This window comes from Pseudomonas sp. FSL R10-0399, from assembly GCF_009600165.1.
GTDB lineage: Bacteria > Pseudomonadota > Gammaproteobacteria > Pseudomonadales > Pseudomonadaceae > Aquipseudomonas > Aquipseudomonas helleri.
This window is the reverse complement of record NZ_WIWK01000027.1, coordinates 1-56,361: the sequence shown is the minus strand read 5'-3', so window position 1 is coordinate 56,361 and position 56,361 is coordinate 1. Positions and strand designations below refer to the sequence as shown.

Genomic DNA, 56,361 nt, shown 5'->3' with positions numbered 1-56,361 from the left:
CTTCGACCACATAACTTTCGAGTAATGATCGTTGGCAAACAGCACAACCAGATACGGGTCAAGCTGGGCCTTGCATACCGCTCTCTTTTGACCGTCTTTCTCTATGTCAAAGTCGCCTAGCAGTGAAAGGTTTTTAAGGGTGCTGTGCCGTGGGGATTTGATCGAAAAGCACGTTGCTTTGAGCCGCTTTAGACAGCTTAGCGCCCGGTTGTAATAGAACTTGTTGATGTGCCAACCAAGGTCGGTGCAGAGCTGGTAAAGCGTGAATTCCACATTCCGGCCCAGCGGTGAATGCTTCGCGTACTCTAGGATCTGCTGCCAAACCAATTCATCATCGTCTGCACGCAGCTCAATCCCGGTGTACGTGATTTCAATCTCTTGGTTGTAGTGGTAGATCAACTTGTCTTCGCATGCCGCTCTCTTTTGCCCCTTGTTCCTGGTAGTGAAGACAGCCGATCGGCCCCAGTCATTCGGGATAGCGCGTAGGTCGTCGTCCCACGGGGCTACTTGAAATAGCGACATTTCCATTTGTTGCATTTCAGTGATGGCCGCTACCATCTTTTCGTTGTTCTTCCGCTCTTGTACTGCATCCGCAATATCGTCAATCGGTGTCCGGGGTGATTTCTTGGATGTGCCTTTTGTGGGCAGGCCGGCAAGCTCTGGTTGCTTGCGTGTACTAAGGGCTGCGTCCAGGTGGTCGGCTACGGTGCGTTTCTTGGGGCGAGCGGCTACCGCGGCCGGCGCATCGCTTGCGCTTGGTGACGGTGTAGGGGCATCGAAATCAATCATGCTGGATTCGGTCACTGCTGTAGCAATAGCAGGAACCGATTGGACGCCAGGCAGGGAAGTCGCTGCAACATAAACAGACTTTGCAGCCTGCAACGCTGCCTCTTCGGGCGACAGCCCGGTTTTCACCAGCTCCGCAATGTGCTTTCGAGCGGCGTTTGTTAGGTCGGCCATTGTCACTCCTTTACATATAAACAGCCGGCTAAATCCGGCTATGTCACCCCGTGCCGTGCAAATCTTACTCGCCTGTGCCAGCGGGATCACGCGCAATAGAAAAATAGCGTTTACCGAAACTACGCACAAAATGTAAGATGGCCGTTATACGGGGAGACGATTTGCTAACCAAAGGATACTTTAGCTAAAGAATCTTCAACGGTCAAGAATTTTAGCGGCTAAAATTAGCCCTGCATCGAGGCACCGACCGACTGTGCATAATGCCATTTTTTTTACTAACGTCCTGCGTTTGCTGGGTGAGCGGGGCATGACCAAGCATGAGCTAGCCAAGCTCACGGGCGTCTCTATTTCTGTTCTATCTGAGATTACAAACGGGAAGGGCAACCCCACCCTAAAGACCCTTGCGGCCATTGCTGAAGCCCTGCAAACGCCATTGCCCATGCTTTTGGAGTCCACCGACTTAGATAGCAAGGTTCTGGACGATGCCGCAGGAACTCATGTGCCATCAAGCCTGCCACCCGGCTACTGTCGTTATTGCGCGACTCTGACCAATCACCAGGCGTTCCAGGTGCGCAAGTGGCACGAGTACAATGTTGCAAAGATCCGGGAAAAATCTAACGCCCCATAACATCAAAAATTTTAGCGGCTAAAACCAAGGCTCCTAACAAGGGGTCTTTTTTTCAGCCAGAATGTTTCCGTTTGGCACAACCGGCCGCCTGCCTGGCGCAGTCGGTGTTTTATGAACAGCGCGGGATGCGCGTAGCGATAAAGTCACGGAAGGCGAAGTAAAGTTTTTTATCATTGATAAAAACGATGCTGAGTGATTGCCCTTAACTAAGTTTCGGTATATCGTTTGCCACATTCGCACCTGTGACGAATTTGGAGCAAACGATGAGTGAACAAAACGGCGACCAGGAAACGGTCAAAAAGCGCGTTACCGAGCGCCTACGTCGCGACCTGGGGCCTTTGGTTGAGGGTGCGCTAAACGACCCAAAAACTACCGATATCCTGCTTAATGCGGATGGGCAGCTCTGGCTGAAACGATTGGGTGAGCCAACCCGTGTCATCGGGACGATGGAGGCATGGCGCGCAACGTCAATCATAAAGACGCTCGCCGGTCTACTCGGTAAAACCGTTGGGGCAAAAGAGCCAATCCTTGACGGCGAATTGCCTTTCGGCAATGAACGATTTGCCGGCCAGCTCCCGCCAGTGGTTTCGTCTCCGTGCTTTGCGATCCGTAAACCCGCCATCACGGTCTTCCCGCTCGACAGCTATGTCGAACAGGGGATCATGACTCAAGCGCAATGTGACGCCATCAAGAAGGCTGTACGCGAACACAAGAACATTCTTGTGGTCGGTGGAACCGGCTCGGGAAAGACAACTCTCATCAACGCCGTTATTCAAGAAATGGTCGATAACGACCCGAATGAACGTGTGTTCATCATTGAAGACACGGGCGAAATCCAGTGTTCCGCCATTAACTGCGTTCAGTACCACACCACGCTTGAAGTCAGCATGACTGACTTGCTCAAAACGACCCTCCGGATGCTGCCTGATCGCATCATCGTCGGTGAAGTCCGTGGTTCAGAGGCACTCGACCTCTTGGACTCCTGGAACACCGGCCATGACGGCGGCGCGGGCACGCTCCACGCAAACAGCGCTGAATCTGCCTTGCAACGCCTCAAGTCCCTCGTCACCCGCAACAAGCACGCTCCAACCGATATTGAACCGCTGATTGCTGAGGCGGTTCACGTAATCGTGCAAATCAACCGGAAGTCAGAAGTCCGCCGAGTAGAAGCGATTCTCGAAATCGTCGGATATGAAAACGGCAACTACATCACCAACACCCTCTAGGAGTAACACCCATGCAAAACAAAACTTCCCGCGTTAACAACAAGGCACTTTTCGCCGCAGGTGCAGCGCTGATGATGCTTCTGAGCGCTCATCCCGCATTCGCGTCCAGCACCGCTGGGGGCGGTCTTCCTTTTGATGACTGGTTTACAACCATCCGCTCGTCCATCACGGGGCCATTCGCCTTTACCGCGGCGATTGTCGGCCTGGTTGGTGCCGGTGCCACATTGATTTTCGGCGGCGATATGAACGGTTTCCTGCGCACCTTGATCTTCATCGTCCTGGTGTTGTGCTTCATCGTCGCAGCACAAAACACCTTGTCGGCCATCACCGGCCAAGGCGCTGAAATCACCGCTGCGCACGATATGGCTGCGAAGTCTGCCGACTGGATCACCAGCAAGGTCGAGGCTGTTCGCTCGGCTACTGCTCGCTTGGTAGTAGGAGCGTAAACCCCATGGCACTACGCAAGATCCCTATTCGTCGGGCCGGCAATCGCCATAACCTTTTCATGGGTGGGGATCGTGAAATGGTTATGTTCAGCGGCTTGCTGGCCGCCATCTTGGTCTTTGCTGCGCAAGATTGGCTGGCCTTTTTCCTGGGCGTTGGCATGTGGTTCGCCTCGCTTTGGATGCTGCGCAAGATGGGCAAATCTGACCCTCTTATGCGCTTTGTCTATCTGCGCAACCGCCGATACAAGCCCTTTTACCCGCCGCGTGCCACTCCCTTCCGCGAAAACGGCACCTCTCAAGGGAAGCAATACAAATGATTGAATCACTGCTCATCTCAATTGCGGTCGTGGGCGTCCTGTTGGTGCTGTTTTTGCTCTCGCAGGTACGCAAGGTCAATGAAGACCTTCGACTCAAAAAACATCAGTCCACCGAAGCTGGCCTTGCGGATCTTCTCAATTACGCTGCTGTCGTCGATGACGGCGTGATTGTTGGCAAGAACGGTTCTTTCATGGCTGCGTGGCTGTACAAAGGATCTGACAACGCCAGTGCAACCCATGTAGAGCGGGAAATGAACTCGTTCCGCATCAACCAGGCGCTGGCCAACATGGGCAGTGGCTGGATGGTTCACGTCGATGCAGTCCGTAGGCCAGCTCCGAACTACAGCCATCCAAGCCAATCGAATTTCCCTGACCCGGTATCGGCAGCAATTGACGAAGAACGTCGCCGTACCTTTGAAGGGCTGGGTAATTTGTACGAAGGCTTCTTTATCATCACCGTAACGTGGTTCCCGCCAATGCTTGCCGAGCGCAAGTTTGTTGAGCTGATGTTCCATGACGATTCAGACAAGCCAAACAACAAAGCACGCACACATCACTTGATCGACTTCTTCAAAAAAGAGGTCAAAAACATCGAATCGCGCATGTCCTCCGCTGTGTCCATGGAGCGCCTGCGTGGTCAAAAAATCATGAATGAGGACGGGTCAACCGTCACTCATGATGAGTTCCTGCAATGGCTCCAGTTCTGCGTTACCGCCATCAATCATGCCGTGATGCTGCCAACCAATCCGATCTACATCGACAACCTGATTGGGGGCAAAGAGCTGTATACCGGCGTAACGCCAAAGCTGGGCCGCAAATTCATCCAGGTAGTCGCCATTGAGGGTTTCCCTCTGGAGTCCTCGCCCGGAATCCTGACGCGCCTTGCTGAGCTGCCTGTTGAATATCGCTGGTCGAACCGTTTCATCTTCATGGATCACCATGAGGCTGTGTCGCACCTGGAGAAGTTTCGCAAGAAATGGAAGCAGAAGATCCGGGGTTTCTTTGACCAGGTATTCAACACCAACGGCGGCACTGTCGATGAGGATGCCGTTTCTATGGTGGCCGATGCTGCATCGGCTATTGCTGAAACCAATAGCGGCATGGTTGCGCAAGGCTTCTATACCAGTGTCGTAGTGCTGATGGACGAAAGTCGGTCAGTGGTGGAAACGGCCGCGCTCCAGCTTGAAAAGGCTATCAACGCGATGGCGTTCACCGCTCGCGTCGAAACCATCAACACCATGGATGCCTTCATGGGTTCACTGCCAGGCCACGGCGTAGAGAACGTGCGCCGGCCTCTCATCAATACGATGAACCTGGCCGACTTGATCCCGACAAGCACCATCTGGACCGGCGAGAACTTCGCACCTAACCCACTGATGCCACCTAACTCGCCGCCGCTGATGCACGGGCTTACCAGTGGTAACTCGCCTTTCCGAGTCAACATTGATGTGCGCGACTTGGGGCACACCATCATGTTTGGCCCGACTCGGGCGGGTAAGTCTACGCACCTGGCAATCCTCGCCATGTCATGGCGCCGATACTCCAATGCCAGGCTGTTTACATTCGACAAGGGTATGTCGATGTATCCGAGCTGCAAGGCTGCTGGGGGGGCTCACTACGTTGTGGCAGGGGCCGGCGAAAAGCTCGCTTTCGCTCCCTTGTCCAACCTGGTGACTCGCTCGCGCCGTGCATGGGCAATGGGCTGGATTGACGACCTGCTGGCATTGAACGGCCTCAAGACCACCCCAGAACAGCGCAACCTAATTGCCGAAACCATTATTGAAATGGGCACGGTCGAGGAAAAAGAAGGGCGTCCGGGAACGCTGTCTGAATTCACCGCGAAAGTTCAGGACATTGACATTCGGGCGGCACTCAAGGACTACACCATTGACGGCCTTATGGGTCACTTGCTCGATGCGGAAGAGGATCAGCTCTCTATTTCCGACTTCATCACTTTTGAAATCGAACACCTGATGGACTTGGGGGATCGCTACGCGCTGCCTGTCTTGCTTTACCTGTTCATGCGAATTCAAGAAGCGCTGGATGGTCGGCCAACCCTGATTATTCTCGATGAGGCTTGGCTAATGCTGGGTCACGATGTGTTCCGCGAGAAAATCCGCGAGTGGCTTAAAACCCTGGCAAAGAAAAACTGCCGCGTACTGATGGCAACTCAGAACCTTTCTGACGCCTCTCAATCGGGGATTCTGGACGTCATTGTTGAATCCACGGCCACCAAAATCTACCTGCCGAATATGTATGCGCGTGATGAAGCAGCGACCGCGCTTTACCTCCGCATGGGCCTCAACCTGCGCCAGATTGAAATCATCGCTACTGCCCAGCAAAAGCGCGATTACTACCTGGTATCTGAGAAAGGCCGCCGCCTATACAGCCTTGCACTAGGCCCGCTGGCTCTCTCCTTCGTCGGTGCGACCGGCCCAGACGACATAGCAATCATCAAGAAGCTAGAGGAACAGCACGGCGATTCGTGGGTGCATGTGTGGCTCCGCGACCGTGGCTTGAGCCTTGATAACTACAGGAGTGCAGCATGAGCATTTTCAATCGCCGCAAAGACGCGGAAACAGAAGTAGCCGGCGCAACTTTAGCCGCTAAAGAGAAAGTCAATAATCCATATCTCAATGCTCGCCGTTCGTGGAATGGGCATGTGATGGGAGTTATGTCTTCTCTCCAGGTATGGCAGACCGTGGGGATCGTTTCCCTGCTCATTGTCATGGGGGCAGTAGGCGGCATTGCTCACATTGGCGCGCAATCAAAGATCATTCCTATGGTGTTCCAACAAGATGCCTCGGCCAACACGGTTTCCGTGACTTTGCTGGATCGGGTGCCTGATGCAGTTCTGACCGACTACCAAGCAGCGGTGACAAACTTCATCAGCAACACACGGTTGGTAACTCCAGATGTAAGCCTCCAGCGAAAAGCCGTGCTGGCCTCTTATGCGTACCTTGCCCCGCAAGATCCGGCAACGATGAAAGCCAATGAATTCCTCAATGGCTCCCCTGAGCGGAACCCGTTCAAGCGCGCGGAAAACGAAACCGTGTCGGTTGAGATTCGATCTGCTCTGCCACAAACCAAAGACACCTGGCAGGTGGATTGGACTGAGACAGTTCGCAGCCGGGACGGCTCGCTCAAAGGCAACCCGTACAACATGCGAGCGCTCATCAACGTCTATCAAAACAAAGATATGTCAGTAGACAGAAACACTTTTGTGAACGGGCACTTCATCTTCATTCGCGACTTTAACTGGTCGAAACAACTTTAATCCTGGGGCGGACACTCCATATGAAAAAGACACTGATTTCCTCGTTAATTGCCGGCGTTCTTTTGCCAGGTTTTGTACAAGCAGCCGACAGCCAAGCGGATATGGCAAACAAGTATTTTGCCCCGGACACTGTGAAGCTGACCCCGCAGGAGCAAAAAGCTATCGGGATCGGCAAAAAATGGCAGACCGGCCAAGCGACTAGCAACGCGACACCAGGCGGCGACGGCGCCATTACCTTCCTGTACGGCAGTGGGCAAACCCAAGTGGTCTGCGCTGTACTCCAGGTCTGCGATATCTCCCTGCAGCCTGGCGAGCAGTTCAACACGCTGAACGGTGGCGATCCTCGTTTCACCGTAGAGCCTGGCATCAGCGGCTCCGGTGCAGACCAAACCGTTCACTTGATTTTGAAGCCGCTGGACGTGGGCCTGGATACCGCGCTGGTCGTGATGACCGACCGCCGTACTTACCATTTCCGTCTGCGTTCAACTCGTAATGAAAGCATGCCTTACGCGCGCTTCATGTATCCCGAAGATGCTGCTGCCAAGTGGGTGTCGATCAGGAATGCCGAGGCTAAAGACCGTCACGACAACACGATTCCGCAAACTCGGGAATATCTGGGCAACCTGGACTTTAACTATTCCATCGACGGCAAGGCGCGCTGGAAGCCAGTACGTGTGTACAACGACGGTACGAAAACCATCATTGAAATGCCGGATGGCATGCGTCAAAGCGAGTCTCCAACCCTCCTGGTAGTACGTCGCGACGGCGGTATTTTCCGCGATGCTGAAACGCAAATGGTCAACTACCGCGTCCAGGGCAATCGCTATGTGGTGGACACGATTTTCGACAAGGCAATTCTGGTTGCCGGCGTCGGATCGAGCCAGGACAAAATCACCATTGAGCGGGAGGCCAAGTGATGCGCAAAGTTCTCCTGATCTCGGCACTTATCGCCGGCTTGAGTGGGTGTGCAACAAATTCCCCATACGGGAATTATTCGGCAGCCCCGGCCGCGCATGACAAAAACATGGCGAGCGACACCGTTGCGCACCTAGTCACTATGTATCCACCTGCGCGGACTCGCTTGAACATCATGCAGCCCACCGAAGATGCCTACGGAACGGCCTTGGTAGCGCTTCTGCGCGGCCGTGGCTACTCCGTGAACGAGTACGCGTCGGAAGCTGCCAAAAAGGCCCAACCGGCTACTCAGGCGGCTTTCGCTCCCGGTGTAGACCTCCACTATGTAGTTGACTCGCTCGCACCTGCCGCAGACCTGTACCGGGTCACGGTAGTGGTGGGCAATCAGCCGATCAGCCGAGCCTACATTCCACAAAAAAACGGGACTGTCGCAGCGGCGGGTTCCTGGGCGCGTAAGGAGTAATTGCCATGGCTGACACCGACCAAATGTCGCCGGATTCGTCGCCAGGCGCTTCCAGCAAAAAGACCGGCGTGCGCCGGGTGAACAACGTGCCTTTGATGATTGGCATTGCGGTTCTCGCGCTCTTTATGGGCCTTATCGCAATGGTGGCCGTCAAGCGTTCCAATCAAGCCAATGTGGAACATGCGGCGACCGCGCAAGGGAAGGGCGGGGATAGCTCTCTGATGGCTGCCGATATCGTTGGGGGCCGTGCTGACGGCTTGATCCCAGAGGCCAAAGCTGAGCCGCCACTTTTGCCCCCGGCCGATCCGCAAGCACCTACAACGCCTAACGGCGTGCCTGTGGCTCGCGTAGAAAACCCGAATGCGCCACCGCAACCGCCTCGCGGGAATGGCGGCCCACGCTCGCCAGAAGATCAGGAAGACGAACAGTTGCGTCAACGGAAAATGCAGCTTTTCCAAACCGCAGTTGGAGCTAAAACGGCAATCACCCTGCCGGATCTGAGCCGTGTCGGCACTGGAACAACTGACGATACTCCGAAAACCCCTGACGAAATGGTTGATCGCATTGCGCAGGTTCGCCGGCAAATCGACCAGCAGCGCTCGACCGATCCGAATGCGGCCTATCAAGCCCAACTTCGCCAGGTACAAGGAAACATGGGCGGCGGTAGCGGTGGTGGTTACGGCGGCGGCCGTTCGGGCGGATCGTCGGGCATGATGCTGGCCTCGTCGTCCAGCGACACCGGTAAGGACTATGGCACTTTTGACGGCAACGGCAAAAAAGATCGTTGGGCGTTGAACTCCAAAATGGAGGCTCCAACTACACCGTTCGAGATTCGGGCCGGCGCTGTCATTCCTGGAATCATGCTGAGCGGCATCAACTCTGATTTGCCAGGCCAAATCATGGCGCAGGTTTCGCAGGACGTGTATGACACGGCCACCGGCAAATACCTGCTTATTCCTCAAGGGACTCGCATGGTTGGCACCTACTCCAGCGATGTTGGTTATGGACAAGAAGGCGTACTGATTGCCTGGCAGCGCCTGGTATTTCCTGATGGCAAGGCTTTGGACATTGGAGCAATGCCAGGCGCAGACATGGCCGGCTACTCTGGCTTCCGTGACAAGGTGAATCATCACCTGTTGCGGCTCTACGGATCGGCGTTGTTCATGGCCGGCATCACCGCAGGCGCTTCCATTGCAACTCAGGACAACAACAACTCTGTTGGCTACCAACAACCTTCGGTTAGCAGCGAATTGAGTTCTGCGCTTGGGCAGCAACTGGGCCAAGTGTCCGCGCAAATCATCTCTAAAAACTTGAACATTTCCCCGACAATCGAAATTCGTCCGGGCTATCGCTTTAACATTGTTGCTGTCAAAGACGTGACATTCACCAAGGCTTATCAGTCGTTTGACTACTAACGCAAGGAGCAAGTTATGTTTTCTAAGAATTCCATTTTAGCGGCTAAAGTTTTCGCACTTTCCGCATCAGTTAGTTTTGTAGTTTGCCAACCGGCTTCGGCAGGCATTCCAGTAGCAGACGGCTTGAATCTGAGCCAAACGACTGTCACCGCAGCGAATCAAGTTGCGCAAGTTGCAAAACAAATTGAGCAATACAAAACCCAATTACAACAATACGAAAACATGCTGCAAAACACGGCCGCACCAGGGGCTTACATCTGGAGCGAAGTAAACAGCGTAATTAACAAGGTTGTGTCTGCCCAGCAAACCCTTGACTATTACAAAAACCAATCCGGGTCGATTGATCGGTACTTGTCAAAGTATGAAAACGTCAGCTATTACCGGAATTCGCCATGCTTTCAGATTGGCGGATGCTCTGACAGCGAGCGGGAAGCTCTGGAAACGCGCCGCGCAGATAACTCCGACGCTGTAAAACGGGCAAACGCGGACGTAATCAAAAGTGTCGATCAGCAACAACAGACGTTGACCACTGATGCCCAAAAACTGCAACAGCTCCAATCTCAAGCCACGACCGCAACCGGCCAGATGCAGGCACTTCAAGCGGCTAACCAGTTGGCCGCAGCGCAGGGTAATCAGCTTCTGCAAATCCGCGGCATGTTGCTGGCACAGAACCAGGCCGCAGCAACCTTGGCTCAACAACAAGCCGACCGCCAGGCTCAAGAAGATGCTTCATCTACGAAGCTGCGAGAAAAATCCAACATCACCAGGTCTGAGCCGTCTACCTGGTCGTTTCAGTAACTAAGGGGTATTTATGCAAATCAAACGCCTTGTAACTGCGTCCCTATTAGCTCTCGTTGCAGCCGTTAGCGGCTGCAAGGAGGAAAAGTACGAAGTAGCCAGTCCAAATTGCTCCAACCCGGCAACTGCCAGTGATACGTCCAAGTGCCCGCGCCAGGACGGCAATATTACTCGCAGCCAGCCGAAAACCTGGTCAATGGATAGCGAGAAAAAATGATGAAAATGACCAAGCCAGGAAAAGCCACTTGTGCGGCGGCACTAGCCGTACTTGGCTTGTTTCTCACCCCCGAAGTAGCGCTTGCGGCTGCTGACACCGGAATCATGGATTCGGTAATGGGAAAATATCAACAAGCCGCAAGCGCCTGGGGTGCCAGGATGGTGTCCTATGGTTCCTGGATTTTTTGGGGGCTAGCTCTGATAAGTATGGTTTGGACTTACGGCATGATGATCTTGCGTAAAGCGGACATTGGTGAGTTCTTTGCTGAAACCATTCGTTTCTTTGGCACACTTGGCTTCTTCTACTGGATTCTATTGAATGGCCCTGCAATATCTGACGCCGTTATCAAGAGCATGTGGATGATGGGCTCAGCCGCAGTAGGGGGAGCGTCGAGCTTCACGCCATCTGGAATCACCGATATTGGCTTTGACATCTTTTTTAAAGCTCTTGATGAATCATCGTCGTTCTCTCCGGTAGACAGCGCCGCTGCAATTATAATTTCGGGCTGTGTCCTGGTCGTGCTGGCACTTGTGGCCGTAAACATGCTTTTGCTGTTTGTTTCAGCGTGGATTCTTATGTACGGCGGAGTTGTCTTTCTTGGCTTCGGCGGTTCCCGCTGGACTTCCGATATAGCTATCACCTATTACAAAACAGTCCTGGGGATTGGTGCCCAGCTCATGGGGATGGTGCTTCTTGTTGGTATCGGTAAGACCTTTATTGACCAGGCATACGCCGGGATGAGCGAAGGCATCAACCTAAAAGAGCTGGGCGTGCTGGGTATCACCGCAGTGGTATTGCTGTATCTAACTAACAAAATCCCTCCAATGCTGGCCGGGATCGTTGGTGGTGCGTCTACTGGTGGGGTCGGTGGCTTTGGTGCCGGTGCAGCTATGGGCGCAGCCGTCGCCGCCGCTGGTATCGCCGCAGGTGTTGCCAGCGCAGGTGCGTCTATGGCCTTGGGCGGCGCCGCTAACCTCGCAGGTGCAGGCTCTGCACTCAAGGCCGCTTTCCAATCCGCCCAAGAGAACATGGGTGGCGGCGGTGGTGGCAGCGGCGAAGGTGGCGGCGCTGGTGACACTGGCAACATCGGCGGATCTGAGGGCGGCGGTGGCGGCGGTGGCAGCGGTAGCGGTGGCGGTGGCGGTGGCGGCTCTAGCTTTGGTCAGGCTATGGGCACCGCTGGGCGCTTCGCGGCTGATATGGCTGGCAGCTTGGCAAGTGGCGCGAAAGAGGGCCTATCTGCAAAAGCATCCTCGATGGCAGCCGCAGCTAATGAGCGAGTCAGCAACACCGTGGGCGGAAAGCTCGCATCTGAAATCAATGGTACTGCCGGCCAGGCTCGCGCAGACCAACAAACCATGGCGCAGGCTGCTGCAATCAATCAGCAACAATCCCTCCAGGAAGCCCGCGACGTAGTTGCTCAACACTCCAATCCAGCGCCAGACGTAGCCCCTCAATTCGACGGCGACAGCGTGGGTAGTGGCGGCAACAACAATGATGAAATTAACGCATTCGTTAACGGTAAAGCATAAGGACATAAACATGAGAAAAGTTATTAGTGCCACGTTAATTACTATCGCTTTAGCAGCCCAAGCCGCACCGGCTTTCGCTAAAGACCCATGCGAAACCGTTCTTTGCATGGCTGGAATGCTGCAAGGGCAGGGCACCGTTGACGGCTGCGACGGCCCGGTTAACGACTTCTTCAGCATTGTCAAAAAGAAGCATGGCAAGTTCAAACCTGATGCAACTCAGGATGCGCGTAGGCAGTTTGTTAACCAGTGCGAAAGTGACAATGGCTGGGGTGACAAGATTGCCGATAAATACGGCAAATTTCGGATGTGAGGTAAGACATATGCCATTTCTTGATCTGCCGCCACAAATGCAAGAGCGCGTCGTTTGCTCCGTTACGGCCGCCATCAAGTACGAGGTGCCCGCGAACCTGGTTCTCGCCGTGGCAGAAAAAGAAGGCGGCAAACCAGGCCAGCGGGTGAGAAATTCCAACGGCACTGATGACGTAGGAGCTATGCAGTTCAATACCGCCTACCTGCGCGATCTGGAGCGTCAATACGGCATTACGGCTGATGACGTTGCGCAGGCGGGTTGCTACTCCTATGACCTGGCCGCGTGGCGGCTGCGTGGCCATATCCGCAATGACTCCGGCGATTTGTGGACGCGCGCAGCTAACTACCATTCACGCACGCCCCAATACAATGCGCCGTATCGGGCCGATCTGATGAAAAGGGCTGAAAAGTGGGGAACCTGGTTGTCTGAACGCTTCGTTACCTACGATCCGAATGCAGCCGGCGCACCGGCCATCGTCGCCGGTACGGCGACGGTCGAAGGGACGCCAAAGGAAAAGGCTGTAACCATTACTCAAGCCGCGATCACGGCAATGGCGGAACCTGTCCAGGCGGCACCGAAAAAAGTCACTGTGACCCACCACCGAACCTACAACCAGGCAGCCGAACGCGCATTGGCAGATATGTACGCACCTGGAATGGTGAAATAGGGTAGGGGCCATGAATCAGATAGCAGCTCGCATCGCCTCCTGGCCTCGGCCGGAAATTGCCAATGGCACCATCGAGGCGCTGAAATGGCTCGCCCTGGTGTTGATGATTGGCGATCACATCAACAAATACCTCTTGAACGACACCGTAGCCTGGCTGTACGACGCTGGCCGCCTGACAATGCCGTTGTTCGTGTTTGTTCTGGCGTACAACCTGGCTCGTCCTGGAGCGCTTGAGAGCGGCGCCTATCGTCGCACTATGATTCGCCTGGCTATTTTCGGCGCCTTGGCTTCACCGGCATTCCTGGCACTCGGGGGCCTGGTCAACGGTTGGTGGCCGCTGAATATCCTCTTTACCCTGTTCGTCCTGACCGCCACGCTGCGCCTGCTCGAAATGGGTCGGCCTCAAGGTTACATGGCTGCTGGGTTGGCCTTTGCCCTAGGCGGTAGCCTGGTTGAATTTTGGTGGCCAGCTCTGGCCTTTGGCGTAGCGATCTGGATCTACACAAAACAGCCATCAGTGCCGGCACTGATTCTGGCATTTGTGTCTTGCGCTGCACTTGGATACATCAACAGTAACCAATGGGCGCTGGCCTCGATCTTGATCCTGTTAGTTGCGCCATTCGTGGCCCTGCCGTGCCCTCGGCTACGTTGGTTCTTCTACGCTTTTTATCCCGCTCACTTGACCCTGATCTGGCTCGCGCGAATCCCTATGCGCCAGGCTGGGTATTTGTTCTTTACATAATTTTTAGCCGCTAAATGGAGTTATAGAAATGGCACTATCAGATGCAGAAATCGGCATGTTCTCCATAAATCTGAAAAAGACCATCACGGGGTTTTTCTTAGAAAAGAAACAGGCCGGCGAGCCTGGCTATACCCTCGAAATGAACGACTCAACACTTGCAACCATGTTGCTTACATCGCATCCAGAATCGTTGGATGACAAAAGCCCGGACGGCTATGTGTAGCGACCTGCAAACGAAAACGCCCCGACCTGCAATCAACGTGCGTTTCGGCCAGGATTAAGTGCGACTGTCCGGATCGGCAAGCCAGCATTAACTGCGAATGAGCCTGCATTCAGCCGTGCGGGCTTGCATTCCATCGCCGCCAGCCAGAATTACCTGCGACTGAACCAGTCGTGCGAAATTGCACTCCACTTGACCAGTCATTTGCATCGGATTTGACCAGCACGCTTCGTGGCCATGACCGGCAGAGAACGACCCGGAGCCGACACTCAGATTCGGCTATCAAATCAAGGGTTTTAATTTATAACAACCAAAGCTGGTCGTTCGAGCAATAAATTTCTCTATATTCATGGCGTAGCTAATCAGGGAAGGTAAATACGATTTTTATATAGATTGTCACACATGTTTTTAACGTTTAATTCGTTCTGTGTGCTCTCTGCGACTCGATTCTGCCATGCTAATTTGTCGGCCTTAAGTACATTGGCAGGATACTTTTGCTGCGCTTCATTAATTATTTTAATATAGTATGCTGATGCCCATTTTGATTTTTCATACTCTTCGTTTGATGAATATATAGGCATGCATCGATTTGCATTATATGCGCCATTCATATACATCTCGACATTTATTTTGAGGTCGGCAGCAGATTGCTCTTTTAGCTCATTAGGCATAATGCGGCCATCAAGGCACATTTCATAAGTTATAGTTGCGGAGACAATTGCATCTTTTCTGGCTGCATCAAGATTACTATTACCCTCTCCTGCGTTGCCATGCGAAGTCACGCCATATAGCTCTGCCTTGTCGATGATGGCCATTGGGATTCCAGGTCGGAGGTTATTGGCCTTACTTGCATTTTGTTTTACCGTGACTAGATTGCTATCATCCTTCTTTGATAAATGAGCGGTTGCCGCCCAAAAGGAGATCTCTGCGAGATCTCCACACGTAGCCGATGTTATTGCTGGGACTTGAACTGTTTCGTAAGAATATGCTTGCGGTAAAAATACAAAAAACAAAGTACATACTGATAATAGACAAACTTTCATAGTTTTCAACTTTTGGTGAGTGCAGGCGAATACGGGAATCGATATAACTCCTTATCTTGGTTGCAAATATTCATAAACGCCATTCTGAGTGTTCCCCGTTATTGTTATGATTGTTGGTATATCCACATAAACTCCAGGAATCGTCGCTTGATATGTACACATAACCACATTAGGCATCGTTTCCACAGCATCAAAAACACTTGCTTCTTTAAGGGGTTTTTTGCTGAGAATGTCGCTTAGGAAATAATTGCATGATTTTACAATTTTTTTGTAATCTGCCTCAAGTTTCTTTCTCTCGGCAATACCGTTCGGGCTCCTTTTATATTCTGCCTGGGCTTTTTGTGTTTTTGCAATCGTTTCTTCTCTCTCCAACTTTGCTTCGTTTAAATCGCGCCGCTTTTTTTCCTCTAGCTCTTGCCTTTTTTTATTTTTCAGATCGGCAATACCCCCAATACATTTCTGGCTAACTTTGTTAGTTGATCGGTTATAGCACTCAGGGTATTCTTTGGCCACGCAACTTTCGTCAACCCTGGAAGATAAATGGCCCCCTAACACATATATCAAGCATTCCCTTCCGGGATTTGCTTCTTCGTCAATACAGCCAGCATAGTTATCTTTGCCTAGATTCCTGCATCTAACTGGCTCTTTGGCAAGGAAATCATAAGTTTTCTGCGTCAGTCTTGGGGGGTCTAAGGTTGTACTGCATCCGGCAGTCGTAAGTAAAAAAAATATAATTATTGTTATGCGAAAAATATTCATCTATATAAACCCCGGCGCCTTATTTAACATGTTCTACTACAAAAAAAACCAACTCTGTGTTTGTATCGTCTCTTTGGTAGCGCGCAATAATCGCACAGCATGGGAGTGAGGTGAATTAATTTGCGTCTTGAGCGTCCGGTTTTGGCCGTAGTGAGCCATTCGCCTCCAGGTCAAGATCAACCCCGTGAAAGCAACTTCAGGCCATCTGGACGCAACTCGCCCTTTGGCGAGACGTGCCGGTACAACGTCTGTCGAGTGACGCCGAGTTCCTCACACAGACCGCCAACCACGGTTTCCGGCTGCCCCATCGACGCCATGGCCAATCGCAGTTTCGCTGCGGTCATCTTGAACGGCCGCCCGCCGTTCCTGCCGCGAGCTCGTGCCGATGCCAATCCTGCCATCGTGCGCTCGGAAATCAGCTCCCGCTCGAACTCGGCCAGTGCCGCAAAAATGCCGAACACGAGTTTGCCGGCAGCGGTCGTCGTGTCGACCGCTGCGCCGTGACCGGTCAGGACCTTCAATCCCACGCTGCGGGCCGTCAGGTCGTGCACGGTGTTGATCAGATGGCGGAGATCGCGGCCGAGCCGATCGAGCTTCCACACGAGCAGCGTGTCGCCTTCACGGAGCGCCTTCAGGCAAGCAGCCAACCCTGGTCGATCATCGCGTCGGCCTGAAGCTAGATCCTCGTAGAGATGTGAAGGACTCACCCCAGCGCGGATCAGTGCATCGCGCTGCAGATCGGTGGATTGGGATCCGTCCGCTTTTGACACTCGCATATAGCCGATCAACATCTCTTCACCTGTCACATATACGTTCGATTATGTGACAGCTTGAGCCAGAAAGTTCAGGCCGTCAAAATTTGTCACTTAACCCGTCATCCAGTCTAAGACATGCAAAGGGTCAGACAGGCTCATAATGTGACAAGAATTCCGGGGAATCCGCTCGTTGGCAAATATGGCATTAAGTCTGCGTCGAAACCTGTGCTCCCTACCCACAAGATCCTCTGACTTGCAGTTAATGCTGGTTGGCGACGATGGAATGCTGGTCGGTGTGGATCAATGCAGGTTCATTCGCAGCTAACGCTGGTTTGCCGGGCCGGACAGTCGCAGTTAACCCTGGTCGAAAACGGCGCTGATTGCAGGTCGGGTCGTTTTCGAATGCAGGTCGCTACAACTAACGATTCTAACTGCGGACTTGCCATAACTGATCGAGCTTCGTCGTGTAACTCTGGCTCATGAGGCTCCGCCGCATCGCCCATTCTGGGCTCGTTGGGACGCTGGCCACCCGCAGAGTGCCGCGACCCCATCGATTGTTGATTTCATCCAATACCGACATAACCTTTGTCGAGTCGGTGGGCTGGGTACGTGCGAAAAGATCATCAGTGTATTCACCTGGCTGACATAGATTCAGCAGCATCACTTCGGCTTTGCTGTATCGGTAGCCTTGGCGATACACCCGCTCAACTGCCTTTGTAGCGGCTTTGGTGAGTATTCGAACATCGTCGGTAGGGTAGGGAAGATCAACGACGACGCTGTTCGCATATTGGGCTTCTGAAGCGTTGAACATTCCAGTACGGATACCGACGCGAACCTTTTTGCACAATGAATGCTGAGCCCGTAGCTTTTCGGATGCCCGCATCATGTAGGTGGCCACCGCCTCTTGAATCGCCGGTAACTCAGTCAAACGCTGGCCAAACGCTCTGCTGCAACATATTTCCTGTTTGGGAGGATTTGGCTCATCCAGCCCCAGGCACGACGTGCCGGACAACTCCCTTGCCGTTTTCTCAATCACCACGCTGAATTTCTTGCGCAGGGTCCACGGATCGGCTTTTGCCAGGTCCATCGCGGTTTTGATACCCATCGCATCCAGATGAGCTTTCATTCGCCGGCCGACTCCCCAAACTTCGGAAACATCGGTGTTGCGCAACACCCAGTCGCGCTTGAAGGTATCGCAAATATCGACAACCCCTCCCGTTTGCGCTTGCAGCCTTTTTGCCGTGTGGTTGGCCAACTTGGCCAGGGTTTTTGTGCGGGCAATGCCTACCCCAACAGGGATGCCGGTACAGCGAAGAACCTGAGTGCGGATTTTGCGGCCGAGCCCTTCCGGATTAGGCACGCCGCGCAGATCCGCGAATGATTCATCGATGCTGTAGACCTCAACGGCGGGCACCATCGATTCAATTACGCTCATGACCCGCTGGCTCATATCGCCATAAAGCGCGTAGTTGGAAGAGAAGGCCACGATGCCGTGGCGGCGCAGTTTGTCTTTGATTTGGAAATACGGCTCGCCCATCTTCACGAACGGCTTCGCATCGTAGCTACGGGCGATGACGCAACCATCGTTGTTACTGAGAACGACGACCGGAACCTTGGCCAAGTCAGGGCGAAACACACGCTCGCAGCTGGCATAAAAGCTGTTGCAGTCAATCAAGCCGAATACCGGCGGCAATTCAGACATGACTACGCACACTGCTGGTTATCACCCCCCAAATTGCCAATTCGTCCCCATCCATGACGTAGCGCGGCGGGTACTTGGGGTTTTCAGACAATAGGATTACGTCCTTGCCGCGCAGGCAGAGCCGTTTACACAACGGCTCGTTGTTCAACAGCGCGATAACAATGTGACCGTGCACGGCTTCTATGGATCGATCTACCACCGCCAGGTCACCGTCAAAAATTCCAGCACCCTGCATGCTATCCCCGCTTATCGACGCGAGATAAACGTGCGGCGCTCGGATGTTCAATACTTCATCGAGCGAGATTTGCTGCTCAATATGATCCGCTGCCGGCGACGGGAACCCAGCGGGTACGCGAAACGAACATAGAGGCAGGGGGACACCGCCTGCCGCGAGTGGACCCAGGATGGAATAGCTCATGACGCACCCTTCCCAATACTGTACAAATGTACAGTAAACTTTGTTAGTGCGATCCGGTCAATTTTTATCTAGCGGATGCAGATAAACGGGGCGCCCTGGAACGCGACGGCGGGGCAATCAGACCAATGACGGAGATGAGTAATGTGCAGCCATTATGAGGCCCCAAGCCCTGGGCAACTTGCCTTGGCGTTCGGCGTAGAGCCTGTAGAGCAAGCCAAATTGGACCTTTGGCCTGGTTACTTTGGTCCCTTTGTCCGGGGGATGGCTGGTCCGGACGATCCGGAGGACTCCCATTCTTTGCGGGAAGTGCTATCGGGCTCGTTTGGCCTGATACCTGGTTGGAGCAAAGATACGAAAATTGCACGGCGCTGCTACAACGCCCGGTCAGAAACAGCAGCTGTTAAACCGTCCTTTCGCAATGCTTGGAAGTACGATCAACATTGCATCATCCCGGCCGCCGCCATCTATGAGCCCGACTGGCGTAGCGGTAAAGCCATCGCAACCCGGATCACTCGCAGCGACGGCGAGCCTATGGGCATTGCGGGCTTGTGGGAGCGCTGGAGAAGCCCATCGGGCGAAGATGTTTTTAGCTATTCGATGCTAACGGTAAATGCGGATGACCACTTGTTCATGCGAAATTACCATCGAGCAGGCGACGAGAAACGTATGGTAGTGATACTGCCCAAGGGTCTCTATAACGATTGGTTAACCGCACCCGCGAGTGCGAGCATGGAATTTATGCGTCAATACCCGGCAGACCGGCTGGCCGTTGATAGCGGCTCGCCCGTGCCGGCGCCTAGCCAGCAGTAACGCCGGTACCGAAAAAACTTTGCCCTTAAGTGGAAAAAATTTCCCACCTGCCACCGGCGATGCCCCCTCTCAATCCACGTTCTTCGCCTCCCATGTGGCAAGCAGAAAAAGCGCAGTTGAGCCCGCTAGATTCACTGCGAGCTCTGCATGACGTGGGGCAGCCTTCACGCCGCCCTTTCCCTTTCCGTGGGCATCGCTTAGACGATTCCGAAGCGCACCTAAACCCTCGATAACTGCTGTGCAACCTCCAAGGATTTGCTTAAACACAACCTCTTCATGCTGCGCCCTCGTCAGATTTAGAAGCGTAGCTGTTTGCTTGTAGAGCTTGTTCAGATCAGGAGTCGTCTCATGGTCGCTTGTCCCAGCTTCGTCAAGTATGTGTTTGCATACCGACTCCAGGAGCGTTCGAGCCATTGTGATAGCTCCCTCTGGATCAATTGAACGCCGTTCAAGCGCTTTGGTCCATGCGATCCGAACGTGCTCAGCGTCAATGCGATCCAGCGCCTCTGAAACAACGATATCAGAAGGGTGCCCCCCCTCTGATTCAGCGAACTCAACGAGCGTCCTGAACTCTTCCCAGATGAACTTTCTACGCTCGGCGTAGCTTGGAAATTTTGGCTGGATGAACCCCCAAAACTGGTCCAAGTTCCGGTGACGACGAACCCACCCCGGAACCAGTGACGCTACACGAGGATCATCTAGCACGCTCTGTCTGTAAAGAGGGTAGTCCCGCTCATCATCGTTGTTCCCGTTCCCGGTGGCTCGATTGATGTAGATCGATTGCAAGCTGTCAACGTCATCAATGAGAGACATAGCCTTATCACACCCTCTCCGTCTGGTATACGTGGTGAGGCGAGGAGGGTATCAGGGAGCCCAGCACCGACGTTAGTTCCGATCAGTATTCGACCGAAAACAATGCCTGATGGACTGCGCCTGCCCCGTGCCGTCATTCCAGCCAGTGCCGCAGCAAGGCCCTGGCCAACTCGCGAAAGAATGCTCGCGCCGCTTGCTCGGCGAGCCATTGCCCAGCGGTTTTCCATCGTCCTGTCTTGCCCATCTGCTCACCTCATCATTGATTGCGATGAGCTACTGTCGCGTCACGACCGACGTGCCAGAAGCCCTGTAAGAAGCAATTTTGAGGCAGAAAAAACGGGCTATTTCGGGCGACTTTGCATGCTTTTCCCCTCGGCCCAAGTGTCGCTAAGTGTTCTGCGCAGAATACTTCCGCCAGGCGACGACGGGCAGAAAGACCCATGGGCTGGAGTCTAAACTGAATCGGTCGATGTGTTCGCAATCCACGTGTAGCGCTGAAAGGACTCCCACGACATGACCGATATCGAGCAAACCCCCGAGCAGCTTCAAACACGCATTTCCGAGTTGAAAGCGCAGTATCAGCAGTTGCAGGACAATTACGACGACGAAGTCCTCTTGTGCAATAGCCTGCTGCGCGCCCTGGTCAACGCTGACGCTGGCTTCTGTGAGACGCTGGTCACGCATGCCGATTGCTCGGCTGAGCGTAAGGCCGACGCGCTGGAGTACCTCGCCGATGTGCGCGCGGGGTATGGCTGAGTGGACTGCGCATACCGGCGTAATCGTTAAAGATTCGATCAAACAAAGCTCGCTCACGCGGGCTTTTTTATTGATGAAAAACTTCAGGATGGTCTGTTCAACGCAACGTATAACGAACAGAAAGGGAACCCTCCTGCAGGCCATTACGCTACGCTGGGCTGGCCATCAGGCACCATCACAAGCAGCAGGTATGCAGTTGCATGAAGCGATTGAGTTGAAAGAAGCGTACTCCGAGAGCAGCGCCAATACGGCGTCTCAAGAAGGCTGGAAATTATTGGCCGTTGCCCCAGGAGCCAATGGAGTGACCTACGTCTTTGGCAAACCCGCGCCTGAACCGAGGTGGATGTACCCGACTGTATTTCCTGATGCCACCAAGCTAACTTTAGCCCTTCTTCACACGACAAGCAGGTGGGCTTCTTATCCTCCTTCGTGCCCGTTCACTGCCGTGTAAGCAGCTCGTGTCTCATCGACTCAAACCCCTCCCTACAGAACGCCGCTTCCCCTATTTCGACGTAAGCGGCGTTTTATTAAGTGAAGAGCATGCGAACAGTCGGGGCTTTTTATGCTGAGCATGTCGTGCTACTGAAAAATCGACTCGCACGACAGGCCATTCTTCTCGAGAATCTCCCGAAGACGCTTCAGGCCTTCAACCTGAATCTGTCTGACCCGTTCCCGGGTCAGGCCAATTTCCAGGCCTACATCTTCAAGCGTGCTGCTCTCGTGTCCGCGCAGGCCGAAGCGGCGGATGACCACCTCACGTTGCTTGTCGGTCAGTTCAGAGAGCCATTGATCAATGCTCTGGGACAGGTCGTCGTCCTGCAATAGTTCGCATGGATCGGTTGGGCGGTCATCGGTAAGGGTGTCCAGCAGGGTTTTGTCCGAATCCGGGCCCAACGAGACGTCGACCGAAGATACCCGCTCGTTAAGGCCGAGCATGCGTTTGACCTCTGCCACTGGTTTTTCCAGCAGGTTGGCGATTTCTTCGGGTGAGGGTTCATGATCGAGTTTTTGCGTCAGTTCCCGTGCAGCCCGCAGGTAGACGTTAAGCTCCTTGACCACATGGATCGGCAACCGGATGGTCCGGGTCTGATTCATGATTGCGCGCTCGATGGTCTGACGAATCCACCAGGTCGCGTAAGTCGAAAAACGGAAGCCACGTTCAGGGTCGAACTTCTCTACCGCCCGGATCAGCCCGAGGTTGCCCTCTTCGATCAGGTCCAGCAGCGACAGGCCGCGATTGACGTAACGCCGGGCGATTTTCACCACCAGCCGCAGGTTACTTTCAATCATGCGTTTGCGCCCGGCCGGATCGCCACTTTGCGACAGGCGCGCAAAATGAACTTCTTCTTCGGGGGATAACAACGGGGAGAAGCCGATCTCATTGAGATACAGCTGCGTGGCATCGAGTGCCCGCGTGTAATCAATGTACTTGTGTTGCTTTAACGAGGCGGAGTGTTTGGATTTGGCACGAACGGAAGGTGGAGCAGCCCCTTCATCATTCAACATCGAATCCGTGGCGATGCCGGTCTCCATAAGGAGAACCTCATCGTCGATGTCAAACTCCGGCACTTCTTTACTGAGAGCCATTTTTTATTGTCCTTTGGTGAGTTCGACTCCAAGCTCAGCGGCGCCTTTATCCATGGCAACGCTGGAGCCCGCCCCCTCTACGTGACGGAACAGGCTCGATAGCGATCAACGACGCGGCAGGAGTCTTGCAGCGGATCTACAGGTTTACCCAGTCGGAGAATCTCAAAGTGCAGTTTCACCCGGTTTGTACCCGTGGATCCATTTCGGCAATTGTCTGTCCGACCTTGACCTGCTGCCCCTCCTGAACCAACAGCCTGCGGGTTATGTCCGTAGGCACTGACGTAGGTATCGCTGTGTTTGATGATGACTAATTCGCCGTAGCCCTAAGCCACTCCCGGCGTACCCCACCTAACGCAATTAAAGCAGGCTGTCTCAAATCACCGGCGATATCAATTCCTTTATTCCATCACTGTGTGATTTTTACGGTCTGAATCAGTCTGCCCTGCTGTGCTTTGCCAAAATCTTGTGAGAGGACGGCAGATGTGAATCCGCCTGCTCGGTCCGGCTGGACACGAGCCCCCCGGGGCGTTGTCTACCCTTTCCCGATGCGTGGTGTGACGCTCATTCCGCAGCCTTCGCTTCTCACCACAGGCCTACTTTTTAGTTACGTGCCCTATTTCACGCTGGAAGGTCTGGAAAAACGGTGGTGTGCCTCAGCCGGAAGTACTCGGCCGTAAAATCCGCAACCAGGTTTTTGCTGCGCCGGTATCCCGTTAGGGGATGGTTTTGGCAGCACGGAGACGTTGGCCGACAATCCAGCGAAACGAATGCAGGCGCAACGCCATTGTGCCTTATCCACTTGGATGAACGCATTCGTACTCCGGGACCGACGACAGCAACACGCGTCGCACCCGCGAGCATCGAGAACCCAGTGACTGTCCCACGCTTCAGGGGCAGATAGATCACGGACATTGCAAGCAGGTCTGTGGTGAGAAGCGAAGGCGGATACAATGCTCCTTTTTTGCGTCAGCAAGGCCAATGCAAAATGCCATTTATAGATTGGGTTAATAAAAACCAAGCCAAAGAAATCCCGCTTGAGGTGCCCTATCACCTACTGCAGCGTGAAAAAACCTACGGCGATACTCAGGCCGCCAGCGAGAATTTCATCATCCAAGGTGACAATCTCTTAGCCCTGAAATCGCTGATTCCATTCTACGCCGGTCAGGTGAAGTGCATTTTCATCGACCCTCCATACAACACCAAAAGCGCTTTCGAGCACTACGACGACAACCTAGAGCACAGTCAGTGGCTATCGATGATGTACCCCCGCCTTGTACTCCTACGCGAGCTGCTCGCCGAAGACGGTAGCATCTGGGTAACCATTGACGACAACGAAGCTCATTACCTCAAGGTTCTCATGGACGAAGTATTCGGTAGGAAAAACTTCGTTGCGACTTTCGCTTGGGAAAAAGATAAGGGTCGCCGGAACGATACAGATATTTCCAGCGCTCACGACCATGTCATTTTGTTTGCACGCCAGCGGGACGTGTGGAGCAAAACCAGAAATCTGCTCGACAGAACGCCGGAGCAGAACGCCAGGTATAAAAACCCAGACAAAGATCCAAGAGGCCCATGGTTACAGGGAGACAATGGAACTGCCAAAAGCGGGAGTGCCGCGCAGAGATACCCGATAACCCTGCCATCCGGGCGCGTAGTGACGCCCCCCTCAGGCAATTACTGGCGATTCTCACAGGAAAATTTGAAGCAAGCTCTCGCTGAAAGCCGCGTCTACTTTGGGAAGGATGGAGACCGCCTGCCGATTATCAAGCGTTATTTGACCGATGTTCAGGATGGGGTTGTCCCTCGAACTTGGTGGCCTGCCGAAGACGCGGGGTCCAACCAGTCTGCAAAGCGTGACCATCTGCGTAAACTTCTGCCAGAAATAGAGCCATTCTCTACACCTAAACCAGAAGAACTAATTCACTTAATATTCCGGATCGCTACTAATCCAGGCGACCTAGTATTGGATTCATTTCTGGGGTCTGGCACTTCTGCCGCAGTTGCTCACAAGACAGGTCGACGCTACATCGGCATCGAAATGGGAGAGCATGCCCGAACCCACTGCGTGCCACGCCTCGAAAAAGTCATCGAAGGCGAATTAGGTGGCATCAGTCACGCTGCCAACTGGAGCGGTGGTGGTGGCTTTTCCTTATTTACTCTAGGTGAAGCTGCCTTCGATGAGCAAGGCCAGCTCACCAGTTCTGTGCGCTTTGCCACTTTGGCGGCATACATCTGGCACCTTGAAATAGGAACCCCCGGCCAGCAGGATTTCAATTCCCCATTCATGGGCGAACATAACGGAACCAGCTACTTCCTCCTCTACAACGGCATCCTCGGTGACCGGCGCCCTGCAAGCGGTAATGTCCTAACAAGTGCAGTCGTTGCCATGTTGAGAGAGCTACAACCCAACCCAGGCCCCATTGTGGTCTATGGAGAAAATACCCGCCTAGGCTCAGCCCGCATGAATGCCGAAGACATCATCTTCAAGCAAATCCCCTACGACGTGAAGATGCGCTAAGAGCCGACCATGTTCAAACTGAAAAAGTACCAAAATGACGCCTTGGACGCTCTGGGCGAATTTTTTGATAGAGCTCGCAAGGTTTCTATCCAAGATGCCTACAAGGATGTACTGCAACGACAACAGCGCACTGAAGCTTACCAAGAGATTTTTTCGGACATTCCTAGCGTCTGCTTACGCGTCCCAACAGGTGGCGGCAAGACCCTACTGGCCGCTCACGCCGTAGCACTGGCCGGCAAGTCAGTTTTGGATAGCGATGCCCCTGTTGCACTGTGGCTCACCCCTTCGGATACCATCCGAACTCAGACGCTTGAAGCTCTCTCCAATGCCCGCCACCCATACCGGCAAGCCCTGGCCCACTATTTCGGTGACCGCATCCGCATCTGCGATCTCGAAAGCCTGCAGACAGTCGGCCCCCACGACATAGGTAAAGCCTGCATCGTCGTAGTGGCTACCATACAGGCGCTCAACGTCAGTGATACCAGCAAGCGGAACGTCTACTCATTTTTTGAAGAGCTGGGTGAACACTTCCGTGACTTACCTGCCTCACTGACATCCAACCTGGAAAAGGTGACTGAGGGCGATCTGCAAAGCCAGAAGTTCCTGACCTCCAAGGATATTGGCAGAGTTAAGTGGTCCGTTGCCAACTGGCTACACTTGCACCGCCCACTGGTCATCGTGGATGAAGCCCACAACAATCGCACCGACCGTTTCTTCAAAACGCTAGGCCGGTTGCACCCGAGCTGTGTCGTCGAAATGACTGCAACCCCAGTTCCGGGCAACAACGTGCTCTACCATGTGTCCGCCCAAGAGCTGCGTGCTGAGCAGATGATTAAGTTACCAATTGTTCTGGCCGAGCATCCAGAAGGATGGCGAGAGTGCCTACGAGACTCAATCCTGACGCGAGACAGTCTTGAACTCATCGCTCTAAAGGAAGACGACTACGTCCGCCCAATTGTGCTTATCCAAGCAATGCCCAAAGGTGGTGAGGCAACAGTCGACGTTGTGAAGCAGCATCTCATCGAGCAGGAAAATATCTCTCCCGAACAAATTGCAATTGCTACGGGAACCCAAAAAGAACTAAATGGAGTCGACCTGTTCGACCCGGACTGCAAGGTTCGATACATCATTACTATCGAGGCTTTGAAAGAAGGCTGGGACTGCTCCTTCGCCTATGTACTCTCCAGCCTGCAATCGGTGAGTTCCTCCAAAGATGTAGAGCAACTGCTAGGACGTGTACTCCGCATGCCATATGCAACGGATCGCAGCCAAGCGCCCCTCAACAAAGCCTACGCCCACATTGTGGCAACAAACTTTGCAGAAGCCGCCAGCAATCTACGGGATCGCTTAGTTCAGAACATGGGTTTTGAGCGTTTGGATACCGCCGGCATTATTGTGCCTCAGCAGTCCCTTCCCTTGGCTGGCGGATCAGGTGGTGCAGCGCAGAGTATCGGCCAGAACACAACTCCCTCAATACCGGATTGTCATGTCGAGTTGCCAGCAGTACCTGAAACTCATAATTGGCCGGAAGACTTGAAAGCCCAGGTTGAAATTCGCCCTACCTCGCAAGGCGCAACAGTGGTACTCAAAGGCAACGTGGACAACGAGATGCTGAAACAGGCAGAAACGTTCATCACCGCGTCCCTCCCCCCAAAAGCCAAAGAGAAGGTAGCCCAGCAATTTTCTGATCACCGGGCCGTTCGAAATGCCCTACGGGCCCCAGCACAGTTAGGCATCTTGTTCTCACCAATTCCCCAGCTGTGTCTAAAGCTAGATGGTTACCTTGAAATTGTGGAAAAGGACACACTTGCGGAACTAGGAGACTGGAACCTGCTGGACTACCCCGTGCAGCTTGCTGGCTTTAGCATCCACGAAACAGTGAATTCCTTCGAGATTGATGTGCAGGGGGAGAAGGTCAAGTTTCGGCATATTGACGCCCAGCAACTAAAGCTGAACGAGGTTGCGAGCCACATCAGCCCGCAAGACCTAGTGCGCTGGCTGGACATACAAGTGCGCAAACCCTTCCTGCCTCAGCCACAGGTACTGGCCTACCTGACAAAGATGCTTTCCTACCTCATGAGTGATATCGGCCTTAGCCTGACCGCACTGGTTCGTGCCAGATTCCAGCTGGCCGACGCCATCAAGGGGGAAATAGAGCGTCTGCGTAAGCAGGCTATGGAGAAAGGATTCCAAGGACGACTCTTTGAGATGTCCGTACCGACGCTGGAAGAAGTGGCGCAGTACAGCTTCTCGTTCGACGCTGGAAGGTATCCAGCCCGGAACATGTATCAAGGGAGCTACGAATTTAACAAACACTTCTACCCCGTTATTCATGACCTACGGGAAAAAACTCCTGCTGGCAACACCGCAGAGGAGTTCAGATGTGCAATGGCAATTGATGCTCATCCCAAGGTGAAGCACTGGGTTCGCAACATTGAGCGCCAGGAAAGCTGCTCATTCTGGTTGCCGACCGCATCTGACTACTTCTACCCAGACTTTGTAGCAGAGTTGGAAGATGGTCGCATCCTAGTTGTGGAGTACAAGGGTGAGCCCTACAAGACGAACGACGACTCCAAAGAGAAACAACAGGTTGGGCATCAGTGGGAAAAGTCTAGCAACGGCCTCTGTCTCTTTTTGTTTGCTGTTGAACGAGATGACCTGGGGCGGGATGTCTTCAAGCAGCTGGCAGACAAATTGCTATAGATAGATAACTCAAGTGGTATCAACTCGGCTGTCTACCCCAGTGGAAGATAGCCGTAGTTTCTAGTGATTGGATTGCCCGAGCTCTCCGGTATGGATTTCAATCTCAGGCGCGTACTTTTCTGACGTGGAAACCAGGGCTGACTTTTTCAACATAATCGGCCGTTTCGGCCTGTCGTCACCGATGGCAGTCGACCCCAAACGGCCTCTGACCACGCTCAGGAAGCCAAGGCCGATTCACCAAATACAAAACGATGCGCAACCTTTACCATTCGCGCACGCCGTCTACCTTGCGCTTGGAGTTGCAATGTCCGTCCCTACTTACGACCAGTTTATTGAGCCGATACTGCGCTACTTGGCAGCTTCACCCGCAGGCGCGGCAGCTCGTGACGCCCATGAAGCAGCTGCTGGAGCGCTAAACCTGTCGGAAATACAACGGCAGGAGCTGATTGCGAGCGGCCAGGCCATATACAAGAACCGTGCAGGCTGGGCCCATGACCGCCTCAAGCGCGCGGGCCTATCGACGAGCGCAAAGCGAGGCTATTGGAAACTAACCGATGCAGGCATCACCTATGCTGCACAGCATCCTTACCCCCTCACTGAAAATAAGGTAGAACAGCTTGCCATCGGCTTTATGGATGTAAAGCTCAAGGGTCCAACTGACGCCATCCCGCTCGACGGACAAGAGCAGATTGCTCCGATAGCAAGCTCAGCCACTGTCAGCCCAGATGATCGGCTGGAGCAGGCGTTGCGTGAGCTACGCCAAGCAACTGCAGCCGACCTACTGGACAACCTTCTGCAAGTCAGCCCTAATCGCTTCGAGGTCATAGTGCTGGATGTACTGCACAGCCTTGGCTACGGCGCTAGCCGCAATGACTTGCAGCGCGTAGGCGGTAGCGGAGATGGCGGAATCGATGGGGTGATCTCGCTTGACAAGCTCGGACTGGAAAAGGTCTACGTCCAAGCCAAGCGCTGGCAAGGCACGGTTGGCCGCCCTGAGTTGCAAGCCTTCTACGGCGCACTTGCCGGGCAAAAGGCCAAGCGCGGTGTATTTATTACCACCTCTGGCTTCACTGCCCAAGGTATCGACTTTGCCCGTTCAGTGGAGGGTATGGTGCTGGTTGATGGCAGTCGGCTTGTTAACCTGATGATGGATCACGAAGTTGGAGTAACGTCGCGACTGCTCAAGTTGCCGAAACTGGATAGCGACTACTTCGACGAAGAATGAGGCTATTAAGCTTGGGAGCAGGCGCTGATCGTTCATCGGGTTAACTTCCATTCATTTAGCGGCAAAAAAAGGCCAGGAATAACCCCGACCTTTTTCTATCGTCGCAGCGGCCTCTCTAACGGCAGGCGTTCATCAGATTTTGTTGACCTTCCTGTTCTGAAGCTTGGCGCCTTGCTGCTTGTCCTCGATGCCTTGGACGCGTTCCTGGGTCGGCTGTTGCACCTTGACCTGGTGCTGCTCGATGACCTTGGCAACGGCGTTATTCACCTGGCGTTCCAACCCCTCGCGCGCGAGTGAGCTTTTTGTTGCAAGGTCGTTGAAGTCGGTAAGCCGTTTCATTTTGTCCAGGGCTGCAAGCTGCGCATCGCTGAGCATTTCTGCTTTCAACTCTGCGGCTCGCTCAGATTGCGCAGGATCGCCGGCCGAAGGGCCATCTTGGCTAATCAACGCCTTGAGTTCTCCAGCGGCTTGCGTGTGCTTGCGATAAGCCTGTGGGGTGATTGCTGGCAGCGTGTCGGGGTAAACAACCTCTCCAGGTGCGAATGTAGGGAATATGGCTTTCCCTCCTACTGCCTTGGCTGCTTCAACGGCTTTCGTTCGGCCAGCATTAGTACCGTGGGTCATGACCTGGTGCCGATCGTCGTCGCCGGCGATGACGATCGGCTTATCAGGGAATTTCGCGTGCAATGCTTTCGCCACGGCCGGCAGGTTGCCGGAGTCGAAAGCGGCCACGGTTGCATGGCCGAGACTGGATGCCAGTGTGCTTGCTGTTGCATAGCCTTCGGCGATGACGATAACCGGTGCCGCTGCAAGAGCATCAAGGCCACCCAACGGGTGAAAACATCCCTCCTTCCGACCATCCTTGGCAAAGCGCTTGGTGCCGTCTTTCTGGATGTATTGGGCTGTCCACTGCTTGCCGTTTTCGTCTATGGCCGGAATCACTGTTTCTTTGCCGGCTTTGTCGGTTAGGACGCCAGACAAGGGCTGGATTCCTTTTGCACTCATGTACGGGGTCAGCTCGACCACGGGCACTAGGTTTTCCATGCTGCGAGTTACTTTCGCTGCCACGGCTTCATGCGTTTTGAGCAATGCGACTTCCCGGGCCTGTAGCTTGGTTGCAGCCTCGGCCTGCAAGGTTGCTTTTTGCTCGTCGGTAAGGGAATAGCCTTTGCTTTTCCACTTCATCTCGACGCCGGTTTTGTTGTTTATCAAAACGCCTGCGGGATGACCGTCTAAATGAGCAACATAGAAGCCGTCCGTTGCGCCTGTTCTGCCACCAACGACAGGAACACGGTGTTTTTTTCCATCCATGATGGGATGGTTATCTTTCCCTCCTGGAATTAGGCCCACGGCCTCCATAGAGCCAATGAACTCTTCACGTACATCCAGTGCCGGCGACTGTTCGTTGCTGACATTTTCAGGCTTCCAACGGGCCAGGGCGGCTGTATCTCCATCAGGGCCGATATACCAGGACTTCGCAGCCTTATCCCAAGCGGCTCCAGCGGCTTTTGCAGCCGATCTTTCGCCGTAGGGAACCGCCAGATACTCGCGTGCGGATTTAGGCGTGGATGCCGCTTGCGGGGCCTCTGTACGCTCTTGCGCGGTTTCCGCGGCTTCCACCTTCGGGGCCGGATTCAGCCAATGAGCGAACGCCTCTTTGTCGAGGTCGGCCGGGATGTACCAGGACTTTTCCTGCCGATCCCATTTGGCGCCCAGCTCCCTAGCCTGTTCCTTCTCCTTAAATGGAACATGAAAGTAGGTTCTGTCAGTGACCGGAGCCTGGTTGCTCTGCGCGGTCTGCTCTACTACGGCCTCGCTTTCTTTAGCCACCAAAACCGGGTGGTCGATGGCATTCGCCTCAACCTGGGCATAGCTATTGATCGCCGCCAGTCGGTCGGCCTGATTTTGTGCTTCTTCCTGGGTTTCGTAATCAGCCAACCAAACGGCCTTGCCTTCCTGGTCGCGGGCATACAGGCCGTAAAACTCCGGCGCCTCATCGCCTTCAACCATATGAACGCCTTCCTTGTCAGGATCTGTAGCAATACCCGCGACCTGAGTATCACCCGACCAATCAGCCGGCAATTCGTAGCCCAACGCTTGCCCACTGGTGACGCCAAGCAGGCGCCCAAAACTTGCCTTTAATTCAGGTTCCGGCTCGCTGCGTACATTGAGCAGTGCGGTCGCAACCATCTGCTCATTAGGGTTTAGTGGCATTGGCTCAGGCGCAACATTGACTCTTTCCTGCACCTGGTCGCGCTTCGCTACATCAGCGCGGCGGTGCTGTTCATCGGCAACGATTTCTTGCGCACGCTGGATTTGTTCGGCAACGGTGTCCACGTCATTAAACATCGCCTCCATCGCTTCTTCGCGCTGCGCCCAAAAAGCATTGTCGTTGGCCAGCGGGTGCATGGCGGCCAGCACCTGGTCAAAGACTTGCAACTGATCGTCAGTCATTCGTCGTGCTACTTGGTCAAGGTCTGCGCGCTCGATGGCACGCAACGCCCAGTCCTCGGCCTGAATGTTCGGGCGCTCTGGCTGTGCCGGGATCTGCATGCTTGCCCCCTGCTCGTTCGGCTCGTCCTTGAGCTTTTGAGGTTGTTGCGTTTGGCCCTGCGTCTGGATCTGCTGCTGCTCCAGGCCGAGAGCAAAGGTCTGGATTTTTTCTGCGTCAGAGGCCGCGCGGAAAATCTCCAGCGGGTCGTTCTGCAGAGCCTTAATCCAGGACTGAACATAGGATGCGTGCTGGCCTGGGTCATGCCCAATGCCCAGCTCATCACCGAGGATCATGCTTGCGATTTCAGCGCGCAATTCTTCTTTGGCGTACCCTTCCGACCCGAACGGATGTGACAAGTCCCGATCAAGGCGCGAGCCGTGGCCCGTCCAGTGGCCCAGCTCATGAAGCGCCGTTGCGTAGTAGTTATCGGCACCGGGAAATTGGGCCTTGTCTGGCAACTGAATGTTGTCAGTAGATGGCCTGTAATACGCCCTATCGCCACCGTGCCGAATATCAGCCCCGGAGGCTTGCAGGATCGTCTCTGCACGCTCCAGGGCATTCCACGTCTGGACTGGTTTTTGATAAATAGGCAAGCCGTCGATCTGTTCTGCGTTGAAGACGTTCGCCATGAACATTTTCGGCCGCTCCAGGCGCACGCGAACCTTGACCGGATCGCCCTTACCGTCCAGCACTGGCTTGTTGTTCTCGTCGCGCTTGGTTTGTTCTTCTTCAAACTTCCAGTACTGGATGGATGTGCTTTTTTCGCCCTTGCGTACTTGAGCGCCGGCTGCTTTGGCCTGGTTGAACGTCAACCAGCGCTGATCGTCGCGGCCCTGAGAAAGCAAATGAATGGCGTTGATACCCTTGTACCGTTTGCCGGTAGTAGGGTTGAAGGGCATCATGCCGCCGCCGTCTCCAGCCTTCCAGGGCATCTGCCAAGGGGCCGTGCCTTGCTTTAGCTGCTCGATCAGCTTTTCGGCCACGACTTCGTGGAAAGGTTTTTTAGCGTCCATGGTCTGTTCCCGCTTGAACTGGGCATGATCTGATTCGGGGAAATTTTGTTGCGACCGGCTGCGGTCGCGCATCCCTTCGGCAACCATCGTGGTGACGTTGATTAGGTCGCGGATCTGCATCGGGCGCGAGCGCTCGATGCAGGTTTCGCGAAAAGATCGGGTGCCCTCGATGACATTGCCGCGCGTCTGCGGCTCGATGGCTTCACACGCAAAGGCAAACACTTCCTCGGCTTTAAGCGAGTCGTCAGCCTCTGGATAGAGCTGAGCTACTTCGGCCCAAAGTTCGGACATGCCAGGTTCATTGCGGGACTCGATAATCCCGTCTAGGACTGCTCGCTTTTCGGCGGGGTTGAAGGTGTTGATCCCAAAGTGTCCAAGGACTTCGTGCCTAAGAGTTTCTTTAAACTCGTCTTCGTTACGAAAATTGGAAGTGGCGAAGTCTGCTTGTCGGCTTCCGGGACGAAATGAACCGAGGATTCCTCCAACGGCTTCTCTTGTGGCTTGCGGTCCATAAAGTTCCTCCTGGGTCGCTCTGAGCTTGTAGCTAATTGTGGACGCTACCGGGTAGGTAGCGCAGAACTCAATTACTAACGCCTTGGCATCATCGACGGATAACGTCATTGAATGTCGCCTCCGTTATTGGTCGTCGCTGCTGTCAGCGGCGTCCTCGACGCTCAAGGCGTCTTCCGTGAAACTGCCGGCCTGGTCGGCTTCGTCGGGGTCAAACTCGACCTCAAAACCAGGCACCATTGCGTCGGTCAGCTTTTCGTTAAGTGCTTCATTTTGGTCACTCATGGTCATGCTCCTTTCGCAACGGCGGGCTTGGCGATATTTGCCTTGGCCAGATTCGGTTTGCCTTTGAAATCGGGATAGCTAGCGGTGCAAGTCGGGTACCCGCTGCACGCCCAAAAATGAGTGTTGGGCTTCTTGCCATCGCGGCGAATCAGGCCCTTCTGGCATTGGCTGCATTTGTAAATGGTGGAAACTTTCGGCGCCTGCTTGGCTCCGGCGATCTTTACTGCGCCCTGGTTGGCTTTAGCTACCTGGTCGCGGATAAGCGTTTCTTGCTTATCCATGAATGCCTGCATATCACCGCCGCCCTGCTCGATGGCGAGCAACATGCGCTCATACATCGCGGTCAGCACTGGGCTTTTCACAACTTCTGGCAAAGCGTCGATCATGCTGCGGCCCAGCTCGGTACTGACCAGGGCCTTGCCCTTGTCGGCCAGGAAGTTGCGGCGTTTCAATTCTTCGATGATTGAAGCGCGAGTAGCTGAGGTGCCAATGCCATCACCGTCGCGGAGCATTTTTTTATGCTCTTTGTCGTCCACGTACTTGTGGATGTTCTCCATCGCCTGGGTCAAAGAGCCTTCGGTGAATCGGGCCGGTGGCTTGGTCTTGGAGTCGCGGCGCATAGCTTTGAGGCAAGCGGTCTGATCGCCAGTTTTCATACTCGGCAGGCTTTGCGACCCGGCGTCTTCGCCATCGCCTTCGCCTTCCTCGGAGTCGTTGGAAGCGTCAACGCCGAAAGCGTCTTTCCAGCCGTTTTTTGTTACCACGTTACCGTGAGCAAAAAACTGTTCGCCGGAAACGTCCAGCTCGACAGCGGTATTCAGATACTCATGGACGGGGTAAAACTGAGCCAAGTAGTAACGAACGATGAGGTTATGAATGGCTCGTTCTTCACTGCTGAGCTTAGACGCATCACCTGCCTGAACGGTTGGAATGATGCCGTGGTGCGCAGTGATTTTTGCGTCGTTCCAGGTCTTGGATTTGATTTTTGGGTTGGCCCCGTCAATCAGATTTTCCAGCTCTGGCACTACCCCTTTGAGCGCTTCCAGGATGGCCGGCGCATCAGCAAATTGCGACTCGGGCAAATAGGCGCAATCAGTACGCGGGTAGGACGTGAGCTTGTGAGTTTCATACAACGACTGGCAGGTGGCCAAAACTGTAGCGGCGCTGTAGCCAAAGTGTTTGGACGCCAGAACGGTAACGTCTGTAAGCGACAGTGATTTTGGCTGTGCTTTCGTCTTCGGCTCTTGCTTGTAGCTTGTGATTTTGCCGGTCTGGCCGGACAACGATTTGACCAGGGCATCTGCTACAGCGGTATTGGTCAAGCGACCTTCTTCGTCCAAACCTTCCTGATCTTCGCGCGGCCTCCAGTCGGCCAGAAACTGACCGCCTTCGTGCTTGAAGGCTGCACGGATTCCGTGAAACGGAATCGCCTTGAAGCCTTCAATCAGACGGTCACGCATAACAACCAAATTCAAGGTCGGTGTTTGTACTCGACCGACTGTCAGCAGTGCCCGCGAGCCGCCTCGGATCGCGCGCAGCGTGAATGCACGACTAAGGTTCATCCCAATCAGCCAGTCAGCGCGTCCGCGCGCTTCCGCTGCATCTGCGAAGCCCGCATATGCCTTGTTGTCTTTGAGGGAGTCCAGGCCCCGGCGCACGGACACTGAATCAAGCGCACTGCACCAATAACGCATCACTGGTTTGTTGTTGCCGAACAGCAGTCTTACCGGCTGATCGACAAGCAGTTGCCCTTCCCTGTCCGGGTCGCCGGCATGAACAATTTGATCGGCTTTCGCGTAGAGCTTGGCAACAATGTCCAATTGCTCCTGGGCGTCGTCGCGCGGGTTGTATTGCCATTCTTCCGGGATAATTGGCAGGTCTTCGATACGCCAGATTTTTTTCCCATTCTCCGCGCGCGGTGCGTCTGCGGCAGTGTAAGTATCTGGGTCGGCCTGCTCCAGCATGTGCCCGAAAAACCAGGTCACTATGTCAGAACCGCACTCGATGTAGCCCCTGCCCTTCCCGGTCTGGCCCAACTCGGCGGCGATTGCTTTTGCTACGGATGGTTTTTCTGCAATGAATAGACGCATAGGGTCATTCTCCTTTCCAGGTCAGTACAGGCCGAATCACCGACGTGACCTGGCTGCGAGTAATCGGGCCGAAATAACGGCCATCGAAGGATGTAGGGCTGCTATCTGACATAAGCAAAAGCTCTGAGGCGCCCAGCGTGTAACGCTCCGAGGAAAGCTGTGGCAGTGGACGGCCTACACCGTCTTCGGCTACAGGTTTGCTGTAGGGAAGGACTTCACCGTTGACCGTCACGCCCTGCGGTGTCACCGCGATGGTGTCGCCTTTAGCAGCTAAAATTTTCTTCATCAGGTGGCCGAAGTTTCCAGGGCAAAAACCGGCGTCGATATATCCCCGCTCTTTGGCGTCCACAAAGACTTTCCGCTCTGGCGGGCAGAACATCACATAAGCGCCTTTAGTGATTGGCGCGTCAGTAATCCAGTACAAGCCAAGCTCTAGGCTCTTACTCGTATTGAATCGACCACCTGCTGCGTAAATGCCGCCTGCGACTACCCCCACGCCAATACTTGCAGCGAGGGTGATACCTGCGACGATCCGAAGGCCCTTGCGCATAGTCATATGGCAATGGCCTCCTTAGCCGTTGGTTCGTTTTGCAGGCGCAGCCTGTCGGTGTCCTTTGGTTCCTCGACGGCCGCGCGTGCGGTAAATGTCGGGTCTTGGAAGTACAAAGGCTGTTCGCCATAAATGGCCGGGAAGCCTGCGACGTAAACGACCATATCCCCCGCCTGGGTAATCTGGCCTTCCGAGTCTTTTTTAGGGCCAGGCATGCGCAAGCATTCATCATCGGTCAGCAAGGGCCGCTGGACTTCTTGCATCGTCCTGGATACTTGCCCCATGAACACACCAGCGCGCTTGCCGCTGGTAGTGATTTGCTCCTTCACGACCGTAGTAACGCCGGTCAGCTTGGAAAGGTGCTGTGCGGTTTCGATCCGGTTGGGTGGATAGGCATTCTGTACGTGGCAGTTTGAGGTAATCGTTTCGTCAGGGCCGTAGCCTGTTTCGCGGCTCTTGAGCTGGTTAATATCCTGGCAAATCAGATAGAACTTGATCCCGTAACCAGCAACGAAAGCCAGCGACTCTTGCAGGATTTCCAGCTTCCCGAGGCTTGGGAATTCGTCAATCATGCCAAGCAGGCGATGTTTGTAATTCTTCTTGGAACGAACGTAGGAAAGGGCCTGCTGTTTGAATCCCAGTCGATCTAGGAAGCGAGGCCAGGCCGGCATTTCTGCCTTGACGCGCTCAAATTCCATTTTGTCTGCAAGCAAGCGAACAATCATGTTGACCAAGACGCGCACCAGTGGCCGCAACCGAGCCTTGTCGTTTGGCTGGGTAACAATGTACAGGCTTACCGGGCTGTCATGGTTCATCAAGTCTTTGATGCGCCACTGCGACTTGCTGACGTTACGCGCTACAACTGGATCACGATAAAGGGCCAGATACGATTTCGCGGTAGACAGAACCGAGCCGGCTTCTTCTTCCGGCCTATCCATCATGTCGCGTCCAGCCGATCCAATGACCGGATGATTCTCGCCATTGACGTGACTGTACTGCGTCATTTCCATCCATAGTTCGCCAACGTCCCTGTTGGGATCGGCAAGCATGGTATCGACGTAGGGAAGCGTAGCCGGGGTGCCTTCGTGCTTTGCCTTGTACAGAACGTGCAGAATCATGCCGACCAGGAGGGCTTGCGATGTTTTCTGCCAGTGAGATTCAAGGCCCTTGCCGTCTGGATCGACAATGAGGGTTGCCAAGTTTTGAACGTCGCCAACCTCGTACTCGGTTTCAAGGCGAATTTCATCAAGCGGGTTCCAGTATGCGCAACCAGTCAGGCTCGCCGGCTCAAAGCGAATAACCTTGTTGCCGGCATGTTCCTTTCGCCAGCCGGCCGTCATGGCCCATAGTTCGCCTTTAAGGTCAGTGACAACGCAACTGTGGGGCCATGAAAGGAGTGTCGGAACAACCAGGCCGACACCTTTACCCGAACGAGTCGGGGCATAGCATAGGACGTGTTCAGGGCCATTGTGACGCAGATACTGGAGCTTGCCGGACTTGTCACGCCAGGCTCCAACATAGACGCCACCATCGCGGCCATCGTTGCCCAATAAACTAGCGTCCTCAATGTCCTTTTTGTCAGCCCAGCGAGCCGAACCGTGTAGGTGTTCGTTAGCTTTGGATGAGTTTGAGGCGATTACCTTTGCGGCTGCGGTGACGATCAACCCCCCGGCCGCGACCAGCGTGCCGACACTGCCGGCTGCGGTCAGCGCATCGGGATAAATGCCGTTCCACTTGTGCCACCAATCAAAAATCGCCCAAGGCACATACAGGTGGTTGTAGTTCGCACCAAGAATCGCTTGGTACTCAAATTTCCATGCAAAAAATTGGGTAGCGGCCGCCGATCCGGCGACAAAACTTGCAAGGCCAAGGGCGGGTACAACCTTACTTTTCCCTGGCTTCTTGCCTCTGGTTTGCGGCCCAACCGCATTATTGGCTTTACTCATCTGCTCCTTCCTTTCTTCGTAACTGCGCCCTTGTCATTCAAGGTGACTGCATCACCCAACGAAAAACGCTTGATACGGCGGGCGGTGGCCGCATCGACTGGCAACACAATGATTTCTTCGTCGCGCTTCAAAAGAGCCAGGGTTTCCCCTTCTATTTGCCGGGTTCCGGCAAACAAAGCGGCGCCTTTATCGTCCTGAGTATAACGCCTGTGATTCGGTATATCGAATACTTTAGCCCGTTTTGAGGTGCGTTCCGCAATGTATTTATCCGCTGCTGACTTCGGCTGAGCCGGCATGGTTATCTCAGGCGCAGGCTTTGGCATCGGTGGCCGTGGCATTCCTGGAACGCTGATAGGGCCATCTACGGGCAGCTCGCGAATCTTGGACATAGGCTGCAACCGTCCTCGCAACATGGCCGGTGGCTTGCCACCGACCGGGATAACGCCAGGCTTGTTGGTTGCACCAGGGCCACGCGGGTTTTTCCCTACCCTTCTTCCTGCCCCAGAAACACCCCGTCGCATGCCTCCAGCATGTTCGGCTCCTTCGTGCTGCACGTTATGAGGAACATCACGCGGCAATAGCACTTCACTTCTTTCGGGGAGGCGAACCACACCGAGTTGGGACAGCTCTCGCAGACCGTTCCCGGACAAGGCCGGCGGCTTGGGTCCAACCCCTCCAAGACCGGACTTATTTGTTTGTCCTGGTCCTCGTCGAACTCCGGTTCTGGCGGTTCTTCCGCCACGCTTTGTTCTAGATCCGCCATCACTGCTGCTAGCTGATCTTCTTCGCTCATCGGCACTTCGGTTTGGTCTACTTGATCGGTCATTGCCGCTCTCCTTACTTGTTAAACGCACCAGCTCTTGGCGCCGCGCTTCCAGCGCAGCGTCATTGAAGGTGATGTTGAGGTTTGAAGTCGCCGCGACACGGGCAATCTTCTCTTTGAATTCATCACTGCCGTTGACGGCGATGTTCTGGCCGTAACGGTGAACAGCCATGCGCAATACGGCCTCCAACCCAGCGCGATTAGAGCCGCGCGCCACCTGGAGCGCTTCGCCATCGTCTCGAATGGCAGAGCCAGCAAAGCGGTGAATTACCGTGCCGTCTTTGGTAACGCTGTCCACCTTTAAAGGCATAGGACTTGAGCGCCTTACAGGGCCACTACCGGCAACGGTGTCGCCGGCGCGGGGCTTGGCAGGTTTGCGCGCGCGAAGTGCCTTCAGCGCCTGCTGATCCCCTTCCGTGGCCTTTGCCTGGAGCCAATCAGCCCATGCTCTTTTTGAAAACTCGCCGTGGATAGATTGCCGCTCGGCCAGGTACTGGGTATTGGCTTTCTGGATCTCGGCATGAAGGGCTTTGCTGACCAGGGCGTATAAGAGCTTTTTGTTGACGCCGGGGCCGCTGAGCATTTTTATCGCTGCGCGCTTGAGTCGGCCGGTGCCCTTGGCGGCCTCCACAGCCTTGTCCTTGCGATTCTTTGCGGCACCCCACGCCGTGGCGCGAGCATGAACCTTGATACACTGCTCGGCCTTATAGCGGGCATACAGCTCGGTTGTCGCCGTACTGCCAGCACTATGAATCGGCCGCCCTTCGTAACGCTTGCCAGGCTCGCCCTCGATTGCCCCCAGTTGCGACAGAGTGCTAAGCCGACCTTTACGCATGGGAGGTGGCTTACCACCTACCGCCACAACAGGGGGAGCTTTACGGTTATGCAAACCCGGGCCGCGCTTTGCGGACGCCTTCTTTTTGGTGTTCCCTTCAAATGCCCCTAGACGCTTTTCAAGGCTCGGCTTTGACAGATTTCGGGAAACGGAACTGGCCTTTACCCCTACTCCGCGGCCATCCGTGATTACCAGACCGTTGCCGCGCTCTTGCAACTCCAGACCGTTCTTGCGCATAACTTCATGCAAGTCATTCCAGGTATGGGCCTGAGTCAGTTGGTCTGCGCATTCACGCTTGATCCAGCCCAACAAACTTTCGATACCGGCGTGCTGCTCCATATCGTCAGCGCCGTTTTCACTGCCGCGCTTTCGGCCTTTCTGGTTGGTTAGCTGCATTCCGTGTTCACGCTCAAGAACAGCGCACATATCGCTACGAACTTTGTAGTCCCGATATGGCTCATGGGTTGTGTGCCGCTCGGGGTGGATTTTATTGATCGCGATATGGATATGGAGATTGTCAGTGTCGTGATGCACGGCACTGACCCGCTGATGTTCTCCGAAGCCAATAGCCGCACACATGCGGTCTTCAATATCGCGAAGAACTTCGGCCGATGGCTGTTCGCCAGGAGCGAAGGAAATCAGCAGGTGATAGGTCTTGTCGCCTTCGGCGCGTTGGTTGCATTGCTGAACAGCCAGCGCCTCAGCTACAGCCCATTCCAGCGTTTCGTTCTGAAAGTTAGTGAGGCGAATCTCACCAACACGCTCTTGCTTCTCCTGGGAATTGGAGATGTATTTCACCAAATTCCCGAAGCTGCTAAGGCGCGCTTCCTTCATTGGCATTTTCCGGGAAATCACGAAAACACTCGCGCGATTTTAGCGGCTAAAAAATTCATATCCGGCGCACCGTCTCAAGCATGGCTGCTTGGGTGTCTTCCAGACGTTTCAATAACGCGCGAACCGTGCCCTGCGTCCAGGCGTTACCGACAACGGCCAATTTCTTGTCGTCAGTCAGCCACAACTTGAGCAAGCCACCGAGTCGGCCAAGGTCGGCATTCACTTTTGCCAGCTCGGCTACAAGCTGGCTATCAAGCGTGCTTTTGATTTCGTAGCCCGCTCCGACGCGCAGCAGGTAGGTCGAAACCGTCAGTCCGACCGCTTGCGCATTCGCTGTTATTTGATCCCTCTCGCTCGGCAGGCAATACACCTTCAAAGGTGGGCTGCCTTTCCGCGTCACGGCCTTTTGATCTGATGGTTGTTGCTTTGGCATTTGCTTCTCGCTTCTCGCTTCTGTCGGCGGTAGCCGGCGCCTCGCAGAGCAAGACACCCCGTTGAGCACGAAGTGCGAATAAGGGGAAGTGAAGGAGGAGCCGCCCGTTTACGGGTGGGCCTACTTCACCTGTCTTGCCCGGCTTATCGCCGTTGATACTCCAAAACAATACCATGCACGGCGCCGTTCTCGTACCGTTTTTTTCGGTATAAACGATGTTTTCCGCTCGCAATCGAGCGCAAAGCACGGTAAAACAACGGTGTGTGACAGAAAGGAACGGCAGAATTATGGAAAAACAACGGTAAAAGAACGCTAGAGGAACGCGAAAAGACTATGGCTAAGAATCTGTCAGAGCGGATCGCTGACCGGATGCGCAATAAGAAAGCCACGGTAGGAGCGCAGAACCGGGGGGCTTTTCTCGCGCTGAAAGGCGAGATTATTCAGGCCCTTGATGACCGATGGCCGATCAAGACGATATGGGAAACGCTACATGAGGAAGGAAAGGTGACGTTCAGTTACCAGGCTTTCCGTAACTATGTGAACAGCTTGATCCTGGAATCCAAGCAAGGCGCGGCACCGAAAGCTCTAGCCGAGGAAGCACGCCCTGGAAGCCAGGCCAGCAACGAGAAAGAGACTGTGCCGGCCACTCCGCGCACTCCTGCAGCGAAAGCAAATCCAGTCAAACCACCGGCACCGACTGGCTTTAACTTCGATGCAAAACCTAACAAAGAGGACTATCTGTAATGGCAAAAATCCACATGATGCTCCAGGGCAAAGGCGGTGTAGGCAAGTCGTTTGGCTGCTCGGCCTTGGCGCAGTTTTACTCGTTCAGTAACCGCGAAGTGACGTGCATTGACACCGACCCTGTGAATGCGACGTTTTCCGGTTATGAGGCGCTTAACGTGCAGCGCCTTGAAATCATGAACGATCAGAAGCAAATTAACCCTCGGAACTTCGATAATCTGATCGAGACAATCGCCACGACTGACCGTGACATCATTATTGATAACGGCTCGTCTTCCTTCGTACCACTGACCCACTACCTCATCAGTAACCAGGTGCCAGCGCTGATAAAGGATATGGGGCACGACCTCATCATTCACACGGTCGTTACTGGCGGGCAGGCTCTATTTGATACGGTTTCCGGCCTTGGCCAACTTGCGAGCCAGTTCCCTCAAGAAGCTGAGTTTGTTGTTTGGCTCAATCCGTTTTGGGGGGCAATTGAGCATGAAGGTAAGCCCTTTGAGCAAATGAAGGCTTATAAGGACAACAAGGCGCGCATCACCTCTATTGTCCACGTCCCAAACCTTGACCCTGACACGTTCGGTCAAGACCTCAGCAGAACGCTCCAGGATCGCGTCACCTTTGACCAGGCACTGGCAAACCCTGAACTCACGGTTATGAACCGCCAACGCCTGAAATTGATCCGCACCCAGCTGTTCGGCCAACTGGAGACTGCGGGGGTACTCTGATGGCCGACGACCTGGAAAGCCTCCGGCAAGAAATCTTTCGCGTCCACGGCATTTCTGTAGGCAAGGATGATCCGATCATGATCCTGTTCACTCTGAACAACCGGCTTTTGGCCGAGGGTGCAAAGGCTCAAGAGGAACAGCTCGAACAGTTCAAAAGCGAGCTGGAAGGGATTGCCTACCAGTGGGGTAATGACGCAAAGGAAAAGGCTGAGCGCATCCTGAACGCCTCCCTGACGGCCAGCAAGGAAGCTATGGCAAGTCTCATGAAGGCAAGCGCGAGCGAGGCTGCAAAGGCCATGCAAGCCGAATTCGACAAGGCATTGCGCAGGGCAGAGGCTCCAGCGCAAAGTGCACGAAACCTGGTTGTTCTCAACGTCGCAGCGTCCGTGATAACTCTGGCCGCTGCGCTCCTGGTTGTCTGGTCTTCTCTGCACTAGCTGGCCAGTGGCCAGATACAAAAACGCCGGCCCTTGGGCCGGCGTTTTTTTTGACTTCCCGTCAACTGACCGAGCGATTCAAATTGAGTGATTGAGTCTGGCCCCGCCCTACCGTTGCAGACTGCTCACGCTCGACCTTTATCCGCTTTTCTTGATCCTTCTTGCGCATGAGGGCTTCATGGGCGCGCTGCGCTGCGCGCATTTCATCCCAACCCTCAGCCAACTCCGGTTCAGCATGGCGCAGCTTTCTGGCCGCCAGTTCCTCTACGCGGGGGCCGTGAAGCCCCATGCCGTCTTTGATGTCTCTCACGCCTTCAAGGCGCCCATGAAGGCGCTGTAAAAGCGCTTGCTGCTGCTGGATCTGACACTGCCAGTTCGCCCTGGTGCTGGGCATCGACAGGATGCCTGGCTGCTTGGCCTCGATCTGATGGAGCTTTGCTTCCTGCTGCTCAATGACTCCTTCCAAACGAACCTCGACGCGCTCCACCTGGTCGTGCTTGGCCTCCACCTGGGCCTCCAGGGCGGCCGCGTATTGAGACTCCAAAGGTGATGCCTCTAACAGCGCCTGTTGCTCGCCATGGGCGTCTTCTGCTTGCTGTTGCAGGGCGTTAGCCTCTGAAACTACTGTTCCTACCGATCTGGCTGGAACGTCCGACAGGGGCTTTACGGGCTTATGCGACTTGTCGTTAACAGCATTCATAAGGACACTCCATTTTAGCGGCTAAAATTAGCGCTTCACCCCCCTGCTCTGCGTTTGCGTCGGGGTATCCACCTGAGCGCGACCGGATTCCGCGCTGTAGGTGATGATTTTTGCGCTACCAATTTCAGGTACTTTATCGAAATCTGAGCGCTTATGCTGCACAAAATCGCGTCCGCTCTGTTGGTAAATACTTTCCTTGTTAGCGTGTAGGATCACGCCACTGTGCGCAGCCGTTTTGTCGGCCTGCTGGGACAAGTAAATGTTGTAAATGGCCGGCTTCAACGCTCCGGCTTTCTCCACATTCACTGTTTCCCACTTACCAGGCGCTTTCTCATCCTGAACGAGCTTCTGTCCATTCATCACAAGTAGGCGCTGCTTCATTAATTGCTCCGTTAACCGCTGCTTAGCGATAACTAAAAAAGTGTGTCGGGGCCAGCGGCCCCGAATCCTCCGATTTTTATATCGTTGGAATCATTCTAGCCACTCTTTATTCGATAAATATGATTTATTTACAGGGCATTAATGCCGCAAGTCATTATTGTGCATAGGTTTTTTTGACTTTTGACGGCGGAAATTTGGCAGGTGGATTTTTCGATCCCTATTCCCCCCTGGAATCTCAGCAGCTTTCTGAGGCCTGCGAGTCCTCATAAGGTGTGTTTATTGGGCTCGGCGCTGTGCACCACGTCTATTTTTAGACGTGTCACAATAGTGGCCTAGCCATCGGACACAGCTGAGCATCACGTTTGAGCACGGACACTCTCCTACCCAAGATTTCTGAAGTAAAAGGCCAACCCACGTGGGTTGATAGCAATCTTCCCGACCTGCGTACCTTGGAACGTGAGCTGCGTACACACGCCCTTGAGGAAGTCACTGCGGCGACCACCCATGAAGACGCCATCGAGGTGACAGCTCAGCACCTGGGATTCATTGACCCTGCGATCTTGTCCATAACCGTCGAGACGCCTATGGGTGATGTGACGATCCTGCGCAGCAGCATCTATCACATCGTCGAAAAACGACTGGATGCCCGTGAGCGCTACGTGAGATTGGCTTTAGATACGCTCACAGGGCCGCTGGAAGTCTGGAAAGTGGCCTTCACGGACGGCACTGACCGTCTGGCTTTCATCGGTGCGTATGAGTCGAAGCGGCAGATGCTAGTAAGCGTTGTGTTCTTCGAGGGCCAGATGCTCTGGAACTTTATGCACACGGACGCCAAATCGCTCAACAAGCATCGTCATGGCGAGCTGCTGTACAAGCGCTACATGCTTTTTTGAGAGCAAAGAAAAAGGGCTACTGGTGACAGTAGCCCTCGAATTTGAAGCTTGATATTCATATACACACCCTCAAGCAGGGGTGTGGAGGTCTCACCCTACGCCGATGTTCAGCCATCGCCGGGGTTCCTACGCCAGTCATTGCCGCTGAAGGCCACTGGTTTCGCGCTCACTTGCAATCATATACAAGGTGACACTTGTGTCAACCAAATTTGATGAATGCCCGTTATTTTACGGGGGGTTCCGTGACCTTGAATGCCCCCCAATGATGTCTTTTCAGCTCTACGAAAAGTGCAGCGCGCGCCAGGCGCGCGCCTTAAATGTTTAGCCTTCGACCAGGGCAACCATTTTTGCAGTAGTAAGATCAGCCTCAAATTCCTCGCCGCTGATCTCGTTCTTGAACCAGGCCAGGCCGGTTTCAGTTGGTCGCTTGGTCTGGATCAGTCGGCAAAGGTCGCCGTTGATTTCGACCTGGACAATAGCCTTCTTGATCTTGGTAGGGTCTGCTTCTTTCGGCGGCTTCTTCCCGCCATCGCCGGCCCCTTCCTCTCCGCCTTCATCGCCTTCATCGCCTTCATCGCCTTCATTCTCGGCGTCTGTCTTGCCGTTGAATGCGTCGATGGTATGAGGGTCGCGCTCGGTCCCCTCATCCAGAAACTCCCGCAACAGCTTGACGGAACCGCGTGTGATTTCCTGGTTCTCGTCTGCCAGCCAGTCGGCTACCTCTTGAGGCTTGTCCTTGTGGGCAGTTAGCAGCTCGTTCACCAGGGTAATGTCAGCGATACGGCCGCTATCGAATGCCTGAGCGATTACAGGGGGCAAATTGAGTAAGGCTGCGTGTTGCGTGATGTATGCCGGCGACTTGCCCCAGCGTTTGGCAATCTCGCCTTTTTTCATGCCTGACGCCAAACGCTGCTCAATGAGCTTGGCTATTTCTCGCGCCGTGTGACCCTCGCGCTGGATGTTCGCCACCACCTGGTCATCAGGCACAAAGTCGTTGTCCACGATTGCACGGATGGTCGTCTTATGTGCCCATTTGGAGCCGCGATAGCGCCGCGCTCCATCGTTGATGATGTAGTGCCCTGGCTTGTCCGGGTTCTCCCGCACCGAAATGGGTTGCTTCACACCGCGAGCTTTAATGGTCGCACCGATTTCGGCAATCATTTCAGGACGAAAGCCTGGGTTGTCTTCCAGCCGCGGCTGATGGGGATCTTCGTCAATCAGAGCAAGGTCCAGCTCCTTCAGAGCGCTTTCCTCGGAGGCCGCCTGAGTCTTCAGGAGGCCCGAAAGTTTCATACCACCCAACCCCATTCCACCAGGCTTCTTCGGCGTCACAGCGGCTTCCTGGGGCTTCTTCTCGGTATTGGCGCTCATTGGATAACCTCCATCTTTTCAAACACGTACTGAGTCATTGCACAAATCTCTTTTGTCGCATCACGCGCAGCGGTTTTCTTGATTTCCCACACAGGAATTTGATTACCCAATGCCTCAGCGATGCTGTCACGTTGGCGGATGTCAAAAGGCATTACCAAGTCGGCATAGGCCTCGCGCAAGATCGCCATGTTTTCAACGTGACGCGGAATCTTGACGTTGTAGCGGTTCGGCAGCATTCCGAGGAATTGCAGGGCCGGGTTTGCTTCGCGCAGGTTCTGAATGACGGCCACCATTTTTTCCATGCCCTGCAGGCTGTATGGCTCCAGCTCCACCGGAGACATAACAAAATCAGCGCTCAACAGTGCCGATGCCATTACGTTGCTGAGGAATGGCGGCGTGTCGATCAGGCAAACATCGAAATACTGCGAAAGCGCCTCAACATGGGTGCGCAACAGCGTTGCAGCATCTTCCAGGTCAAGCTTTTCAATGTTGGCCAAGCGATCATCATTGTGAATCAGGGTGATACCCGAATTATCGCGGTCGGCAAAAAATGACAACACAAGGTCTGGCGAATCATCAAACATCTGGCTAGCGAACAGGCCGCACGCATGGGCCTCTAGGGTGTAGCTCGCGTTGCCCTGTGGATCGAGGTCGATCACAGCCACCCGCAAGCCACGGCGCGCACCATCGAACGCTAGGTGGCAGGTCGTCATGGTCTTCCCTTGCCCCCCCTTCTGAATCGCATTTGCCAGTGTCTTCATTTTCATTTTTAGGATTCCGTTTTTTTGTGTGCCTGTTCCCACTTCTTCACAATGAACGCCTGGTGCGCTGGCAGAATCGCCGTTACCCGCTCGTACCCGCTCGGGACTGCACTCTGCTCCTGGAACGCTGACCACACTCGCCGTACTGCCTGCGAGATTGCCCCCGCCGTCAACTTCAACTCCTGCGCGTAGTGCGCTTGAGGTTTGCCCAATACCAAAACCCCGTGCGCTATCTCCAGCGTCTGAGGCGATACATTCAGATCTTTGGTTGTTTCCGCAAACTGGGCCTCGGTCATGGTTTTTTTGGTCATGGATCATACCCATAATTAGCTCCGCACCTGGCAAGTTGATCAAAGCGGTGTCCGCCGCTGCATGCCGATAAGTTTAGCTAAACTATAGTGTGCGGTCAATGATTTTAGCCGCTAAAATCCATTTATTTAGCTAAATAAAAGGCCCCGTAGGGCCTTCATTCAAATCACGTATTGAGCTATTTAACGCCTTTTGGCTTGAACACCGACACAAAGAAGGTGAGCGCAACCAGGGCTGCGAAGTGCAGGGCAAATGTCCATCCTGCGTGGCTGCCTGGAGTGTCCCAGTGCCAAAGCATCAACACTCCTTGAAATACTACGTCGAGAGCCAGTATCCAGCGTAGAACCGGCCAAACGAGCGCGACAACAACCCACAAAACCTTAACGGCCCCCGAGAAAGCCTTTTTAGTCGCACCAGGCCCGCTAGGCGCTTTTAGGGGTGCCGACTCAGGAACAGCATTAAGGGCCTCTTGGGCGCCTTCGCTACCTGGAAACTTGTATACGTTGTTAGCCATAACTTGACCCCTCCCATGCGATTGCATGAACATGCTACCTGCAAGCACCTGGCTTGGGCTTGATGTGTCCGCATCGGGTCAAGTGCCCCGGAGCAATCCGGGGCGCTTCAATCACCGTGGCGGATAAGCCAGGCTTTTTGCCTTCTCTACAGCTTCCGCTGAAAACTTCCCTTTGGCGTCACCTTCCAAGCTGCAAGCCGACAGGTTAGCTCGCTCTCTTAGCTGTTCCGCTTGGCGGGTCAGCAGTTGAGCCTTGCGCGTTGCTTCTGCCGCCTGGCGAGTCAACTCCAGAATGGTGTCTCGGCGCTGTTGCAGGTCTGTGGTTACAACCCCTGGCAGTAAATCAATCAAAGGCATAATACGCTGCTGATTCATCGGGTTCCGACTCCGGTCATTGACCTGGGCAAATTGCCTGGCCTTGAATTGCATTATAGGTCTTAAAGACCTATTTTCCCATATTTATTTAGCTAAATATCGGATTTTAGCCGCTAAAATTCTTATTTCTGGTGTCCAATCCATATGCGCTCTATGCCCGCCATATCGGCCAAAATGGCCCACGCGGCATAGGGAATAGGTGCATCGCCGCCAGTCCAGCGGCGGATTTGTCTGCCACCATGAATGCCTAACAGTTTTGCAGCGTCGGCCCCACTAAGACCTCTTGGCGGATCAATTCGCAAAAGTATTTCCCGAACTTCTTCCGGGGTAGGCTGCTCCCAACCAGCCGCTGGCCGGAAACACTCCGGCCTAATGTCAAACCTGACAGTATCTGTCATTCGCTGTCTCTCTTTTCTGTTCTGGTGTCCATCCGGGCTTTTGCCCTGGCCTGGTTGAGTCTTGTCTTTGCCGATTCAGCCCATTTCCGAACCTGGAACGCCTGGTGTGCAGGCAACACGGCATCGACCAACACAAAACCTGGGGGAATGCTCACGTCTAATTTAGACAGTTCCCTATCCAGTATCTCAAGAATGCTTAGGTCATAGGAAATATGAGCCTCATGCAATTCCATCGTGTGCCTACAGGCATTAAGTGGACTGCCGGAATAGCAAACCATCAGGTCATAATCCCCCACTTCATCCAGCCCCCGGCGCTAGAGGTCGTCGTACTTCGCGATGGATCGAACAAGCGTTGCGCGGTATGTCTGTACTCGTTTTTCTAACTTCAACTTTCGCTTAATTGGCTCGCTCGTCAGACTGTCTAAATCAGCGCTAGAGTAGGGCACTGTACCCGCTGGTCGCGGCCCTACATCCTTTCCCCACGAGTACTGCGCCAGTAACTGCGCTATCGCCTCCTTGTCGGCTTCGTTGCGTACCTGGCTGGCCTTTTCGTTGAATGTCATTGGTCTGTCCCAGTAGAAAAAGCCCGGTGGTTAACCGGGCCTTTTGATCAGTCAATGGCGGTCAAAATGGCCTGCGCTTCCCCGTGCTCCAGCGCGAATTCTCGCAACTTGTGGTAAAGGTCAATGAACAGATCTGACTCGTTTTCAGGGATGCGTGCCGCCAAAAGACGGCCCAATACGAAAAGCATCAGCGTGACCCCCGCAGCCTCTGCACTCATGCGCTCGGAGCAATAATTATCTGCGATCACCACATGCTGCTCTTTGTCAGTGTCCAGCGCTGCAAAAAAGCCGCCGTTACTGAGGGTGTAAAAATTCCAGTACCCGCCCTGGTAGTTCTGCACGAAACGATCGGCATGGACGTACAGCAGGTTTTCACCGGCCATGAAGTATTTGCCGAAGTAGGTAGGGAAGAAGTCGAGGCGGTCAGCATCTGCAACGATGGTGGAGGTAACGGGGGTGCTTTCTTGATCTTGAATAGTCATCGGTTTGTTCCGGTATTGACCTGAGCTACATGCCCGGCCTTCAGGAACAAGTATAGGTCTTAAAGCCCTATACCGTCAAACTGTTTTAGTGGATTCTGTCGTTCTGCGAGTAGTTTTCGCAGGGACTTACTACCCTCAAAATAGGCCGCTGCGAAGGCTTAGCATCCTTCGCCTGGAGCTGCGCCAGACGCTCTACAGACGCCGCCAGCCGATCTTTAAGGGCCTGGACTGCGCTAGTCCACTGATCCAAATCGTAAGCGGTGGCACGCTTGCAGGAGAGCAAGGCACTCTCATCCAATACGCGATTGGCGACTTCTTGCCAGCCCTGAACCTCACGCACTCCAACGCAAGCATGGTAGTGACTGTTTGCCAGGCGAAAAAGGCGATCAGTTTCAGTGCGCAGAACAGCAACTTTGACAGTATTCATCGGATGAACTCCGGTAAATGACCTGGGCAAACTGCCCGGCCTCTATGTATTATTATAGGTCTTTAAGCCCTATTTAGCAAGTAACTTTCGTGACTAATTACTAACACTTGGGGGGCTTTCCGGCACTTCCCTTTGGTGTCCAACCTGCCTTGCACTCTCGAATGAGAACGAAAATACTGTCCATTTTTTGAATGGCTAAGGGTCATATGGGGGAGGCCGCAGAATTCGGAAAAAATCTTAAGTGCGTTCCCTGTTCCGGTGCTCCCTATTCGCGGTTTTGGAGCAATGGACGCGGTAAAAATTGCTCATTCATAGCTGACGAGGTGCAGAGAACTGTCAGAATTTCAAGACAAGATGCCTATTTTTTATAGTGTAAATGGCGTCGATAAAATTTACAGGCTTCCATAAACTCTACCTCCAAGTACTCAGGCAAGGCAGAAAAATAGGTTATGGAAAATATTTTTATTACCATTGAAGGAATAGATGGTGCCGGAAAGTCAACAATTGTCAGCATGCTCGCAGAAAAAATGCTCGCAGCCTATATAAAGACGCCGGCAGAGCGTTTTTCCGATATGCGACAGCGAATTGAAAGTCATGGATCCATTGAAGAAAAATACGCGTTTTATCTCTACTCTTTAGAGCAACAACAAGATGAAATTAAGTCCCTATTAGAAAAACAATCCGTTATCTGCGATCGGTATATCCACTCCACCATCGCCTATCAGTGGCCCGATACAAAACCACTGCCAACAGACATTCATAATTTATTTCCTGAGCTGATCTGGCCGCATCGCTCAATTCTACTGACAGTGAATAAAGACGTAGCTCGTGAGCGCATTGCTTGGCGAGAGAAAAAAACTGGCGTCGTCACCGCTACGGATCATAACTGGCTCTTGCTGGATAAGGCGCACCATCGGTTTCTGTCCATGCCCGATCTTATCCAGATTGATACCAGTGAAAAAACGCAAGAGCAAGTATGTGATCAGATATTGTCGGAGTTGATGGAATGATCCGCCTTAGCTTCGCAAGGATGATGAGCGCCGCTCAGTGGTGGAAAGAAAACAATGGGTTAATGCAGGTTGAGGTTGCGGCTCTTGAGCCCCTTCTCTGGCGAGAGGACGGATTGCGAATTGGCCACGTTGTCGCAGCACTAAAGGAGATGGGCTTTCGTGTTTCGATGACCAGCAATGGAAGCTTGCTGTCGCAACATGCAGAGAGCCTTAGAGAGGCTGGTTTGGATCTCTTGCGTCTGAGCTGGCACTCCATGTCGCCGGATATCTATCGAAAGATAACCGGCGGCGGGAGTCTTGAAAAGCTAGTTGAAGGTATTCGCGCTGGCATTGGCTGTTCACTGAACATGTCACTCAATCGAGTGCTATTGAGAGGTTATACTGATGATCTGTACGAGCAGATAGACTTCGTGGACCAACATCAGTTAAGACTGAAATTATTGGATCTCTACTGGACAGCCGAATCAGCGACTGAATACGAGAAATACTATATTTCTCCTGAGGAAGCTTTGAGCGAATCTGCTATTCCTGGTTATCTAGAATTGATGCAAGACGACAGGCAGCAGCGTGGCCGCTCAAGAATGCGGTACCTGACACCGCGTCGTGGTTTGGTCGAGTACAAGTTGAAATCGACGGCAAAGAAAGACAACGACGTATGCAGCTTTTGCACGAAAAAATCGAACTGCCTTGAGGGTTATGGAGATTATTTCAGAGTTTTCCCGGAAGGACGGTCCTCATTGTGCTATTTGCGGCAAGACCTAGCTTACAGTACCTACGATAAAGACACCTTTTTCATCCCTGACAGCGAACCATGGGGGCGGGAAATGCGAAAAACTGTCGAATCTATCCCTTTGCGCCTAGTTCTAGAAGGTCGCTGCAACTTTAATTGTGGGTTTCCTGACTCCTCTTCATCTTGGTGCTTGAAACAAGGCAAAGGATACCAATTCCCAGATCGTAGTGGAGTGATCAAGTTTGAACACCAATAAGGAAAAACTGGAGATTTTCCAGAATATAAAAGAAAAACTGCTGAGCATGCTGAGCGCTGCGCAGGAGTCTGTACGCTTTTCGCAAAGTGAAGCAAACTTTCATATTGGTGCTATGCAAAGCCGTTACGACACCTTCAAGGAAGAGGCCCAGTACCTAGCTACAGCCCAAAAAATTAGATCCTTCAAGTTAGAAGAAAACATCAGGGATTGCGAAAAGCTGATAGAGCGTCTGTCAAGCAATACGCTGGTATTCAGCGCTGTCGAGCCCGGCGCTCTGGTGGTTATAGGAGACGATAATCAGCCAGGAGTAGAGAGATGCTTTCTCATTGTTCCAGCTTGCGCGGGTGATAAAATTTCTATCGGGGGAAAGCAGGTACTATGCGTCACACCTGACGCGCCAGTGATCAAACCCTTTATCGGTCTAGTGAAGGGTGACTACCCGGATATTATCGAGTGTGACAGGCCCTTAGATAGTTCCTATATTGATAGCATCTACTAGCCGTCCGGTTTTTAGGCTGAACGAGCCCTGGCAGATATCTTGGCCGTTAGTTTCATGGGGAAGATATCAAACAGACGAATTTAGCCGAACACGACACGTGTCTATTACTTGGAAAAGTTCTAAGCACTGATCAAGTAGCTGCAGATGTTGCTAAGTACGAATGCAATTACACAGATAATCCCGCCCATTACAGTGGGCGGGCGTGAGCGTCAATCATTCGTCATAGCTGAATCCACACGCGAGTAACGCCAGACTACAGTCATCTCCTGTCGTACCTTTGGTGAAGGTGTCTGAATAAAGGCGCTGAGTAAGTGTACGGCGATTGAGTTTATCCTCACGCAATGTTTGTAGCCATTGGCTGACCTGCGCCGCAACCATCGAGCCATCTTGGGCAACCAGTCGATCTGCTGCACCATCACTCATGACGCCGAGTCCACTAATATTGTCGCTTACTAGGGTGCCTATCTGGACATCCTCGGGTCGCAAGTGATTGTCAATAAAGGTAGTAAGGTTGGCAAACTCACCCTTACCCACGGTACCTAGCGTTCTTAACTCGGGCGACAGGGACGGGAGTGCCTGCGCTTTATCCGCCGGCTGATGACATATTTTTTCCACTACCAATGCGCCGTCACCAATTTTCAGCCATAGCACATGGTGCGAGCCTACCAGTGCAAGCAACAGGGTGCAGCGGAAGTCATTTTGCGGGCGACGGTGGCTGACAGCCAGGTCGTCCAGCAATCCTTTGGCATGCTTGACCAGCATTAGGGCAAACCGGTGGGTGGCCTCTGCGTCAACCTTCCCAGGCTGATCTAGCAGTGCTGCCACTTGCTGCTCCAGTGTATTGATGAGACGCGCAATCCCGGTCACAACCGCCAAGGATCCAATCTCCGACACGGGTGAACTGCCTGCGCCGTCTGCCACGAGCACTAGCGGGCGAGGCTGTACCAATGCCAATGCGGCATCCTGGCATGGCAGTGGCGGATTAGCGGTACGGTGCGCAAGTCCAACAACTGCTTCATATTGCGCATGCCAGACTCCATTAGTGGCGCAATAACGCACAGCTAATTCGGGTTCAATAACCTGTATAGGCTCGGGTTCAACCGGTGATAAAGGATTTTCCTGATCCTCAACTTGTATCTGCGAAGGCTCTGGGTTCAGCCCATCAGGTTCGACCGGGAGCTTATTTTCCGTTAAGGGGGAGCTCTCGATATGGCTATCAGCCGTTTTTTTCAGGCTAAGTTTTTGTCGTTCTGTTGCCGCTGGCTGCATCGACTGTTCGTGTGTTTTCGGTTGACCGCGCTGACTAACCTTGATCTGCTGGATGGGCGCCTGTGATGCTTTATCCGTCATTTGGAATACCTGAAATAGTTTCTCTAAAAACCTGCGCCAGTTCATGCGGACAGGTTTTGCCCGGTCGTGCTTCCACGATATGTTTTAGCTTTCGGCGCAGCAGGCAGAATAGCTACTTCATGCCAGCCTTTATCTATTTCCTTGGCATACAGCGTCAAGGCTTCTAGCCAGTCGTTGAGAGATGCCCTTTTGTCTGGATAATCCGCACCATCGGTAAAGGTTGCGATAAAGAGTGATTTAAGCCGGTGAGGCATATGACTCCAGATGTTGTACCAAGGTCCCTTCGGAACTCCCTTGTTGCCGATACCATAAGCAAAATTTCCGTTGCAAAGGTTCTGCACTGGGTCATCACCGCCTACGATGTCATAGGGATGACGCCCCAGCATTAGGCATTTGAATAGAATAATGGCCAGCGAAAAAGCTTCGCTTTGTGATGTGCGTACGATCTGACTGAATTCACGATTCTGCTGTTCTTTCGGGGTCATGTCGGCGCTACCGACCGGGCACGGATAATGGATCCCCTGAACGCTGATTTGGTAACTGTCACAGTCAATCAGCGTGACGTGATCGTTGTCCGGGTTGCATAGGATGTTCTGCATGTTGTAATCACCCAGCATTACCCCTTTCTGATGTAGGTTCTGCACCTGTGAGACTAGGTTGATGAGGTAGTCGACCAGGCGGCGTCGGTCCAGGTTCGGAAAATTCTTTTTGTACAACACTGCGTGGGAGAGTTTGAACATGGGCAGGCCTTTGGCGCGGTACATGCTGTAACCAATCCAGTTGTTATTATCGTCAAATACCGAAAACAACGGCCAGCTCAGGTGACTCTCCTTTTGCAGCGCAGACATTCCACGCATGGCTTCCACCTTAAGCTTCAGGGTGGAACCGCGCTTTTGCAAATCGGCGGCGTGATACCACTTGATCAGCACATCAGGGCGTTCCGCTAGCGGATAAATTTCACCTTCGCCTCCACGAGCTAGCAAGCTACCGAGCATCTTTGGACTGCGATGTGGATCAAAAACGAACTGATTACTATGCCCCACGAATCCTTACCTCTTCGTCAAAAAATTAAGCAAAACTGAGTCCGGGCATGGCCAGATCGTCATGAGTGGCGGCACGTACTAGATGCTTGCCCAACTGTCCATCGGCGGCAGATCGATAGAGGAAGAGGTGGACGCCGAAGCAGATACCCGGCTCATACTGGCCGACAACCATTCGAAGAACTGGGCGAATTTCAGTCCATCTAGTTTTATGGCAGGACGAGAGGAAAATTCCCCCAGAATCTGAAGATCGGCACCTTCAACACCTATTGTTAAAGACACTAGCTTGCGCTGCGCGGAAAGATTCTTAGCTCTCCGAGCTGCAGCCTGCCAGGCATCATTGGGTGCGCCGTCGCTGATGATCACCAGCCAGGGCTGATAATAGGCAACACCGTTATTACGGTATTGCGCTTTGCGCTGCTCCAGCATATCCAAGGCCTTATCAACGGCGGATCCCAGTGGGGTCATACCGCCAGCAGAGAATGTTGCGCAGCTTTCAATGTTCATAGCTGTTGTAAAGGGAAGTACTTCAGTCACATTACCGCCAGCGGTTAAAACCGCTACCTCAACCGAGCAGTCGGCTACCTCATCATCGTGCAATGACTGCAAAAATAGCTTGAAACCCGCGTTCAACTGCTCAATTGGTGCTCCTCCCATGGATGCGGATGTATCTAGCACTACCATGCAAGCGCATCGGGATGAAGGGTTTTCGATCAGATCATCGGTGATAGCGAGGTTATACGACATTTTGATTTTCTCCTTGATGTAGAAATTCTTCTTTCTGGCTAAACGTTACGATCAGCCTTTGCGGTCCTTGAATCATTCGAGGAATGAACCTGATTATTAAGCACTTTTTTGCCCGGTCGATACCAGTTCGCCAGCATCTAACCAGAATCCCTGATCATAGGCCAAGGGTCGCGTCATCGGAATGCTCTACTGGGCCTCGATACAGAATTATCAAGGCCCGTGGCTTGGGTACGAGTCATTATTTGGCAGCATGTCTGCGGCAAAAATCAGTAGGGCAGTGAGGGGCCAATACACCTGGCCAGCCCTCCATCAGTCACCAACAACCTAAACAGCCTGACACTTGGGGGGCCAATTCGATCCGCTCTGTCAGTACCAGGTCAACAGCTCGGCACTGATCTGCATTAATCCCTACTGACACTTGGGGGGCTTTTTGATTAGGACGCACACACGGCCAGCACCTGGTCAACTCCAGCAAGCCCCGGCCGGCAGGATCTGCATCAACAATCGCTTAACACTTGGGGGGCTTTTTGACCTGGACGCACACACGGCCAGCACCTGGTCAACTCCAGCAAGCCCCGGCCGGCAGGATCTGCATCAACAATCGCTTAACA

At 53.7% G+C, this 56,361-nt stretch carries 56 protein-coding genes and 1 pseudogene (1 of these 57 only partly in view); 29 read left to right on the top strand and 28 right to left on the bottom strand.

Annotated elements, in window-relative coordinates:
* A protein-coding gene (gene trfA, locus GHO41_RS10565) for a plasmid replication initiator TrfA (RefSeq protein ID WP_153433521.1) crosses the window boundary here: on the bottom strand, positions 1-960 show its 5' portion. The gene continues 225 nt to the left of window position 1, outside the view; only the first 960 of its 1,185 coding nucleotides appear in the window; its start codon is at positions 958-960; the stop codon falls past the left edge of the window.
* A gap of 253 nt (positions 961-1,213) precedes the next feature.
* Here trfA and GHO41_RS10560 point away from each other — a divergent pair, with 253 nt between their 5' ends.
* The 16 genes from GHO41_RS10560 (at position 1,214) to GHO41_RS10485 (ending at position 14,136) form a co-directional block, all read left to right on the top strand.
* Positions 1,214-1,588: a transcriptional regulator gene (locus tag GHO41_RS10560; RefSeq protein ID WP_120266781.1), complete on the top strand. Its 375-nt coding sequence runs from the start codon at positions 1,214-1,216 to the stop codon at positions 1,586-1,588.
* A gap of 263 nt (positions 1,589-1,851) precedes the next feature.
* Positions 1,852-2,814 (top strand): P-type conjugative transfer ATPase TrbB, encoded by a 963-nt coding sequence (gene trbB, locus GHO41_RS10555; protein ID WP_153433520.1) that lies wholly within the window; start codon positions 1,852-1,854, stop codon positions 2,812-2,814.
* Between the two features lie 11 nt (positions 2,815-2,825).
* Positions 2,826-3,260 (top strand): TrbC/VirB2 family protein, encoded by a 435-nt coding sequence (locus tag GHO41_RS10550; RefSeq protein ID WP_086799779.1) that lies wholly within the window; start codon positions 2,826-2,828, stop codon positions 3,258-3,260.
* Positions 3,261-3,265: 5 nt separating this feature from the next.
* Positions 3,266-3,577, top strand: coding sequence for a conjugal transfer protein TrbD (locus GHO41_RS10545; RefSeq protein ID WP_086799782.1), 312 nt, complete (start codon positions 3,266-3,268; stop codon positions 3,575-3,577).
* The gene (locus tag GHO41_RS10540; RefSeq protein ID WP_153433519.1) at positions 3,574-6,126 is read left to right on the top strand and encodes a conjugal transfer protein TrbE; all 2,553 of its coding nucleotides are present in this window, start codon (positions 3,574-3,576) and stop codon (positions 6,124-6,126) included. Before GHO41_RS10545 ends, GHO41_RS10540 begins: the two co-directional genes overlap by 4 nt.
* Positions 6,123-6,854 carry a VirB8/TrbF family protein gene (locus tag GHO41_RS10535; protein ID WP_086799789.1) on the top strand — a complete coding sequence of 244 codons (732 nt, stop codon included), beginning with the start codon at positions 6,123-6,125 and terminating at the stop codon, positions 6,852-6,854. The genes GHO41_RS10540 and GHO41_RS10535 overlap by 4 nt, the downstream gene beginning before the upstream one ends.
* A 20-nt stretch (positions 6,855-6,874) precedes the next feature.
* Positions 6,875-7,771, top strand: a complete 897-nt coding sequence (trbG, locus tag GHO41_RS10530; protein WP_153433518.1) for a P-type conjugative transfer protein TrbG — start codon at positions 6,875-6,877, stop codon at positions 7,769-7,771.
* A gap of 107 nt (positions 7,772-7,878) precedes the next feature.
* Positions 7,879-8,232, top strand: coding sequence for a conjugal transfer protein TrbH (locus tag GHO41_RS10525; protein ID WP_256678723.1), 354 nt, complete (start codon positions 7,879-7,881; stop codon positions 8,230-8,232).
* A 77-nt stretch (positions 8,233-8,309) separates the two neighbouring features.
* A complete protein-coding gene (locus GHO41_RS10520; RefSeq protein WP_371928892.1) occupies positions 8,310-9,647 on the top strand; it encodes a TrbI/VirB10 family protein in 1,338 nt (445 codons plus the stop codon).
* A gap of 15 nt (positions 9,648-9,662) precedes the next feature.
* Positions 9,663-10,445: a P-type conjugative transfer protein TrbJ gene (trbJ, locus tag GHO41_RS10515; protein ID WP_153433515.1), complete on the top strand. Its 783-nt coding sequence runs from the start codon at positions 9,663-9,665 to the stop codon at positions 10,443-10,445.
* A 13-nt stretch (positions 10,446-10,458) separates the two neighbouring features.
* On the top strand, positions 10,459-10,662 hold the full coding sequence (locus tag GHO41_RS10510; protein WP_153433514.1) for a hypothetical protein: 204 nt from the start codon (positions 10,459-10,461) through the stop codon (positions 10,660-10,662).
* Positions 10,659-12,194 carry a P-type conjugative transfer protein TrbL gene (gene trbL / locus GHO41_RS10505; protein WP_218580248.1) on the top strand — a complete coding sequence of 512 codons (1,536 nt, stop codon included), beginning with the start codon at positions 10,659-10,661 and terminating at the stop codon, positions 12,192-12,194. The genes GHO41_RS10510 and trbL overlap by 4 nt, the downstream gene beginning before the upstream one ends.
* 10 nt (positions 12,195-12,204) lie before the next feature.
* Positions 12,205-12,504 (top strand): TrbM/KikA/MpfK family conjugal transfer protein, encoded by a 300-nt coding sequence (locus tag GHO41_RS10500; RefSeq protein WP_153433513.1) that lies wholly within the window; start codon positions 12,205-12,207, stop codon positions 12,502-12,504.
* A gap of 10 nt (positions 12,505-12,514) precedes the next feature.
* On the top strand, positions 12,515-13,171 hold the full coding sequence (locus tag GHO41_RS10495) for a transglycosylase SLT domain-containing protein (protein WP_153433512.1): 657 nt from the start codon (positions 12,515-12,517) through the stop codon (positions 13,169-13,171).
* A gap of 10 nt (positions 13,172-13,181) precedes the next feature.
* On the top strand, positions 13,182-13,913 hold the full coding sequence (locus tag GHO41_RS10490) for a TraX family protein (protein ID WP_153433511.1): 732 nt from the start codon (positions 13,182-13,184) through the stop codon (positions 13,911-13,913).
* A gap of 28 nt (positions 13,914-13,941) precedes the next feature.
* A complete protein-coding gene (locus tag GHO41_RS10485) occupies positions 13,942-14,136 on the top strand; it encodes a hypothetical protein (protein WP_153433510.1) in 195 nt (64 codons plus the stop codon).
* A gap of 359 nt (positions 14,137-14,495) precedes the next feature.
* On the opposite strand, the gene GHO41_RS10480 is transcribed toward GHO41_RS10485, so the two are convergent.
* The 5 genes from GHO41_RS10480 to GHO41_RS10460 form a co-directional block, all read right to left on the bottom strand.
* Positions 14,496-14,948, bottom strand: a complete 453-nt coding sequence (locus tag GHO41_RS10480; protein ID WP_153433509.1) for a hypothetical protein — start codon at positions 14,946-14,948, stop codon at positions 14,496-14,498.
* Positions 14,949-15,227: 279 nt separating this feature from the next.
* Positions 15,228-15,935, bottom strand: a complete 708-nt coding sequence (locus GHO41_RS10475; protein WP_153433508.1) for a hypothetical protein — start codon at positions 15,933-15,935, stop codon at positions 15,228-15,230.
* A gap of 176 nt (positions 15,936-16,111) precedes the next feature.
* Complete coding sequence (locus tag GHO41_RS10470) at positions 16,112-16,726, bottom strand: recombinase family protein (protein WP_153425842.1); 615 nt, start codon at positions 16,724-16,726, stop codon at positions 16,112-16,114.
* Between the two features lie 391 nt (positions 16,727-17,117).
* Positions 17,118-18,392, bottom strand: a complete 1,275-nt coding sequence (gene umuC / locus GHO41_RS10465) for a translesion error-prone DNA polymerase V subunit UmuC (RefSeq protein ID WP_153433507.1) — start codon at positions 18,390-18,392, stop codon at positions 17,118-17,120.
* Positions 18,385-18,810, bottom strand: coding sequence for a LexA family transcriptional regulator (locus tag GHO41_RS10460; protein ID WP_153433506.1), 426 nt, complete (start codon positions 18,808-18,810; stop codon positions 18,385-18,387). The genes umuC and GHO41_RS10460 overlap by 8 nt, the downstream gene beginning before the upstream one ends.
* Before the next feature lie 141 nt (positions 18,811-18,951).
* On the opposite strand from GHO41_RS10460, the gene GHO41_RS10455 reads away from it, so the two are divergent.
* Positions 18,952-19,620 carry an SOS response-associated peptidase gene (locus GHO41_RS10455; protein ID WP_153433505.1) on the top strand — a complete coding sequence of 223 codons (669 nt, stop codon included), beginning with the start codon at positions 18,952-18,954 and terminating at the stop codon, positions 19,618-19,620.
* Between the two features lie 69 nt (positions 19,621-19,689).
* Here the strand turns inward: GHO41_RS10455 and GHO41_RS10450 are convergent, their stop codons facing one another.
* The gene (locus GHO41_RS10450; RefSeq protein ID WP_153433504.1) at positions 19,690-20,433 is read right to left on the bottom strand and encodes an abortive infection family protein; all 744 of its coding nucleotides are present in this window, start codon (positions 20,431-20,433) and stop codon (positions 19,690-19,692) included.
* Between the two features lie 513 nt (positions 20,434-20,946).
* Between GHO41_RS10450 and GHO41_RS10445 the strand changes: the two genes are divergently transcribed.
* Together GHO41_RS10445 and GHO41_RS10440 are read left to right on the top strand one after the other, a co-directional pair.
* Complete coding sequence (locus GHO41_RS10445; protein ID WP_153433503.1) at positions 20,947-21,189, top strand: hypothetical protein; 243 nt, start codon at positions 20,947-20,949, stop codon at positions 21,187-21,189.
* Positions 21,182-21,640 carry a hypothetical protein gene (locus tag GHO41_RS10440; RefSeq protein WP_153433502.1) on the top strand — a complete coding sequence of 153 codons (459 nt, stop codon included), beginning with the start codon at positions 21,182-21,184 and terminating at the stop codon, positions 21,638-21,640. Before GHO41_RS10445 ends, GHO41_RS10440 begins: the two co-directional genes overlap by 8 nt.
* Before the next feature lie 128 nt (positions 21,641-21,768).
* Here GHO41_RS10440 and rpoS read toward each other — a convergent pair whose 3' ends face one another.
* Positions 21,769-22,776, bottom strand: a complete 1,008-nt coding sequence (gene rpoS / locus GHO41_RS10435; protein WP_153433501.1) for an RNA polymerase sigma factor RpoS — start codon at positions 22,774-22,776, stop codon at positions 21,769-21,771.
* A gap of 105 nt (positions 22,777-22,881) precedes the next feature.
* Positions 22,882-23,179 (bottom strand): annotated as a pseudogene (locus tag GHO41_RS10430) (peptidoglycan DD-metalloendopeptidase family protein); the annotation flags it as partial.
* A 582-nt stretch (positions 23,180-23,761) separates the two neighbouring features.
* Here GHO41_RS10430 and GHO41_RS10425 point away from each other — a divergent pair.
* The 3 genes from GHO41_RS10425 to GHO41_RS10415 all read left to right on the top strand — a co-directional run bounded on the left by GHO41_RS10425 (position 23,762) and on the right by GHO41_RS10415 (position 29,222).
* Positions 23,762-25,294 carry a site-specific DNA-methyltransferase gene (locus GHO41_RS10425; RefSeq protein ID WP_153433500.1) on the top strand — a complete coding sequence of 511 codons (1,533 nt, stop codon included), beginning with the start codon at positions 23,762-23,764 and terminating at the stop codon, positions 25,292-25,294.
* Positions 25,295-25,303: 9 nt separating this feature from the next.
* Positions 25,304-27,997 carry a DEAD/DEAH box helicase gene (locus GHO41_RS10420; RefSeq protein ID WP_153433499.1) on the top strand — a complete coding sequence of 898 codons (2,694 nt, stop codon included), beginning with the start codon at positions 25,304-25,306 and terminating at the stop codon, positions 27,995-27,997.
* Positions 27,998-28,301: 304 nt separating this feature from the next.
* Complete coding sequence (locus GHO41_RS10415) at positions 28,302-29,222, top strand: restriction endonuclease (protein ID WP_153433498.1); 921 nt, start codon at positions 28,302-28,304, stop codon at positions 29,220-29,222.
* A gap of 132 nt (positions 29,223-29,354) precedes the next feature.
* On the opposite strand, the gene GHO41_RS29785 is transcribed toward GHO41_RS10415, so the two are convergent.
* Genes GHO41_RS29785 through traJ form a run of 7 tightly spaced genes read right to left on the bottom strand, consistent with a single transcriptional unit; the run spans position 29,355 to position 41,035 of the window.
* Positions 29,355-33,350, bottom strand: a complete 3,996-nt coding sequence (locus GHO41_RS29785) for a zincin-like metallopeptidase domain-containing protein (protein WP_178126492.1) — start codon at positions 33,348-33,350, stop codon at positions 29,355-29,357.
* A gap of 15 nt (positions 33,351-33,365) precedes the next feature.
* The gene (locus tag GHO41_RS29780; RefSeq protein ID WP_167380484.1) at positions 33,366-33,524 is read right to left on the bottom strand and encodes a hypothetical protein; all 159 of its coding nucleotides are present in this window, start codon (positions 33,522-33,524) and stop codon (positions 33,366-33,368) included.
* A gap of 2 nt (positions 33,525-33,526) precedes the next feature.
* Positions 33,527-35,614: a DNA topoisomerase 3 gene (locus tag GHO41_RS10405; RefSeq protein ID WP_153433497.1), complete on the bottom strand. Its 2,088-nt coding sequence runs from the start codon at positions 35,612-35,614 to the stop codon at positions 33,527-33,529.
* Between the two features lie 4 nt (positions 35,615-35,618).
* On the bottom strand, positions 35,619-36,170 hold the full coding sequence (traF, locus tag GHO41_RS10400) for a conjugative transfer signal peptidase TraF (RefSeq protein WP_256678721.1): 552 nt from the start codon (positions 36,168-36,170) through the stop codon (positions 35,619-35,621).
* Complete coding sequence (locus GHO41_RS10395) at positions 36,167-38,110, bottom strand: type IV secretory system conjugative DNA transfer family protein (protein ID WP_153433496.1); 1,944 nt, start codon at positions 38,108-38,110, stop codon at positions 36,167-36,169. The genes traF and GHO41_RS10395 overlap by 4 nt, the downstream gene beginning before the upstream one ends.
* Positions 38,107-40,608 (bottom strand): TraI/MobA(P) family conjugative relaxase, encoded by a 2,502-nt coding sequence (gene traI / locus GHO41_RS10390; RefSeq protein WP_153433522.1) that lies wholly within the window; start codon positions 40,606-40,608, stop codon positions 38,107-38,109. Before traI ends, GHO41_RS10395 begins: the two co-directional genes overlap by 4 nt.
* Positions 40,609-40,657: 49 nt before the next feature.
* The gene (gene traJ / locus GHO41_RS10385; RefSeq protein ID WP_153433495.1) at positions 40,658-41,035 is read right to left on the bottom strand and encodes a conjugal transfer transcriptional regulator TraJ; all 378 of its coding nucleotides are present in this window, start codon (positions 41,033-41,035) and stop codon (positions 40,658-40,660) included.
* A gap of 333 nt (positions 41,036-41,368) precedes the next feature.
* On the opposite strand from traJ, the gene GHO41_RS10380 reads away from it, so the two are divergent.
* Genes GHO41_RS10380 through GHO41_RS10370 form a run of 3 tightly spaced genes read left to right on the top strand, consistent with a single transcriptional unit; the run spans position 41,369 to position 42,944 of the window.
* Positions 41,369-41,779, top strand: a complete 411-nt coding sequence (locus tag GHO41_RS10380; RefSeq protein ID WP_120266792.1) for a TraK family protein — start codon at positions 41,369-41,371, stop codon at positions 41,777-41,779.
* On the top strand, positions 41,779-42,507 hold the full coding sequence (locus tag GHO41_RS10375; RefSeq protein ID WP_153433494.1) for a conjugal transfer protein TraL: 729 nt from the start codon (positions 41,779-41,781) through the stop codon (positions 42,505-42,507). The genes GHO41_RS10380 and GHO41_RS10375 overlap by 1 nt, the downstream gene beginning before the upstream one ends.
* Positions 42,507-42,944 (top strand): conjugal transfer protein TraM, encoded by a 438-nt coding sequence (locus GHO41_RS10370; protein WP_153433493.1) that lies wholly within the window; start codon positions 42,507-42,509, stop codon positions 42,942-42,944. The genes GHO41_RS10375 and GHO41_RS10370 overlap by 1 nt, the downstream gene beginning before the upstream one ends.
* A 61-nt stretch (positions 42,945-43,005) precedes the next feature.
* Here the strand turns inward: GHO41_RS10370 and GHO41_RS10365 are convergent, their stop codons facing one another.
* A complete protein-coding gene (locus GHO41_RS10365) occupies positions 43,006-43,644 on the bottom strand; it encodes an IncP plasmid survival protein KfrC family protein (RefSeq protein WP_153433492.1) in 639 nt (212 codons plus the stop codon).
* A gap of 27 nt (positions 43,645-43,671) precedes the next feature.
* On the bottom strand, positions 43,672-44,025 hold the full coding sequence (locus GHO41_RS10360) for a KfrB domain-containing protein (RefSeq protein WP_153433491.1): 354 nt from the start codon (positions 44,023-44,025) through the stop codon (positions 43,672-43,674).
* A gap of 362 nt (positions 44,026-44,387) precedes the next feature.
* On the opposite strand from GHO41_RS10360, the gene GHO41_RS10355 reads away from it, so the two are divergent.
* Positions 44,388-44,918: a PBECR2 nuclease fold domain-containing protein gene (locus tag GHO41_RS10355; protein ID WP_153433490.1), complete on the top strand. Its 531-nt coding sequence runs from the start codon at positions 44,388-44,390 to the stop codon at positions 44,916-44,918.
* Positions 44,919-45,239: 321 nt separating this feature from the next.
* On the opposite strand, the gene GHO41_RS10350 is transcribed toward GHO41_RS10355, so the two are convergent.
* The 7 genes from GHO41_RS10350 to GHO41_RS10320 all read right to left on the bottom strand — a co-directional run bounded on the left by GHO41_RS10350 (position 45,240) and on the right by GHO41_RS10320 (position 50,118).
* Positions 45,240-46,289: a ParB/RepB/Spo0J family partition protein gene (locus GHO41_RS10350; protein WP_153433489.1), complete on the bottom strand. Its 1,050-nt coding sequence runs from the start codon at positions 46,287-46,289 to the stop codon at positions 45,240-45,242.
* Positions 46,286-47,056: a ParA family protein gene (locus tag GHO41_RS10345; RefSeq protein WP_238939195.1), complete on the bottom strand. Its 771-nt coding sequence runs from the start codon at positions 47,054-47,056 to the stop codon at positions 46,286-46,288. The genes GHO41_RS10350 and GHO41_RS10345 overlap by 4 nt, the downstream gene beginning before the upstream one ends.
* A gap of 2 nt (positions 47,057-47,058) precedes the next feature.
* Positions 47,059-47,361: a TrfB-related DNA-binding protein gene (locus GHO41_RS10340; RefSeq protein ID WP_120266786.1), complete on the bottom strand. Its 303-nt coding sequence runs from the start codon at positions 47,359-47,361 to the stop codon at positions 47,059-47,061.
* Between the two features lie 176 nt (positions 47,362-47,537).
* Positions 47,538-47,873, bottom strand: coding sequence for a KleE stable inheritance protein (gene kleE, locus GHO41_RS10335; protein ID WP_153433488.1), 336 nt, complete (start codon positions 47,871-47,873; stop codon positions 47,538-47,540).
* Positions 47,874-47,984: 111 nt separating this feature from the next.
* A complete protein-coding gene (gene kleA / locus GHO41_RS10330) occupies positions 47,985-48,248 on the bottom strand; it encodes a stable inheritance protein KleA (RefSeq protein WP_153433487.1) in 264 nt (87 codons plus the stop codon).
* Positions 48,249-49,256: 1,008 nt separating this feature from the next.
* Positions 49,257-49,691: an antirestriction protein gene (locus tag GHO41_RS10325; RefSeq protein WP_153433486.1), complete on the bottom strand. Its 435-nt coding sequence runs from the start codon at positions 49,689-49,691 to the stop codon at positions 49,257-49,259.
* 85 nt (positions 49,692-49,776) lie between these two features.
* On the bottom strand, positions 49,777-50,118 hold the full coding sequence (locus GHO41_RS10320; RefSeq protein ID WP_120266782.1) for a hypothetical protein: 342 nt from the start codon (positions 50,116-50,118) through the stop codon (positions 49,777-49,779).
* 449 nt (positions 50,119-50,567) lie between these two features.
* Between GHO41_RS10320 and GHO41_RS10315 the strand changes: the two genes are divergently transcribed.
* Genes GHO41_RS10315 through GHO41_RS10305 form a run of 3 tightly spaced genes read left to right on the top strand, consistent with a single transcriptional unit; the run spans position 50,568 to position 52,613 of the window.
* Positions 50,568-51,128 (top strand): deoxynucleoside kinase, encoded by a 561-nt coding sequence (locus tag GHO41_RS10315; RefSeq protein ID WP_153335808.1) that lies wholly within the window; start codon positions 50,568-50,570, stop codon positions 51,126-51,128.
* Complete coding sequence (locus GHO41_RS10310) at positions 51,125-52,114, top strand: radical SAM protein (protein ID WP_153433485.1); 990 nt, start codon at positions 51,125-51,127, stop codon at positions 52,112-52,114. Before GHO41_RS10315 ends, GHO41_RS10310 begins: the two co-directional genes overlap by 4 nt.
* Entirely contained in the window at positions 52,101-52,613 is a 513-nt protein-coding gene (locus GHO41_RS10305; protein WP_153433484.1) for a hypothetical protein, read from the top strand. The genes GHO41_RS10310 and GHO41_RS10305 overlap by 14 nt, the downstream gene beginning before the upstream one ends.
* Before the next feature lie 213 nt (positions 52,614-52,826).
* On the opposite strand, the gene GHO41_RS10300 is transcribed toward GHO41_RS10305, so the two are convergent.
* The 3 genes from GHO41_RS10300 to GHO41_RS10290 all read right to left on the bottom strand — a co-directional run bounded on the left by GHO41_RS10300 (position 52,827) and on the right by GHO41_RS10290 (position 55,750).
* Positions 52,827-53,963 carry a PP2C family serine/threonine-protein phosphatase gene (locus tag GHO41_RS10300; protein WP_178126490.1) on the bottom strand — a complete coding sequence of 379 codons (1,137 nt, stop codon included), beginning with the start codon at positions 53,961-53,963 and terminating at the stop codon, positions 52,827-52,829.
* A gap of 41 nt (positions 53,964-54,004) precedes the next feature.
* On the bottom strand, positions 54,005-55,006 hold the full coding sequence (locus GHO41_RS10295; protein WP_218577009.1) for a hypothetical protein: 1,002 nt from the start codon (positions 55,004-55,006) through the stop codon (positions 54,005-54,007).
* Positions 55,007-55,084: 78 nt separating this feature from the next.
* Positions 55,085-55,750 carry a VWA domain-containing protein gene (locus tag GHO41_RS10290; protein ID WP_153335804.1) on the bottom strand — a complete coding sequence of 222 codons (666 nt, stop codon included), beginning with the start codon at positions 55,748-55,750 and terminating at the stop codon, positions 55,085-55,087.
* Between the last annotated feature and the right edge of the window lie 611 nt (positions 55,751-56,361).

Excerpts from the sequence above, each read along its gene's own strand:
- trbB (WP_153433520.1), top strand. The coding sequence starts at position 1,852 with ATGAGTGAACAAAACGGCGACCAGGAAACGGTCAAAAAGCGCGTTACC.
- GHO41_RS10550 (WP_086799779.1), top strand. The coding sequence starts at position 2,826 with ATGCAAAACAAAACTTCCCGCGTTAACAACAAGGCACTTTTCGCCGCA.
- GHO41_RS10545 (WP_086799782.1), top strand. The coding sequence starts at position 3,266 with ATGGCACTACGCAAGATCCCTATTCGTCGGGCCGGCAATCGCCATAAC.
- GHO41_RS10540 (WP_153433519.1), top strand. The coding sequence starts at position 3,574 with ATGATTGAATCACTGCTCATCTCAATTGCGGTCGTGGGCGTCCTGTTG.
- GHO41_RS10535 (WP_086799789.1), top strand. The coding sequence starts at position 6,123 with ATGAGCATTTTCAATCGCCGCAAAGACGCGGAAACAGAAGTAGCCGGC.
- trbG (WP_153433518.1), top strand. The coding sequence starts at position 6,875 with ATGAAAAAGACACTGATTTCCTCGTTAATTGCCGGCGTTCTTTTGCCA.
- GHO41_RS10525 (WP_256678723.1), top strand. The coding sequence starts at position 7,879 with ATGGCGAGCGACACCGTTGCGCACCTAGTCACTATGTATCCACCTGCG.
- trbJ (WP_153433515.1), top strand. The coding sequence starts at position 9,663 with ATGTTTTCTAAGAATTCCATTTTAGCGGCTAAAGTTTTCGCACTTTCC.
- GHO41_RS10510 (WP_153433514.1), top strand. The coding sequence starts at position 10,459 with ATGCAAATCAAACGCCTTGTAACTGCGTCCCTATTAGCTCTCGTTGCA.
- trbL (WP_218580248.1), top strand. The coding sequence starts at position 10,659 with ATGATGAAAATGACCAAGCCAGGAAAAGCCACTTGTGCGGCGGCACTA.
- GHO41_RS10500 (WP_153433513.1), top strand. The coding sequence starts at position 12,205 with ATGAGAAAAGTTATTAGTGCCACGTTAATTACTATCGCTTTAGCAGCC.
- GHO41_RS10495 (WP_153433512.1), top strand. The coding sequence starts at position 12,515 with ATGCCATTTCTTGATCTGCCGCCACAAATGCAAGAGCGCGTCGTTTGC.
- GHO41_RS10490 (WP_153433511.1), top strand. The coding sequence starts at position 13,182 with ATGAATCAGATAGCAGCTCGCATCGCCTCCTGGCCTCGGCCGGAAATT.
- GHO41_RS10485 (WP_153433510.1), top strand. The coding sequence starts at position 13,942 with ATGGCACTATCAGATGCAGAAATCGGCATGTTCTCCATAAATCTGAAA.
- GHO41_RS10480 (WP_153433509.1), bottom strand. The coding sequence starts at position 14,948 with ATGGCCATCATCGACAAGGCAGAGCTATATGGCGTGACTTCGCATGGC.
- GHO41_RS10475 (WP_153433508.1), bottom strand. The coding sequence starts at position 15,935 with ATGAATATTTTTCGCATAACAATAATTATATTTTTTTTACTTACGACT.
- GHO41_RS10470 (WP_153425842.1), bottom strand. The coding sequence starts at position 16,726 with ATGTTGATCGGCTATATGCGAGTGTCAAAAGCGGACGGATCCCAATCC.
- umuC (WP_153433507.1), bottom strand. The coding sequence starts at position 18,392 with ATGTCTGAATTGCCGCCGGTATTCGGCTTGATTGACTGCAACAGCTTT.
- GHO41_RS10460 (WP_153433506.1), bottom strand. The coding sequence starts at position 18,810 with ATGAGCTATTCCATCCTGGGTCCACTCGCGGCAGGCGGTGTCCCCCTG.
- GHO41_RS10455 (WP_153433505.1), top strand. The coding sequence starts at position 18,952 with ATGTGCAGCCATTATGAGGCCCCAAGCCCTGGGCAACTTGCCTTGGCG.
- GHO41_RS10450 (WP_153433504.1), bottom strand. The coding sequence starts at position 20,433 with ATGTCTCTCATTGATGACGTTGACAGCTTGCAATCGATCTACATCAAT.
- GHO41_RS10445 (WP_153433503.1), top strand. The coding sequence starts at position 20,947 with ATGACCGATATCGAGCAAACCCCCGAGCAGCTTCAAACACGCATTTCC.
- GHO41_RS10440 (WP_153433502.1), top strand. The coding sequence starts at position 21,182 with ATGGCTGAGTGGACTGCGCATACCGGCGTAATCGTTAAAGATTCGATC.
- rpoS (WP_153433501.1), bottom strand. The coding sequence starts at position 22,776 with ATGGCTCTCAGTAAAGAAGTGCCGGAGTTTGACATCGACGATGAGGTT.
- GHO41_RS10425 (WP_153433500.1), top strand. The coding sequence starts at position 23,762 with ATGCCATTTATAGATTGGGTTAATAAAAACCAAGCCAAAGAAATCCCG.
- GHO41_RS10420 (WP_153433499.1), top strand. The coding sequence starts at position 25,304 with ATGTTCAAACTGAAAAAGTACCAAAATGACGCCTTGGACGCTCTGGGC.
- GHO41_RS10415 (WP_153433498.1), top strand. The coding sequence starts at position 28,302 with ATGTCCGTCCCTACTTACGACCAGTTTATTGAGCCGATACTGCGCTAC.
- GHO41_RS29785 (WP_178126492.1), bottom strand. The coding sequence starts at position 33,350 with ATGACGTTATCCGTCGATGATGCCAAGGCGTTAGTAATTGAGTTCTGC.
- GHO41_RS29780 (WP_167380484.1), bottom strand. The coding sequence starts at position 33,524 with ATGAGTGACCAAAATGAAGCACTTAACGAAAAGCTGACCGACGCAATG.
- GHO41_RS10405 (WP_153433497.1), bottom strand. The coding sequence starts at position 35,614 with ATGCGTCTATTCATTGCAGAAAAACCATCCGTAGCAAAAGCAATCGCC.
- traF (WP_256678721.1), bottom strand. The coding sequence starts at position 36,170 with ATGACTATGCGCAAGGGCCTTCGGATCGTCGCAGGTATCACCCTCGCT.
- GHO41_RS10395 (WP_153433496.1), bottom strand. The coding sequence starts at position 38,110 with ATGAGTAAAGCCAATAATGCGGTTGGGCCGCAAACCAGAGGCAAGAAG.
- traI (WP_153433522.1), bottom strand. The coding sequence starts at position 40,608 with ATGCCAATGAAGGAAGCGCGCCTTAGCAGCTTCGGGAATTTGGTGAAA.
- traJ (WP_153433495.1), bottom strand. The coding sequence starts at position 41,035 with ATGCCAAAGCAACAACCATCAGATCAAAAGGCCGTGACGCGGAAAGGC.
- GHO41_RS10380 (WP_120266792.1), top strand. The coding sequence starts at position 41,369 with ATGGCTAAGAATCTGTCAGAGCGGATCGCTGACCGGATGCGCAATAAG.
- GHO41_RS10375 (WP_153433494.1), top strand. The coding sequence starts at position 41,779 with ATGGCAAAAATCCACATGATGCTCCAGGGCAAAGGCGGTGTAGGCAAG.
- GHO41_RS10370 (WP_153433493.1), top strand. The coding sequence starts at position 42,507 with ATGGCCGACGACCTGGAAAGCCTCCGGCAAGAAATCTTTCGCGTCCAC.
- GHO41_RS10365 (WP_153433492.1), bottom strand. The coding sequence starts at position 43,644 with ATGAATGCTGTTAACGACAAGTCGCATAAGCCCGTAAAGCCCCTGTCG.
- GHO41_RS10360 (WP_153433491.1), bottom strand. The coding sequence starts at position 44,025 with ATGAAGCAGCGCCTACTTGTGATGAATGGACAGAAGCTCGTTCAGGAT.
- GHO41_RS10350 (WP_153433489.1), bottom strand. The coding sequence starts at position 46,289 with ATGAGCGCCAATACCGAGAAGAAGCCCCAGGAAGCCGCTGTGACGCCG.
- GHO41_RS10345 (WP_238939195.1), bottom strand. The coding sequence starts at position 47,056 with ATGAAAATGAAGACACTGGCAAATGCGATTCAGAAGGGGGGGCAAGGG.
- GHO41_RS10340 (WP_120266786.1), bottom strand. The coding sequence starts at position 47,361 with ATGACCAAAAAAACCATGACCGAGGCCCAGTTTGCGGAAACAACCAAA.
- kleE (WP_153433488.1), bottom strand. The coding sequence starts at position 47,873 with ATGGCTAACAACGTATACAAGTTTCCAGGTAGCGAAGGCGCCCAAGAG.
- kleA (WP_153433487.1), bottom strand. The coding sequence starts at position 48,248 with ATGAATCAGCAGCGTATTATGCCTTTGATTGATTTACTGCCAGGGGTT.
- GHO41_RS10325 (WP_153433486.1), bottom strand. The coding sequence starts at position 49,691 with ATGACTATTCAAGATCAAGAAAGCACCCCCGTTACCTCCACCATCGTT.
- GHO41_RS10320 (WP_120266782.1), bottom strand. The coding sequence starts at position 50,118 with ATGAATACTGTCAAAGTTGCTGTTCTGCGCACTGAAACTGATCGCCTT.
- GHO41_RS10315 (WP_153335808.1), top strand. The coding sequence starts at position 50,568 with ATGGAAAATATTTTTATTACCATTGAAGGAATAGATGGTGCCGGAAAG.
- GHO41_RS10310 (WP_153433485.1), top strand. The coding sequence starts at position 51,125 with ATGATCCGCCTTAGCTTCGCAAGGATGATGAGCGCCGCTCAGTGGTGG.
- GHO41_RS10300 (WP_178126490.1), bottom strand. The coding sequence starts at position 53,963 with ATGACGGATAAAGCATCACAGGCGCCCATCCAGCAGATCAAGGTTAGT.
- GHO41_RS10290 (WP_153335804.1), bottom strand. The coding sequence starts at position 55,750 with ATGTCGTATAACCTCGCTATCACCGATGATCTGATCGAAAACCCTTCA.